Here is a 57,671-nt window from a genome sequence, read left to right as displayed (position 1 = left end):
ATCTCGTTTCATGTCTCTGATCTGTAGGTCTTTAATGCCGCTTTTTTGAGTGAATTTCTTTATGGATTTTACACTACGTTTTTTTTGGTCATAGGTAAATCTGGTGATACCTGTCGAATATGAGGCAGCCCAAACAGTATTGTCAATCACCTGTATTGCTCGTATCCAATCTGATAAAAGACCTTTATCTTTATCAATAATATGGTTGGTGGTGATAGTTGTTGTTATAGTATCGGTTATTATGATAGGGTCATTTTCTAGTCCCTGAGTATCCAAGGTGTCTGTAACAATACTGTCAACTTGCTTCAACTCTTTAAAAAGAATCCCTTTTCCTTCGGTACCGACCCAAATATTACCAGAAGTATCACTGGTGATGGTTTTGATTTTTACTTCTGATAAACCTTCTTCTTGTGGGATATGGTGAATCCCAAGAGAATCAATCTTTACTAATCCAGATTCAGAATTTGAAGCCCATATGCCATTTTTGGCTGTATGTACGGCGTATACCCGATTGCTTTTTAGACCCGTATTCTGATCATAGTGTACAAAGTTATTTTGAAAGTATTTATAAAACCCTCCCCCAGATGTAGCTATCCAAATGTTCGACTGGCGATCAAGAATACTTTTTCTGGTATGCGAAACGGCTAGACCGCTATTACGGTTAATTTTCTTTTTAAGCGTGTATTTTTCAGAATTTAGTATTGTGATTCCTTCATTATCTGTGGTAAACCATAATTCGTTGTCATTATGCAAAGAAATATCGGTTACCCTTACCGGTTGTTTAATCCAGTGATTACCATATGATTTTCCATTTGTATTTAATACCAGAACACCATGGATAAAAGAAGCTGCAAAGATTTTATTATTATGAAAGATTGCCGCTGTAAAATTGTACGGGCTATGTCTTTCGATGATATTAGCATTTTGTTTTATGTCACTTAATTTCCATAAGCCCTTATTGGTGGCGACCCAAAATAACTTATTGTCAAAAACAATGTCACTAATAATACTAGTGTTGATTTTGGGATTAAGGTTTATCTTAACCAAGCCTAGGTTTTTGCGATACTGATAAATTCCTATGTTAGTCGCTAGATAGACTTTATTTTCAATTAGGCATATTTTATTAATCCGTGGCCCTTCGAGATTAGAGAATTTATTTTTTGTTTTTATACTAAGTCCATTTTTTGTACCTATAAAAAGGCTGTCTTGTACCAGTGCCAGAGCATTAATATAATTGGATTGCAACCCATCATTCTCATTCCAGATTTTAAACTCATCTCCATTAAACCTACAAAGCCCTCCTCCCTGTGTACCTAACCACAGATACCCAATTTCATCCTGAATAATATCATAAACTTGTGACTGTGGTAACCCATCCTCTAGTGTATATGCTCTTAGTTGATTGTTTTGTGCAGATAATGAACCGATACATGTTGATATCAGTACTATAAAAAAATTGGTGATTACACAGTTTAAGTTCACGAAGAAATGAGTCTGGTTGATAACAAATATAATCAAACTGATTTTTGATTAGAGGTGTAAATAACTTAAATATAAAAAACCGACTCCGCCGGTAAAAGCGGGTCGGTATAATAAACAAAAGTTTCCCCCTTTTTGTTTATCAGATTAATTTTGAATTAGTTGAGTTTATGAGTGTTAATTATTAATCAGTATCCGGTGATAGCAGTCGTCTTGTAATCGCCGATAGCGCCATCATTCCAGGTTAAGCTTTGTTTTAAATTTACGTATTTAATATCTTCAGATGTTCCTTTATAGAATGTCTGTGTTTGTAATATATTTCCTTTAATACCATATTCTTGATTCGGGAATATGTATTGAAAATCAGTATTAGAATTCTCGCAATACACATTATTAAGCTCAGGTAACGATACAATAGTGTTATCCTCTTTGAGCATATAGTAATATGCTTCTACATGGGCACAGCACGCCAGATATTCAACTTCCATCTTAATCACCTTAGAAACCCCTTCTAGTCCAGGGTTTTCTAAGGCGGTTATAAAGACGTCCTCAAAAAGCTCTGTATCATTAATAGTTAGAGAGGATACTTTGTCGCCCTCTTCTCCAGAATGAATCAGGTTAATAACATATGAGGGGTGTTCTTTCCCCTGATCCATAATTCTGGTAGTTACCAAAAAATCTTGGGTTTTAGTAAAAACTTTCTGAGCATTGATACCTTGAAAACTTTGAAATAAAATAATGATTATGGCAACATTTTTCATAACAGCGTATTTTGAGGTTGGCTATCTTGAGGGTAAAAGTAATTCCTAAGGCAATTATAAATGACACCTTTTTAGTATTCGTAATGATTCAATTAGAATTCGTTTTGAATAAAAATTGATAAACTGAATTTTGATGCAAAATAATGATGTAATAGAGATATTACTTTATTACCATTTTAAAGAATCTTGTGAGAGGTTTTCAGAACGCAAAATCGCCTGATGTTATTAGTTGACTTCTCTATTTTTTGTATCTTCACAGGGATTACTTCTATAAAAAAATATAGATTTAAAATTCTTTTTTAACAAGTTTTCCCTTGTAATCTCGTTATAATAAACACTTTTTTCTTGATGTTTTAAGAAAAATAGGGCTACTATACTTTTTGGATAGTAATAGAACAATGTTTTGTCAGATGTAAAAAAATATCTGGAGATCAATAGATGATGATAGCCATGTGTAAAATAAAATCGAAACGTACCAATTTAAAACTATAAAACATACGCACATGAAAACAATACGTTATCGCTCTAGCGGGCAGGATGTCCATTTTTTGGAAGAGATATTAACCCAACTCGGCTATCAGGTCTATGTGTCTGATTTTTTTGGAAAAGATACAGATCAAGCCGTTAAAGATTTTCAAAAGAAACACAATCTTGTAATTGATGGAATTGTAGGGCTTAAAACATGGTCCAAATTAATTGAAGTAAAAAAAGACCTCACAGCTTTTAATGATAAACTTTTGTCAGAGCAAGATATTATGGATTTTGCAAATCGACTGGGGTTAGAATTGGCAATGGTAAAAGCAGTGAATGAAATAGAGAGTAATGGTAAGGGTTTTTTGGTAGATGGAAGACCAAGAATTTTATTCGAAGGGCATGTTTTTTGGCGACAATTAGAAAAACGAGGGGTTTTTCCATCGCAATACCTTACTGAGCAAACAAAAGATGTGCTCTATAAAAAATGGACCAAAACACATTATAAAGGAGGTGCAGGCGAATATGATCGTTTAGAGAAGGCAGCTGGAATGTCGGATATATCAGCTTTTCATGAAGCCGCTTATTGCTCAGCTTCATGGGGATCCTTTCAGATCATGGGGTTTCATTATGAAGCTCTTGGATATTCTTCGATAGACCATTTTGTTTCAGAAATGTATGATCATGAAAGAGAGCAGCTTAAAGCCTTTGGTAGATTTATATCAATTACCTCTTTTAAAGGAGAAAAATTAGTGGATTGGATCAAGGAGAAGAATTGGGCGAGATTTGCCGAAGGGTATAATGGCGCAGGTTATAAGAAGAATAAGTATGATACTAAGCTTAAAAAGGCTTATGAAAAGTATAGTAATACCTAAATGTTTTAATAAAACCCAAGATGTCATCGTGCAAGAGTTTCCGGCAACTGCCGAAATGTTCCTGTCACTGTGCAATAGCTTCCGGCAACTGCCGAAACGTTCCTGTCACTGTGCAATAGCTTCCGGCAACTGCCGAAACGTTCCTGTCACTGTGCAATAGCTTCCGGCAACTCCCGAAATGTTCATGTCATCGTGCAAGAACTTCCGGCAATTACCGAAATAGTCATGTCATCGTGCAAGAAGATAAAAGCTAGTATCAAAATGTTAATGTCATTATACAAAGGTTTTATACTTTTGCTTTATGATTGATAATTTTGAAAATGAGTTTTTTGGGATAGGGATTCAAAATGGTAAAACACCTGAGAACCTTGGAGTCCTCTGGCGTTCTGCCCAAAATATGGGGGCTAGTTTTATTTTTACTATTGGTAATCGCTACGCCAAGCAAGCCAGTGATACTCATAATGCAGTTAAGTCAATGCCTTATTTTCATTATGATACATTCGAAGATTTTTATAAGCACATGCCAAAGGGCGCTATGCTGGTAGGAGTAGAATTGACAGATAGCGCACAATCATTAGAGACTTTTAATCACCCAAAACGTTGTGTGTATTTGTTAGGAGCCGAAGACCATGGGTTGTCTAAGAAAGCAATAGAAAAATCACAGTTTCTGGTTAAGTTTACATCCGAACTTAGTCTTAACGTTGCTGTAGCCGGAAGTATCATTATGTATGATCGAGGGATTGATAAACCTAGGTTTATACGAGCTTCAAGTTAATTTTTTAATCTAGTCGGTTGTTTTTATTACCTGCTTAGCCCAAGAGACCTTCCCGAACGTCTTTTTTTACCTTCTATCGTATAAGATGACTTTTTAATATGAACAGATTCAGCTTTTTTTTAATAAGAAAAGTTTACATCGTTCTAGTATTTAGCTTTTTGATATTATTTTTTTAATGCAAAGAATAAATTGTAGTATTGTTACTAACTTTAAAGCCTATGTTTACAATAGTAGAAGATTTTGTTGCCTATTTTAGTTCCTGGGTTTGGGATTGGCCTTTGTTGGTATTACTTGTTGGAGGAGGTCTCTTCTTTCTAATCTATTCTAGATTTACTCCTTTTTTATATTTCAAACATGCTATAGAGGTGCTTAGTGGTAAGTATGATGATGAACATGCTCCTGGTCAACTAAGTCATTTTCAGGCACTCTCATCTGCGATTGCTGCTACAGTTGGTATGGGAAATATTAGTGGTGTGGCTGTAGCTATAGTTATGGGTGGTCCTGGCGCTGTGTTTTGGATGTGGATTAGTGCTTTAATCGGTATGGCTACCAAGTTTTATACTTGCACGCTTGCAGTAATGTATCGGTCAGAGGATGAGAAAGGAACATTGCTTAGTGGTCCCATGTATGTAATCACCAAAGGGCTTGGTGGGCATTGGAAGCCCTTGGCAATACTATTTGCGCTGGCAGGGTTGGTGGGTACGCTTCCTGCTTTTACGGCAAACCAACTAACACAAACATTAGTAGATGTTTTTGATTGGAACGATTCTGATAAATGGTATATCGGAATTGTTTTGGCGGCGATAGCCTCACTAGTGATTTTGGGAGGAATCAAGAGGATTGGTGTTGTGGCAAGTAGGTTGGTTCCTTTTATGGTTGTATTATATTTTATAACTGTTATTACTATTTTGGTGTTACAAGTAGATAAGATACCAGAAATGTTTCAGTTAATTTTTTCTGATGCGTTTTCAGGAAAAGCTGCAGCAGGAGGGGCTTTAGGGTATTTGATTAAGACCGGGGTAAAAAGAGCTGCCTTTTCTAATGAAGCGGGTATAGGAACAGCACCTATGATGCATGGTACAGCCAAAACTAATGAACCCGTTAGAGAGGGGTTAGTGGCAATGATCGGTCCTGCAATAGATACATTATTGGTCTGCACATTAACAGCTCTGGCAATACTTTCTACAGGGGTATGGAGAACTACTAATGATAATGGAATTTCTCTTACTTTAGAAGCTTTTAATTCTGTTTTGCCATACGGATTGGGAGATGTTGTAGTAGCCATTATGGTATTGGTGTTTGGGCTTTCGACATTGTTTTCATATTCACATTATGGAACAACATGCTTAGGCTTTTTGACGCAACCCAAGTACGGAAAATATTATAACTATATATATATACTATCCATTATAATTGCGGCGGTTGTCAAAATAGAGTTTGCAATTAACCTTATAGATAGTGTTTTTGCAATAATGGCAATTCCTACTGTGATTTCTGGTTTGTTACTTGCTCCCAGAGTTAATGCTAAAGCAAAAATTTATTTTAAGAGCCTAAAATCTTCTAAGTAATACTGTTTTATAAGGAAGATATAGTAAGTGGTTTTTGTATAGCTTACTCTTTTACAATAAACTCACTTCTTCTGTTTTCCTGATGTTCTTCTTCGGTACAAGGCACATCATTAGCACATTTATTTATCAATTTCCTTTCGCCATAAGCTTTACCTCGTATACGTCTCCAGCTAATCTCACCTTTTCTCACTAAGTATCGTATGGTAGCTCTCATTCGCTTAACACTTAGCCTTTTGTTATACCAATAGCTTGATCTACTATCGGTATGCGATCTAACTTCTATTTTTAGCTCAGGATATCTATTCATTATAGAAATAATTTTTTGAAGTTCAACTTCGGCATCTGAGCTAATTTCTGAATCATCAAGACTAAAATAGATAGGATCTAATTGTAATACCTTTGCTAGATCATCGCCAAGATTAACTTCAACAGAAGTGGGCAGAATATCGTCTTTTACACGTAACAATGATATAGGCAATTCATGCACAAATTCAAAAACATCTGTAGTCTCCAGAGCACTATCTTTAGTTATAAATCCATCGAGCTGTGTTCTAACAATATATTGGATATTACAGGTAGCATCGAATTTATATTTTCCTTCTTCATCAGTAGTTGTCTGATCTATTATATTGCCATTGTCATTTAGTAGTACAACATTCGCTCCAACAAGTATTTGTTCTGTTTCGCTATTAGTGATTGTACCTTCGATATACTGTTTGCAAGAGGTGATTAGCTCTTCTACTTGTTTAAAACTATAAATGTCATCATTTCCTTTACCACCTCTTCTATTACTGGCAAAATATCCAATTTTGGTATCTTCATTAAGTACAAAAGTAAAATCATCCTTAGAGCTGTTTACAGGTTTTCCAACATTAAAAGCAGTTGAAAAACCTAATTTGTCAGGGACAGCAACAAAAATATCTAGCCCACCAAGCCCAACATGTCCATCACTAGAAAAATACAACCTACCACTGTCACTAATGTAAGGAAAGGTCTCTCGACCTTCAGTATTGATACTGCTACCCAGGTTTTTGGGCTTGCCGTATCTCCCTTTTCCCAGAACATCGACAACAAATACATCTGATTGCCCAATGCTACCAGGCATATCACTGGCAAAGTAAAGTTTGTTGCCATCTGCACTCAAAGAAGGATGAGAAACCGAATAGTCATTACTGCAAAATGGTAATTCGACTATGTTAGTCCACCTGCCATCTATTAGCGAAGCTCTATATATTTTTAATAAGACGACTCCTTTTTTATTGGTTCCTAATTTGTTATCGGTATAGTTGTTTCTTGAAAAATATACCGTATTCCCATCTTTGCTAAAACTGGTAGACGACTCATGAAATTTGGTGTTTATCTTTCCTTTTAGTTTTACAGGTTTTCCTAGCGTAATCTTATCTTCTAGAATGTCAGAAGAATAAATATCCAAAAAAGGCATCTTATTCCATTTATGAAGTTTTGATTCATTAGTGTTTTTACTTCTGGATGAAGCAAAAACAATTTGATTTTTATTATTAAAACTAGGAGCATATTCCGAATTTTTGGAATTAATGCTTAATGGGAAAATGTCGAATTTTCCAGATTGCATTTCTATAAAGTCCAAATAATTTCTTTTTTCTATAAAAGATTTAGCCCGTTTATCATTTCCAGTAATGGCATAAAACTGATCCATTATTGTATCTGCTTCACTGTAGCGTTCAACACTTTTTAGACTCTGAGCATATCTAAAGAGATATTCTGGATTTAAATCTTGGGGATAGGTCTGAATTAGTTTTTCATACCATTGCACAGAATCTTCAAGATCCCCAGTGAAATAGTATGAGTCTGCTAGTTTTGAATATAGGTTCGAAGAAGAATACCCTTTTTGCGCTACATCCAAATAGATCGCTCTTGCATCTACATATGCAAATGCATTAAAACTTTCGTCTGCTTTGGTGATACGACTATCTTGGTTTTGAGAACATAGTTTTAATGAGAATAAAAGAGCTAAGAATAGTGAGAAGAAATTTCTCTTTGTAATTGTGCGGATAGAAACTAATAGATATTTTTCCAAATGATGCCGATATTTAACAGTGAAAAACTTGTTTTCTCGGGGTATTCGAAAACGTTTGGGATTAAATTTAAGAAAAAAAGAGTTAATATGTTAATTTTAAACACATTTTTAAGGGCAAACTTTGTAAAAGAATACTAGTATAAAATTCAGATTACGTAATAATCCTATGATCTATGGTTTACTTATTGAATATTAATTTACCTTTGTCCCAAATTTAATTATATGGCTCACAAGGCTGGTTTTGTCAATATTATAGGTAACCCTAATGTGGGGAAATCTACTTTAATGAATGCTTTTATAGGAGAGAAGTTGTCTATCATTACTTCTAAGGCCCAAACAACTAGGCATCGTATTTTGGGAATTGTAAATGGTGATGATTTTCAGGTAATTTTATCTGATACTCCAGGAATTATAAAACCTGCCTACGAGCTTCAGGAATCAATGATGGATTTTGTGAAATCTGCGTTTGAAGATGCAGATATACTAATCTATATGGTAGAGATTGGAGAAAAAGAATTGAAAAATGAAGCGTTTTTTAATAAAATAACAAATGCGGAAATCCCAATTCTTTTATTGCTGAATAAAATAGACGAGTCTAATCAAGAACAATTAGAGGAGCAAGTACAATTTTGGGCTCAAAAAGTTCCAAATGCTGAAATTTACCCTATATCGGCACTCAAAAACTTTAATGTAAGAGAGGTCTTTGATCGAATAGTAGAGTTGTTGCCAGAATCACCTGCGTTTTATCCAAAAGATCAATTGACAGATAAGCCAGAGCGTTTTTTTGTAAATGAAGCCATTAGAGAAAAAATATTACTACACTATAAAAAGGAAATCCCTTATTCTGTTGAAATTGAGACAGAAGAATTTATTGAGGATGAGGATATTATCAGAATCCGTTCTGTGATTATGGTAGAAAGAGATTCTCAAAAAGGAATTATTATAGGGCATAAAGGTTCAGCATTAAAAAGAGTAGGTGTCGAAGCACGTAAAGAGCTTGAAAAATTCTTTGGAAAAAAAATACATATAGAGCTTTATGTAAAGATCAATAAAAATTGGCGAAGTAATGAGCGTCAATTAAAACGATTTGGTTATAATAATTGATTGTTTTTATACTAAAATCGCAATTGATAAAACATAGTGGTTAAACTGTAACTTTTTGTTAATTAGGTGGTTGTGTGTGTTTTAAAAACGGGTAAACCGTAAAAATATAAAGCTAAACAACTTCCATAAAAACTTTGTTGTTTTACAGTAACCAACTTGACTACATTAGGTGGTATATTTGGCATAAGTAATTATTTCACTGACTGACTATCAATTATGAAAAGCTCCATCGGCCTGAAACATTGGCCTTTGGGCTTTTTGTTTTTTCTAACCTACCATTAGTAATCAAATCAAAACATTTGTAGTATTGCTAAAATAAAAAGTCTAATTTTGCACAAAATTTTAGAATAGAGATCAATGAGTGGTATAGTAGCAATTGTGGGGAGGCCTAATGTTGGAAAATCAACATTTTTTAATAGGTTAATTCAAAGAAGAGAAGCTATCGTAGATGCAGTGAGTGGGGTAACCCGTGATAGGCATTATGGGAAAAGTGATTGGAATGGAGTAGAGTTTTCATTGATAGATACCGGAGGTTATGTGGTAGGTAGTGATGATGTTTTTGAAGCCGAAATAGATAAGCAAGTAGAATTGGCTATAGATGAGGCAGATGCAATTATCTTTATGGTTGATGTAGAATCAGGAATAACAGGAATGGATCAAGATGTAGCTAATCTGTTACGAAAAGTAGACAAACCTGTATTTTTGGTTGTTAATAAGGTAGATAACGGTCAGAGAGCGACAAATGCAGTTGAATTTTACAATTTAGGTCTGGGAGAGTATTATACTATTGCTAGTATTAATGGAAGTGGTACAGGTGAGCTTTTGGACGAGTTAGTTAAGGCGTTACCAGAAAAGGAAGAAGAAATAGATGATGAATTACCAAGATTTGCTGTAGTAGGAAGACCTAATGCCGGAAAATCTTCTTTTATTAACGCCTTGATTGGTGAAGATAGGTATATAGTTACTGATATTGCAGGAACAACACGTGATGCTATAGATACCAAATACAATCGTTTTGGATTTGAATTTAATCTAGTAGATACGGCTGGAATACGACGTAAGTCTAAAGTGAAAGAGGATTTAGAATTTTACTCCGTTATGCGATCGGTTCGTGCTATTGAGCATAGCGATGTATGTTTAATAGTTCTAGATGCAACCAGAGGATTTGATGGGCAAGTTCAGAACATATTTTGGTTGGCCGAGCGCAATCGAAAGGGAGTAGTGATTCTAGTAAATAAATGGGATCTTGTCGAAAACAAAGAAAGCAACACATTAAAGGATTTTGAAAAATATATTCGTAGAGAGATAGAGCCCTTTACAGATGTTCCAATTGTCTTTATTTCTGCATTAACAAAACAAAGAATATTTAAGGCTATTGAAACGGCGGTAGAGGTATATAAAAATAGATCTAAGAAAATTAAGACAAGTGAGCTTAATGATGTTTTATTACCTATTATTGAAAATAATCCACCTCCGGCTTATAAAGGGAAGTATGTAAAAATAAAGTACATTACACAGTTACCCACGCCGCAACCTCAATTTGCTTTTTTCTGTAATTTGCCGCAATATATCAGAGATCCATATAAGCGATTTCTTGAAAATCAACTACGTAAAGAATTTGATTTTCATGGAGTACCTGTATCGGTTTATTTAAGGAAGAAATAAGATCTTAGTAATTGGATGATTGGTAGTAGTTTATTGTGTCAAAATTAAGAGAGCTATAATTGTTCCTTAATTTTAAGTAATTGCCCTTTTATAGATTCTAGTTTTCTGATGATGTCAAAACTATCTAGAGCTTCTTGTTTTTGCTCTTTGAGATGTATTTTGGCACCTTCTAAGGTAAATCCGCGTTCTTTTACCAGATGGTATATTAATTCAAGATTTTTGATATCCTCGGGAGTGAATTTTCGATTACCCTTAGCATTTTTTTTAGGCTTTATGATGTCAAACTCTTTTTCCCAAAACCGAATTAAAGAGGCATTTACACTAAATGCTTCGGCTACTTCGCCGATGCTATAATACATTTTTCTGGGCAAGTCTACATACATATATTATTCTTTTTGCTGCATAAAACTTCCGTCTTCCTCAAAAATAATTTTGCTTTCAGGAAAATCTTCTTCTGTTAACTGTTTGATAGCTTTTAATGCACCTTTTTTCTCATCCATAAAGGGATAGATTTCATCTATTTGCTTGGCAGAATGAAGCTTACCTTTAATGAAATCACCTTGGGTGTTGATTTCAATTTCTGCAATAGGAGCATAACCTTTGATACCACCTAAGCTAAATCTGGAATAGGTGCAAAAATTACCAAGGCTATACGCTATAAACTTATTTTTATATACTTCAAAAGCCCTCGAGACATGCGGACCATGTCCTAAAATAATATCAGCACCAGCATCGATCATTGTATGAGCAAAACGATAAACATTACCTCGGTCTTCTCCATAAAAACGTTCTGTTTTTCTGGGAACATGAGTGTGCTTTAAGCCTTCTGCACCACCGTGAAAAGAAACAATCACAATATCTACCTTTTGTTTGAGTTCGGTTACAATTTTTTTAGCATTTGTTAAGTTATGAATTTTTACACAATCTTTATTTGGGGCAAAAGCGCAAAATCCGTACGTTATTCCATCTTTTTCAAAAATTGTAGACGGTTGAGCAAAGACTCCTGCATAAGCGATATTGTGTTTTTCAAGAGTTTTAGACGTATTTTTAATGCCAATAGCGCCAAAATCTCCAATATGGTTGTTAGCAATGCTCATAACATCAAACCCCGTTTCTTCAAGATATTTTCCAAAATATTCTGGAGATCTAAAAGAATAGCATTTTGAAGGATCAGAGCATCTTTTGGCATTTTCTCCTTCATCAGTAAGTGTACCTTCTAGGTTTCCAAAAAGGATATCAGCTTGAGTAAGAATAGAATTAACGTCATCAAAAGGTCCTTTCCCTTTTGGTGGTAGATACGTTTTGTTTGGGAAATCGGTACCCATCATGATGTCACCAACCGCCATGACTTTAATATACTTTGGTTTTGCTAGTTTTTGTTTTGTGGTTTGAACAATAACAAGCATAGAATCCAGGACTTCTTTTGAATATTTTTGAGCTTGTATTGTTGAACAGAAACCAAAAATGAATACAAGAAGAAATAATTTGCGCATTGATGTTTAGTCTAGAGTTTCATTAATTAGATTAGAGGCTTTTAGCATTTCGCTAAACTCTTCAGAAGTTAAACTTCCGTAATAAAAATTACGAGGATTAATACGTTCCCCGTCTTTAAAGATTTCATAATGAAGATGAGGAGCTACTGATCTTCCTGTACTACCAACATAACCAATAACATCACCTCGATTTACTTTTTGACCTTTTTCTACATTATATTTACTTAAATGAGCATATAAGCTAACATAATTAAAGCCGTGGTCAATACGAATATGTTTTCCGTAACCAGAAGAATTAGCATCTGCACGAGTTACTACTCCAGTACCAGAAGCATACACAGGAGTTCCTGTGTTTGCAGAAAAATCCATTCCATAATGAAATTTTCTTGCCTTAGTAAACGGATCACTTCTCCATCCATATCCAGAAGCCATTCGTTTTAAATCAGAATTTTGTATGGGTTGGATAGCCGGTATTGTGGCTAATAGTTCTTCTTTTTGCTCTGCCAAAGCAGCAATTTCATCAAGAGATTTAGATTGTACTACAATCTGTTTGGTAAGCTTATCGATTCGTTCACTGCTCTCAATAATGATATCAGAATTATTAAACCCTTCCAGATTTTTATACCTGTTTACTCCCCCGAATCCTGCATTACGTAACTCTTCAGGGATAGGATTAGCTCCAAAATATAATCGATATATATTGTCATCACGTTCTGCGATTTCTCTTAAGATATTTTCATCACGATCTAACCGTTTATTCATTAAATCATACTGAAGCTGCATGTTTTCAAGCTCTCTTTTGTAAGCTTTTTCTTTAGGTGTTTCTAGTTGAGGGATATTCAAATAAATAAGAAGAAGAATAAAACCAGCTAAAAAAGCGCCAATAACTCCTAGCGCAGCGATACCAAACTTACGTCCTTTCTTTTGCTCTATTCGGCGATAAGAAAGCGTGTCACTATCATAGTAATATTTAACCTTTGACATAATTTAAAATATGCTATTTTTGCAGGATATTTACCAATGTATAATTCGTAAAGAATCAAGACATCGCAACAAATATAATAAATTGTTGCAAAGTCCAGAAAAAACTGACAAATATCGATTTAAAATCTTTTCATAAGAACAACGTAAAATTATGATTGCAATTGTGTCAATAGGTTTGTCTCGAAAAAGTAATAAATAGAATTCATGAAATCCCAAGAAATAAGAAATCAATTTTTAGAGTTTTTTAAAACAAAAAAACACGATGTAGTGCCTTCTGCACCAATGGTGATCAAAGATGACCCTACTTTGATGTTTACAAATGCTGGGATGAACCAGTTCAAAGAATTCTTTTTAGGAAATGGTACTCCAAAAAACAATAGGCTGACTGATACGCAAAAGTGCTTACGAGTAAGTGGTAAGCATAATGACTTAGAAGAGGTAGGTATGGATACGTATCATCATACTATGTTTGAAATGTTGGGGAATTGGAGTTTTGGAGATTATTTTAAGAAAGAGGCAATTCATTGGGCATGGGAGCTATTGACTGAAGTCTATGGTATAGATAAAGATATATTGTATGTCTCTGTTTTTGAAGGAGCAAAAGATGAAAATCTGGATATGGATAACGAAGCTTATGACCTTTGGAAAGCTATTGTTCCAGAAGATCGGATCATTATGGGGAATAAAAAGGATAATTTCTGGGAGATGGGAGATCAAGGACCTTGTGGACCTTGCTCAGAGATTCATGTGGATATTCGTTCTGAAGAAGAAAAAGCTAAAACCCCTGGACGTGATTTGGTAAATGCTGATCATCCGCAGGTAGTAGAGATCTGGAACCTGGTTTTTATGCAGTATAACAGAAAAGCAAATGGATCTCTAGAAAAACTACCCGCACAGCATGTAGATACAGGAATGGGGTTTGAGCGATTATGTATGGTGTTACAAGGGGTAAAGTCTAATTATGATACAGATGTTTTTACACCTTTAATTAGAGAGATAGAAACCATTACAAACTCTACCTATGATAAAAATAGCTTGCCTTCAAATCAAGATGGTAAAGTAAGTGTAGCTATTCGTGTGATTGCTGATCATGTAAGAGCAGTATCCTTTTCTATTGCAGATGGACAATTGCCAAGTAATACAGGTGCAGGATATGTGATTCGTAGAATCTTGAGAAGAGCAATTAGATATGGCTTTACTTTTTTGAATACCAAAGAACCATTTATTTATAAGCTGGTAGAGACACTAAGCAAACAAATGGGAAGTGCTTTTCCAGAATTAAAAGCCCAGAAAGATCTAATTATTAATGTTATTAAAGAAGAAGAATTATCTTTTTTAAGAACTTTAGATCAAGGGTTAGTTTTGTTAGAAAATGTTATTAAAAACACCAATGGCAAAGTGGTGTCTGGAGAAAAAGCTTTTGAATTATATGATACGTATGGCTTTCCTGAAGATTTGACTTCTTTGATTCTAAGTGAACAAGGGTATAGTTATGAGAAAGACGTATTTAAAGAAGAATTACAGAAACAAAAAAATCGATCTAGAGCAGCTTCACAAATATCTGCAGGAGATTGGAATGTATTGGCAGACAGTACTACAGAGGATTTTATAGGATATGATCATCTTACGGCAAATGTAAAAGTTACCCGTTATCGTAAGGTCGATAGTAAGAAAGACGGTGAATTATATCAACTAGTGTTTGATAAAACACCTTTTTACCCCGAAGGAGGAGGACAGGTTGGAGATAAAGGGTATCTGGAGGTGCCTAATGGAGATGTAGTGTATATTATTGATACCAAAAAAGAAAATAATCTTATTATTCACTTTACAAGAAATCTACCAAAACATATTGATGAGACACTGACTGCCGTTGTAGACTCTAAGCAACGATCGAGATCTGCTTCTAATCACACTGCAACACATCTGATGCATCAGGCATTACGTGCAATCTTAGGTACTCATGTAGAACAAAAAGGATCTATGGTACATAGTGGGAGTTTGCGTTTTGATTTCTCTCACTTTGCCAAAGTAACTACAGAAGAGTTAAAAGCAGTAGAAGATTTTGTGAATGCCAGAGTTAGAGAGCAACTTCCATTAGAAGAACAACGAGGTATTACCTATGATCAAGCTATATCCGAAGGAGCAATAGCGTTATTTGGAGAGAAATATGGAGATAAGGTAAGAGCAATACGCTTTGGAGAGTCTATGGAGCTTTGTGGAGGGACTCATGTTGATAATACAGGTAATATTTGGCACTTTAAAATTACATCCGAAAGCGCAATAGCGGCAGGTATTCGTAGAATAGAAGCAATTACTGGTGATGCGGCAAAGGAGTATTTTACTACCCAATCTGAAGCCTATGGGCAGGTTAAAGCGGTACTTAAGACAAAAGACCCTATAAAAACAATAACCTCTTTGCAGGAAGAAAATGCAAAATTAAAAAAACAAGTAGAGGTATTACTCAAAGATAAGGCCAAAAACCTGAAAGGTGACCTTAAATCAGAGTTTGAAGAGGTAAATGGTATTAAATTTTTGGCAAAAAAAGTAGATCTAGATGCTGCCGGAATTAAAGATTTGTCTTTTGAATTAGGAGGTGAGCTAGAAAATATTGTAGTCTTGTTTGGTTCTGACCAGAATGGTAAAGCATTGTTATCATGCTATATTTCTAAAAACCTGGTAGAAGAAAAACAACTCAATGCAGGTCAAATGGTTCGCGAATTAGGGAAATATATTCAAGGCGGCGGCGGCGGGCAACCGTTTTTTGCTACGGCTGGAGGGAAGAATCCAAAAGGTATTGAAGAAGCATTAGAAAATGCAAAACAATATATATAATTTTGTATAATATACCCCCTCTTTTTCTTTTTGAATAAGAGTTTAGTTATAAAGCTTATGAACCTACAAACAAAAATACCCTTACAGCCTCGACAGCCAAAAATTGATTATAATGCTGAGATAATGTTATTGGGGTCTTGTTTTGCGGATAGTATAGGTGAGAAGTTCGAGTATTATAAATTCCGAAATCGAATTAATCCGTTTGGTGTTTTGTTTCATCCTAAGGCGATAGAAACATTTCTTTGGATGGCAACACAAGGGGAGCAATATACAGACACAGACCTGTTTTATATTAATGAACAATGGCATTGCTTTGATGCTCATTCTTCACTAAGTAATTCTAGTAAAGATATAACTCTTTCTAATTTGAATGAAGCGTTAAAGAGCACACAAGAAACAATTAAATCTGCAACACATATTTTTATTACTTTGGGGACTGCCTGGGTATATCGCTTAAAAGCTTTGGATATGATTGTGGCAAATTGCCACAAAATTCCTCAAAGAGATTTTGATAAAGAACTTCTGTCTGTTGAAGAAATCAATCAGTGCCTTCAAAACTGTATCCATTTGATACATAGTCTTAATCCATTGGCAGAAATTATTTTTACAGTTTCACCTGTACGTCATAGTAAAGATGGGTTTGTAGAAAATAACAGAAGTAAGTCACATCTAATTACATCCATACATCAGGTCATAGCTCAGAATAAAGGTTTAAGCTATTTTCCTTCATATGAAATCATGATGGATGAGCTTAGAGATTATAGGTTCTACGACGTAGATATGATTCATCCCAGTAGTGTAGCTGTACAGTATATTTGGGAGCGCCTTTTAGGGGTTTGGGTTTCAGAAGAAACATCGAAGACAATGAGTAGGGTAGAAGAAGTTGAAAAAGGGATGTCGCATAGACCTTTTAATCCTAAGAGTGAGCAATATCAGCTTTTTTTGAAAAAAATAGAACTAAAAAAGTATCAACTCCAGCAAGAGCACCCTCATATTGTTTGGGCTAAGTAAATAATTACAAGTAGTACATAAAATAAAAGAGGTTGCCTAAAAAGCAACCTCTTTCATTTTACTAAGTGTTGTGTTTAATTGCTAGAGATAAATAACGGAGATAAAGAGACAGTTGCATTGCCTCGTGCACCTACATGATTGGTATATGTTTTATTTTTTTGGATAGTGTATAAAGAATCTACATAATCATCATTATTAGTATACCATTCGTCTGGCATCGCTTGTAAAATTGCTCCAGCTACCTGTCCAAGTACATTTACCCATGGCTGACCATATACTGTACCAACTATTTGAAAAATACCATCAACAATAATAGTAACCAATTGTTTGTAATTATAATTGTCATCTTTTTCGAATAATTGAATATTTGCTGCCTGATACTTATAATCGTCCCAGAAAAGCATAATTTGATTAGGATAATAAGTGGTACCATCATAATCCAGATAATACATTGGGATAATCTTTACTTCTGCTTCATTGTTGGCGTTTTTTATCCCAGAGGTGATAGCATAGATTTCTGCCGCTCCGCTGATCCAGGGTTCTTCATCATTATTTAATTTGATTTTGTCCAATTTTGTAGTTTCAAGACCATTATTGCTTTTTGAAGATGGGCTTAGATCCATTTTATTAGGACTAAAACGGTTGTTTTGTAATCCAGCACTTTGTAATTGTTTATTCATATAGTCTACTTCGGCTTTTAGAGTTTCATAGCCTTTAGTTTCTATAACAAGAACAGGGACATTCGGGATTTCTTTAATGTCGAGATAAACCTTTTGCTTATCAAGAGTATATGCTTCGATATTTGTCCATGACTCCTCGTCTCCTTCTGGAGCATATGATATTAGAAGGTTATCATAATTGATGGATTTACTATTAGGTTTCTGTAACCATAATTCCGGAATTTCTATCTGGTCTGGTAGTTCTTTAGATTTTAGCCGTTCATCCGCTTGATCCACTATATTTTTCAGAGACGAGTATGCTTTCTTGTCAGAAATGAATGTGTTCTTCTCTAGTAGTTCAGATAATTTGATTCCAGGTGTGTGGTTATTTGATAGTGTATTAATTACATTAGTATTAAACTCTGTATTGCCGAGTAAGTCAATTAAATCAAAAGTTATCTTTTTTTTGCTTATTGAGTTTTCATTTTCAACATTATTGGCTTCGTTGATGATTACTTCTTCAGTCTCGCAACTGAAAAAAAACAATGAAATGATTAGAACATTTAAAAGTAAAATTGATTTTTTCATAATTTCCATATAATTAAGTTTGTATTAGTCTTTTAAAAATAAGGAAAGAATGTGGTATAGTGCAGGTTTTCATGGGGGTGGGCGCGCGTGTTTACTGTGGTTAAACCATAAAAAACAATAGTTATTTTTTTGGTTTTCACGAATTTATTATGCATGCATAATAAAATGAATTAATTTTGTAAGTCGTTGTTTTTTAGTTGTTTGTTTTCTTTTTGGTTAGTTTCGACAAGAATTTCTGTTTAGGGCGCGAATTTATTACAGCAAACTAAAGATTCTGAAAGCTGTAAAATTTGACATAGGAATTACGAAAAAAAAGAGCTTTATTCTATACTTTAGAACCAGAACTAATGACTGTATTAAGACCGCTATCTATTAAGTGTTTAATTTTGGTTCTTTTGGCTTTTATATTTTCGAGGTGATTTAATATACGGGAAGCAAAATTAGGGTCTCTGTCATATACTAATTCATAAACTTCTAAAGGAAGCAACCAATCGTTTGAATGATCTTTTTCTAAAATATCAAAAGTAGCTTCTAGTGAAAATTTTGTATTTTTTCCTTCTCTAATATTTTTAACGGCTTCATAGAGAGAGTGGAGTTCAATTTCTTTTTTAGAATATGTTCGCTTTGCAGTAACAGTAGATGATGTATGAGTAACAAGGTCAAAAGAGTAGTCGTCTGCCGGACCCGAAAATGCTGCTACGATCTCTTTTCCTACGGCTAGATCAAATGTTCCCCATTCTGGTCTAAATAGATATTCACCTTTGTACATAATAGTACACTCACTAAATTGAATTAAAATTAACTCACCTTGAATATTTCTCATACCGGTAATATTATTACCCGCAACAGTAATTCCGCTTTCGAATTCAAACTCTATGTATTCTCCATCATAAAAGTTGTATGCTTTTAGGTCTCTGGGTGACATGTTTTCGATAGCAAGATTAATACCTTTTAATTTGCCTAGGGGGGATCTAAGTCCTTTAGGGTGAGCATCAACCCCATGACCAATAAGTTCCTTTTCTCTAAATGATAATGCAGTTGGTCCACTGGTTTCAAAATAGATAACTTCGTTGTCCTCATTTTTTATCATTCGGGTAAAAACTCCCGAAATCTGTAGCCCTGTACTTAATTCTATAGTGCCAAGGTTTTCTGATTCGATTAATTTGGCTAGTCCTCGATGTCCTCCTTTTCTTAAGGCCATAGTATCTGCAAATTCTTCTAATACCTGGCATAAATATGCAAAATCAGGAGTAACAAAAAGCTGTGGTTGAGGTTTGGTAATATCAAAATCCTGAAAAGCAGCTTCAGGAGAGTAAGGTAGTTTTTTAACATGATCTGTCATACACCATTCGCTCTCTCCAATCGAGGATAATAATCCAGCGCCATAAATTTTTGGTTTTTCAACCGAGCCGATCAAACCATACTCTACTGTCCACCAGTGTAGATTACGAATCAAAGCCATTTCAGAAGGGTTTTCTTTTTGGTTTTGTAACTCTTCTATTAGTTGTTCTGCTACTTCTATATCTTCTGGGGCTGTATGATGAGCTTCTTTTAGTATAGAAAGTTTGCGTACAGCTTCATACATTTCATAATCTTTTTTAGAAGAAATTGCTTTGCACCCTATTTTTCCAAATCTACGAAGGTACTCTGCGTAATCAGGATTAGCGATAATAGGAGCATGTCCTGCGGCTTCATGAATAATGTCGGGAGCAGGGGTGTATTCTATGTTTTCAAGTTGTCTTATATCTGAGGCAATAACCAAAATGTTATAAGCCTGAAACTCCATAAAAGCATTGGGGGGAATAAAGCCATCAACCGCAACCGCAGCCCAACCAATTTCTTTTAGGATTCTATTCATTCCATACATACTTGGGATTTCATCAATAGAAATACCTGTTTTCTTTAGACCGTTTAGGTAAGAGTGATGAGCAGATTTGCTTAGTGAAGAAATATTTTTTCGCATAACATACCTCCATACAGCTTGATCCACTGGAGTATATTCCTCATAATTTTGTGGTTTTATGAATTGTTTTAAGTGAGGTGGAAGCCTGTCAATTAAGGGGTTGGATGTTATGTTAGAGGACATATAGAAAAAATAAATATTGGTAAAGACAATTTAAATGGGAAAATAATAGTTTTATTTTGATATTGAAGTATCTTTAAAAGGTTAAATTGCTTTTGTTAATTAAAAAATAAATGATTTTGAAATTTAAGCTTATCGTATTAGGATTATTATGTGTGTTAGGTGCTAGTGCTCAGGTTTCTAATGAAGGTGTGCCTGTAAGTTGGGGACTTCAGAAGAAGAAAAGTATTGTTCCTATGCTTATTAAGAAAGTTGATTTAGCCAAGATAAAAGCAGAAGATGCTAAGAATGATATAGATAAATCAATGCCTTGGAGATTTGGGTACGAAGTAAACGTAAATTTTGGATTAAAGAACTCAGGAGTATGGGATGAGTTTCCTAATGGAGATAGGATATGGAGAATAAACTTTATTTCTGAAGGAGCTAAGACTATGAATTTTATTTTTGATACCTATAAAATTCCTAGAGGAGCTACAGTGTATTTATATAATAATGATCGATCCGATTTACTAGGGGCGTATACTAATATTTTTAACAGACCAGATGAGATGTTAGGTACCTGGTTAGTGCAAGGAGATAATGTTTGGATAGAATATTTTGAACCTGCTTCGGTAGCAGGACAGGGTGAATTGAATATTAGTAAATTGATTCATGGGTATCGATCAATAACTGACGCTGAGGTAAACCAGAAAGCTTTAGGAAGTTCAGGAGACTGTAATCAAGATGTTGATTGTACCGTTGGAGCAGATTTTGACCCGTTAAAAGAAAAGTTAAAGCACTCGGTTGCTTTTATCGTCATGCAAGGCTTTGTTTGTACAGGAACATTAATTAATAACACGAGTAATGACAAAGCACCTTATTTTTTAACAGCAAATCACTGTAATGCTGGTGCAGAATCTACATGGGCATTTCGTTTTAATTGGATTAGTCCTGATCCTTCGTGTGGTACCACGGCAAATAGTACAGATGCAACAGTTAATCAAACAACGAGTGGAGCCACCTTATTGGCTTCTAATCCAGAATCTGATTTTAAACTACTAAACTTAGATGGAGGTTTAGATGATTCTTGGGAGTTAGAATGGGCAGGTTGGGATAGAACGAGTACGGCTCCAGAATATGCTGTAGGTATTCATCACCCAAATGCGGATATTATGAAGGTCTGTAGAGAAAATAATAAACTTAAAAACATTAAAACTTCAATAGGAGGAATCCCGATTCCTGTAGATTCTTGGGAAATTGCCGATTGGGATTTGGGAGTTACAGAAGGAGGATCTTCTGGTTCAGCTCTTTTTAATCCAGAAGGAAGGATAGTCGGGCAACTTTCTGGAGGAGGAGCTGCATGTTCTGGGACAACTGATAATGATCTTGCCGATTACTACGGAAGATTTAATATATCCTGGAACTTTGGAACGACTGATGCAACCAGGCTTTCAAACTGGTTAGACTCTGCTAATACAGGAAGAGCAACATTAAATATGTTATCTCAAGAAAAAGAGAATCCAACAAAACCTGTTGATGGAGAAGATGTGGTTGTCTATTTTGATGCTTCAAAAGCTGTAATCACTATTTCTAACAGTGCCGTGAGTATTTTAGACTATATTATCTATGATATCTCTGGGCAGCAAGTAGATTCAGGACGATTGTCAAATGAAAAAGAAGAAATCAATATGGTGAATAGATCAGCAGGAATGTATTTTGTTTATGTAACAAATACGTCAAATGGAGCTTCTTTTACCAAAAAAATTATAGTAAGCCAGAGATTCTAAAAACAAAATAGCAATTATTCGTTAGTTTTTATTCCAGAGAATAAAATCTTGTTGTTGCTATCTTTTAATAATAGAGAATCTTTTTCTATCGCTTTTGTTTTAATGAGGACTAAGGTCTTAAAAAACTCTTGCTCAATTGCAGCATTTTTTTCGCAGTACATTTTTGTAGCCATAGGATAACCTAGGGAGATAATATCATCTTTAACTGTGTATTTGGAAGAAAATGTATTGCAGCCTGCAAAGCCAGAGATAGTTTTAAGTTCTTCGTTAAAAATTACATGAAGTTTGCTTTCTGTGACATCTTTATTATTAATAGAGGTGATCAAGAATTTAGTGATCTGAGATGACTGAGGTTCCGTTTTCTCATTATTTGTAGCGATGCTTTTTGGGGTATTACATGAAGTAGTATTTGAAAATAGTATCGTTAATAGGATGATAGTTAAGTGTTTCATGAGTTAGGTCTTTGTGTTTAAACGGCAAATTAATCATAATTCTTGTTTTTAATTGTAAAAAAGTATGTTATATAAGATTAAAATTTATTTTTGATAGGAAAATAAAAGATATCTGTCAATGAAATCCGAAAGTAGAAAACAAGAAATTATAAATGCCGCATCCATTCTGTTTAAAGAAAAAGGGTATAGTGCAGTAACTATGAGAGATTTGGCAAAGGCAATGGGGATTAAAGCTGCAAGTTTGTATAACCATATTCAATCCAAACAAGAAATACTCTCTACTATTATAATTGAACTTGCTGAAGAGTTTACTACAGGGATGAGTAAAATTATTGATTCAGACAACAGTGCGCTCCAAAAAATGGAGAATATTATAGCCTTACATATTGATGTAACCTTGAGAAATGCTGATGGGTTAGCCTCTCTTAATAATGATTGGATGCATCTTGAAGAAGAAAATCTACAGTATTTTGAAAAAATGAGAGAAGATTATGAAAATAATTTTAGAAGTATAGTGAAGAAAGGAGTTGATAAAGGAGAGATTAAAGCTTGTAGTATTGAAATTATGGTATTTTCTACCTTGTCTACACTAAGAACATTGTATTTGTGGTATCCAGAGCAAAAAAATATTGATTCTGATATATTGAAGCGAGATATGATATCTGTCCTTTTAAAAGGAGTAGTATAGTCTTTGTTTTTAGTAGATTACAAAATTTAAAGGTAATTATTTGTTTATAAAACTAACAATTGTTAGTTTTGTTTAACTATAACGATATAGTTAAAACAAGATATGACTGATTTTTATCCCATACGAGTTTCTGAGTTGCATAAAGAAACAAAGGATTGTGTATCCATCACTTTTGATATACCCGAGGAGTTTAGAGATAGATTTTTATTTAAACAAGGTCAGCATCTTACTCTAAAAACCTCTATAGGAGGCGAAGATGTTAGGCGTTCTTATTCTTTGTGTTCAAGTCCGGTCGAAAATAAATGGCAAGTAGCTGTTAAACGAATAAATGGCGGGTTGTTTTCTAACTTCGCTAATAATGTGTTGAAAGAAGGAGATGTTATAGAGGCGATGCCTCCTATGGGATCTTTTTTTGTAGAAGTAGAACCCACTAAGGCAAAAAATTATATAGTTTTTGCAGCAGGAAGCGGTATTACTCCAGTTTTATCAATACTCAAAACCCATCTAGCTTCAGAACCAAATAGTACTTTCAAGCTGTTTTACTTGAATCGAAACGCTAAATCGATTATCTTTAAGGAAGAGATAGAGGCACTTAGAAATACATATTTTGGGCGCTTAGAAATATTTTATTTTCTAACAAAAGAGCAGAGGGATATTCCATTGTTAAATGGTCGATTTACTGCAGAGAAGATCCAAGAGCTAGCAGAGAAGATAATTGATGTGCCTAGTGTTGACGAATGTTTTGTTTGTGGACCCGAAGAAATGATATTTCTGATAAGAGATGAACTGGTTAATGCCGGATTGGCAAAAGACAAAATTCATTACGAGCTTTTCTTTTCAGGAATAACAGAAGAGGATAAGAAAAAAGCAGCAGAAGTAGTAGAACATAAATTTGACGGTACCGAAGTTACAATCATTGATGGTGGAAAAGAGTTTCATTTTGCTATGGATGATGAGTACGATAATATTTTGGATGGAGCACTGGCTTCAGGAGCTGATCTTCCTTTTGCTTGTAAAGGAGGAGTATGTAGTACCTGTAAATGTAAGGTTGTCGAAGGTACTGTAGAAATGAAAATAAACTATGCACTAGAAGAAGATGAAGTTGCCAAAGGTCTAGTGTTATCTTGTCAGGCAGTTCCAACCACAGAAAAAGTAGTGGTTGATTTTGATGTATAAAACTCAATGGTTATGAGCGAAAAAGAAATAAAAAATTTAGAAGAAATCTTTGAGCAAAGAATTGCTCGAGATGAAAAGATTGAACCTAAAGATTGGATGCCAGAGAAATATCGTAAAACACATATTCGACAAATATCTCAGCATGCACATTCTGAAATTATAGGAATGCTACCTGAAGGAAATTGGATAACAAGAGCTCCTTCTTTAAGAAGAAAAGTAGCTTTGTTAGCCAAAGTTCAGGACGAAGCAGGTCATGGACTCTATTTGTATAGTGCCTGTGAGACATTAGGAGTATCGAGAGACGAATTGTACGAACAATTGCATTCTGGTAAAGCTAAATACTCCAGTATATTTAACTACCCTACGATAACTTGGGCAGATATGGGAGCAATTGGATGGTTAGTAGATGGCGCAGCTATTATTAATCAAGTTCCTCTTTGTAGTACTTCATATGGACCATATGCAAGAGCAATGATCCGTGTGTGTAAAGAAGAGAGTTTTCACCAACGTCAAGGGTATGAAATCATGATTACCTTGGCCAATGGTACTCCTGAGCAAAAAGAAATGGCTCAGGATGCATTAAATAGATGGTGGTGGCCATCATTAATGATGTTAGGTCCAGTGGATGCAGAATCGGTGCATACAGAACAATCTATGAAGTGGAAACTAAAACGTAAAACAAACGATGAGTTACGCCAGCAGTTTATAGATCAAACAGTTCCACAAGCAGATTTAATAGGACTTACGATTCCAGATCCAGACCTAAAATGGAATGAGGAAAGAGGATCTTATGATTTTGGAGAAATAGACTGGGATGAATTCTGGCAAGTAGTAAAAGGTCACGGACCATGTAATAAAGAACGAATGTCTGCCAGAGTGAGTGCCTGGGAAAAAGGAGAGTGGGTAAGAGACGCAGCAATGGCTTATGCCAAAAAACAAGAAGATAAAAAGCTTAAAAAAGCAATATAAATGAAATCCTTTGCTAATATTTTTTTGGCTTTGCAAAAAGATTGAAGGTGAAGGTCTATAATTATGAAAAACAACTGGCCACTTTGGGAAGTATTTGTAAGAAGTAAAAATGGATTAGAACATCGTCATTTTGGAAGTATACATGCTGCTGATGCAGAAATGGCTTTAGAAAATGCAAGAGATGTATATACCCGTAGGAATGAAGGAGTAAGTATATGGGTAGTAGAATCTAAACATATTACCGCATCTAATCCTCAAAATAATGGAGAATTATTTGAGCCCGCTCAAGATAAAATATATAGACACCCTACATTTTATACATTGCCAGATGAAGTAAAACACATGTAAAACATGTAAGAGTATTAAAAAAACTCTTGGTTTTGATCAAATCTGCTTAATAAAAGCAAACTTTAAAAATGGAAGACAAAAATAAAATACAATATATCTACGGTATCGCAGATAATGCTTTAATTCTGGGACAACGATTATCAGAATTATGCGGTCACGGACCAAATCTGGAAACAGATATTGCAATGACCAATATGGCATTGGATTTATTAGGTCAAACAAGAAGTTATTATCAGTACGTAGCTCAACTATCAGGAGAAGGAAAGACTGAAGATGATATAGCTTTCCTAAGGATAGAAAGGGAATATAAAAATGTACTTCTTGTAGAACAACCCAATACGCATTTTGGATATGTAATTGTAAGGCAATTTTTCTTTGATATTTTTCATTTATTACTATTAGAAAAATTACAAAATAGTGAAGATGATACCTTGGCGGCAATTGCAAAAAAAAGCATCAAAGAAGTAAGCTATCATCAAAGATTTTCTTCAGATTGGATAAAAAGACTTGGAGATGGTACAGAAGAAAGTCATCAAAAAGTACAAGAGGCAGTGAATCATCTGTGGGAGTATACCGATGAGTTATTTCATAGCACTGATGATGATAAGATTGCAGTCGAAAATAAAGTTGGCGTTAATACACTTGATTTAAAAGAAAAGTATTACCAAAAATTAAGAGAAGTGTTAGAAGAAGCCACCTTGGATATCCCAGAAACCAAATGGTTTAAAAAAGGAGGAAAACAAGGAGTGCATACTGAGTATATGGGGTATTTGCTTGCCGATTTGCAATATATGCAACGTACTTACCCTAATATGAAATGGTAAAAGAATACTAGATACAAAATTTAAAATATTGAATTATGAAGTGAAATATAAACTTCATCATTGGGTATTTAATGTTTGATATGTATTATGACAATAGAATTTGAGCAACATATTGATCCAACTCTGATTCCGATTCTGGAAGAAGTTAGTGATCCCGAAATCCCAGTATTATCCATTATGGATATGGGAGTTGTTCGCTCTGCTTTGTTCAAAGATTCTATTGCTCAGATTACCATTACACCAACATATAGCGGCTGCCCGGCAATGGATGTAATAGGAGATGATATAATCAATGCTTTTGCAAAAGCAAATATCAAAGCCAAAGTATCACTCGTTTTATCACCAGCCTGGACCACAGACTGGATTACGCCTAGAGGGAGAAAAGCACTAGAAAAATATGGAATTGCAGCTCCGTTAGACGAGGAGGCAGATAAAGAAGCATTACTTGGTGGTAAAAAAATAGTTAAATGTCCTCAATGCGGTTCAACGAATACAAAGATGATAAGTCAATTTGGTTCTACAGCCTGTAAAGCATTATTTAAATGCAATGATTGTTTAGAACCTTTTGATTATTTCAAATGCCTTAAATAATAAGATATAATAATAACCTAGAACTCAAAACAGAAAACTAAATATGCCTTCAATCGAATTACAAATTGAAAATGGAGTAGCCAGAGTAACATTAAATCGCCCAGAGACGTTTAATAGTTTTAATAGAGAAATGGCACTATTACTACAAAAAACATTGGATGAATGTAATATTAATGAAGAAGTAAGAGCCATTGTACTTACCGGAAACGGAAAAGCTTTTTGTGCGGGTCAGGATCTTAAAGAAGTAACTTCTCCAGAATTAAATCCGGGTTTTAGAAAAATATTAGAAGAACACTATAACCCAATAATTGAAAGAATTCGAGCTATAGAAAAGCCAATAATCGCTGCCGTAAATGGGGTTGCAGCAGGAGCAGGAGCCAATATTGCCCTGGCATGTGATATCGTAGTGGCTTCTGAAGCAGCAAGCTTTATACAAGCATTTAGTAAGATTGGATTAATTCCTGATAGTGCAGGAACCTTTTTCCTACCCCGATTGATAGGTTTTCAAAAAGCATCAGCCTTAATGATGCTAGGCGACAAAGTGGGAGCAAAGGAAGCAGAACAATTAGGAATGTTGTATAAAGTATTTGATGTAGAAAGTTTTGAAGAAGAATCAATAAAGCTAGCTTCAAAAATGGCTAAGATGCCAACAAAAGCATTAGGACTGACTAAGAGGTTACTTAATCAATCTTTGGTAAATACCCTGGAGGAACAATTAGCAATAGAATCAGACTTACAGATAGAATCCGCAGAAAGTGAAGATTATGCCGAAGGAGTAAATGCATTTATAGAAAAAAGAAAACCAATATTTAAAGGTAAATAAAAAAGAATATCCAATAACGAATAAAAAATATCGAATACTAAAGTTTAGAATGTGAAAAACTACAAATACGACTTAGAAGATAGATTGATAAAGTTCTCGATAGATATTATTCTAGTTTTTGGAAAGTTGGACGATAATTTTGCTTATTAGCATTTGTCTTAAAGAATTAAGAGAATCACTAGTAAACTTGAAAATTCAAAAAGGAACGAATCAAAATTTGGATGCTCAAAATTTAGAATTAATTATAAAAGAAAATAATGAACTCATAGCGATTTTTGTATCTAGTATTCGAACATCGCAAGATAAAAACAGAAAATGAATGTTTGTCAATCTGCTGATAAATAGGTACTTCAGTGTTTGGTATTCGTTATTCAATATTCAAAATTAAATATGATTGTAGGAGTAATAGGATCAGGAACAATGGGAAGTGGTATCGCTCAGGTAGCCGCTACTTCTGGTTGTAAAGTAAAAGTATTCGATACCAAACAAGAAGCATTAGATAAAAGTAAGCAGGCTTTAGAAAAAATTCTTTCTCGCTTAATTGAAAAAGGAAGAATTGATCAAAATGAGAAAGCACGTATTCAAGGAAATATATCGTATGTAGATTCTTTAAAAGAACTTAGTGATGCCAATCTTACTATCGAAGCTATTATCGAAAATCTGGATATCAAAAAGAAAGTATTTTCAGAATTAGAAACATATGTTTCTGAAGATACAATTATCGCGTCAAATACTTCCTCCTTGTCAATAGCATCTATAGCCTCTTCTTTACAAAAACCAGAACGATGTATTGGGATTCATTTTTTCAATCCAGCTCCCTTGATGAAATTGGTTGAGGTAATACCCGCAGTACAAACTTCTGAAGCTGTTACCGATAAAGTAGTAAGCATTATTAAAGACTGGAAAAAAATAGTAGCCTTAGCCAAGGATACCCCAGGATTTATTGTAAATCGTGTAGCGCGACCTTTTTATGGAGAATCCTTAAGAATATATGAAGAAGGTCTGGCAGATATTGCAACTATAGATTATAGTTTAAAAACACTTGGAGGGTTTAGAATGGGACCTTTTGAGCTAATGGATTTTATAGGTAATGATATCAATTATACAGTAACCGAAACCGTATTCGAAGCCTTTTACTACGACCCTCGATATAAACCATCTTTTACACAAAAAAGATTATCAGAAGCAGGTTATCTAGGAAGAAAATCTGGCAAAGGATATTATAATTATGGAGAGGATGCGGTAAAACAAGATCCTGTAAAAGATGAGATATTATCGCAATACATTTTTGACAGAGTACTGGTAATGCTGATCAATGAAGCAGCAGATGCGCTCTTCTGGAATATAGCTTCTGCAGAGGATATAGACAATGCAATGACCAAAGGTGTAAATTACCCTAAAGGATTATTAACATGGGCAGATGAAAAAGGAATGGAGTGGTGTGTCAATATGTTAGATAAACTCTATAATGAATATCATGAAGATAGGTATAGATGTAGTCCATTGCTAAGGAAAATGAAGAAAGAAAAAAAGAACTTTTTTTCAATGGTTTAAGATCTGATAAGCTGGACATTAGTAATTAAATTATGGATTCTAAATATAATTTTAAGTTCGAAAACTTGACAGTCTATGTAAAAGCTATGGAATTTGGAGAAGTAGTGAATACGTTGGCAAAAAAGTTTCCAAAAGAAGAGAGGTATGAGTTGAGTTCTCAGTTTAAAAAGGCAGCAGACGCTATAGCTTTACATATCGCTGAAGGCTCGTCGGGAACCGATCCTCACTTTTATAACCATTTAGGAAATGCTTTGCAAAGCGTACATGAGTGTGTTTCTTGTAGTTCTAAAGCTAGATTAAGAAAGTACATAACTTTTGTAGAAGATGAAGAAAATAGAAGTATGTTGACTGAGCTTTCTAAAATGATAACAACATTTAGAAATAGAATTTCGGAAAGAATAAAAAAAAATAAAGAATAAGAATTTAAAAGATGAAAAACCTCGAGCCTATTCCCTCAAACCTCATACCAGAGCAAATGCTCAGTCTGGATCCGTTCAGTCAATGGTTGGGTATCGAAATTATTGACGTTGAAAAAGGAAGATGTAAAGTAGGGATGACTATACGTAAAGAAATGCTCAATAGTATGAACAAAGCTCATGGAGGGATATCATATAGCCTAGCAGATACAGCTTTTGGCTTTTCTGCCAATACCCACGGTAAATATGCAGTATCTATAGAAACATCAATCAATCATATCGAGGCACTCGAAGAAGGAGATTATATTACAGCCGAAGCTACCGTTGATATAACCAAAACCAAAGTCGGCTTTAATATCGTAGAGGTAAAGAGAGGAGATGATATAGTAGCACTGTTTAAAGGAGTAGTATATAGAACCAGTAAAGACTGGGAAAAGTAGAATGTCGAATATTGAACTGAAGAATAACAAATAATAAAGTTTGGATTTTTACTAATAATAGAAAATGAAAAAAGTAAAATATGATATAGAAGCTCGATTAATTCAATTTTCCATTAATACTATTTTAGTTTGTGGGAAAGTAGAAGGAAATTATGCTTCGCAACATTTGTCAAAACAACTTATTCGTTCAGTAACATCTGCTGCTTTAAATTATGGAGAAGCACAAAGTGCCGAATCATCTCGTGATTTTGTGCATAAAATTAAATTATGCCTGAAAGAATTAAGAGAGTCTCTAATAAATTTAAAAATTCAAAAAAGGAACAGAATTAATTAAAGACACTAAAAGATTAGAAAATCTTTTAAATGAAAATAATGAATTAATTGCGATTTTCGTTACTAGTATCCGGACTTCGCAAAATAAAAACAAACTATGAGTTTTTAATACTATTCGAGAGGTACTTCGATATTCAGTATTCAAAATTCGATATTCAAAATTTAACATGGAAGCATATATAATTGACGGAATAAGAACCCCAATAGGAAGTTATAAAGGAACATTATCAGCAGTTAGAACAGATGACTTAGGAGCTTTGGTAATTGAACAATTAGTCAAAAATAATCCAAATATTCCCAAAGAGGCTTATGATGATGTTATTATGGGATGTGCTAATCAAGCAGGTGAAGATAACCGCAACGTAGCCAGAATGTCTGCACTATTAGCAGGCTTACCTTATACTGTGCCAGGAGAAACTGTTAATCGTTTATGTAGCTCAGGATTATCAGCAATAATTCATGCCAATAGAGCTATCAAAGCAGGAGACGGAGACCTGTTTATATCCGGAGGAGTAGAGAATATGACACGTGGTCCCTACGTGATAGCAAAACCATCATCTGCCTTTGGTAATGATTCAAAAATGTATGACTCTAGTTTTGGATGGAGATTTGTAAACAAAAAAATGCATGAGCTGTATGGTACAGATGGTATGGGGAATACCGCAGAGAACCTGGTAGAAAAATATAATATATCTAGAGAAGATCAGGATGCCTTTGCACATTGGAGTCAGATGAAAGCTACCAATGCACAAAAATCCGGAAGATTAGCAAAAGAAATTACTACTGTAGAAATTCCGCAGAGAAAAAAAGATCCAATTCTATTCTCTAATGATGAATTTATAAAACCCACTACAACAAAAGAGATATTAGCCAAATTACGTCCTGCTTTCAAAAAAGATGGGAGTGTAACCGCAGGAAATTCGTCTGGATTAAATGATGGAGCGGCCGCGACTATAGTAGCTTCAGAAGATGCTGTAAAAAAATATAACCTTAACCCTTTGGCTAGAATTGTAAGTTCTGCTGTAGTAGGGGTAGAACCTAGAATAATGGGAATTGGTCCCGTACAAGCATCTAATAAAGCTTTAGAAAAAGCTGGAATTACTATGGATGATATTGATGTTATAGAACTCAATGAAGCCTTTGCATCTCAAGCACTAGCATGTATCAGAGAATGGGGACTAGAAGATAATGACCCAAGAATAAACCCTAACGGAGGATCAATAGCAATAGGACACCCCCTAGGAGTTACCGGAGCCAGAATAGCATATTCTGCTGCCTTAGAATTACAACAACAAAACAAACGTTATGCCTTGATCACTATGTGTGTAGGAGTGGGACAAGGATATGCTTGCGTAATTGAAAATACAAATGTTTAATTTGATAGATATAAAATAAGATAAACCAAATAAACTCGAAGAATGATCAAATAAGGTTCAGGAATAATCAAACGAACTTGAAGATTGATCAAATGCAGTCTGTGAATGGTCAAATGAGGTTCAAGAATTATCAAATAAGATCTGAGAATAGTCAAATGACCTTCGAGAAGAATAAAATAAGGTTTAAAAATGAATAAATGAGTTTCAAGATTGATAAAATGAAGTTGCAATAAGGTAAAATGAAATTCAAAATAAGTTAGACACAAATAATATAAAATAAAATACCCTGATACGAATATGCTCCTTTAGGGATTAGAAACTAGATTATGAAAAAACTAGAAAGCTATATAAACGGAAAATGGACTTCAGGTTCTGGAGATGGAATCGTTATGAACGATGCCGTGACAGGTGAAGTTATCGGAATGTCTACAACCGAAGGGTTGGATATCCCCGAAGTATTACAGTATGGTAGAACCAAAGGAGGAGAAATACTTCGTAAAATGACTTTTCAGGAGCGTGGTAATATGCTCAAAAAACTTGCATTTTACCTTACCAAACGCAAAGAAGAGTTCTACGAGTTAAGTTATCGTACAGGAGCAACCCGAGTAGATAGCTGGATTGATATCGAAGGAGGATTTGGTAATCTTTTTGCAAATGCCTCTTTGAGGAAATTGTTTCCAAACCAGCCCTATCATGTAGAAGGAGATCCTATCGATTTATCTAGAGGAGGAAGGTTTATGGCGCACCATATTCTGGTACCCAAAAGAGGAGTTGCGGTACATATTAACGCCTTTAATTTTCCGATTTGGGGAATGTTAGAGAAATGTGCAGTCAATTGGATGGCGGGAGTACCTGCTGTGGTATTACCAGCACCACAGACAGCATATTTAACAGAAGCCGTAGTTCGTGTTATTGTAAATTCAGGAATTCTACCAGAAGGAGCATTACAATTGCTAAGTGGTATGACCAAAACAATTCTCGATACAGTACAATCGCAGGATGTAGTAACCTTTACAGGTTCTGCCCACACCGGTAGATTGCTAAAAGCACACCCAAGACTTATACAAGAATCGGTGCCTTTTACTATGGAAGCAGATTCGTTAAATGCTTCAATATTAGGAGCAGATGCAGTGCCGGGAACACCAGAGTTTGATCTGTTTATCAAAGAAGTTCGAAAAGAAATGACCGTAAAATGTGGGCAGAAATGTACTGCAATACGTAGAATTATTGTTCCTTCGGATCGTATCGAAGATGTACAGATAGCCCTAGGACAGCAATTAGATAAAATAACCGTTGGAGACCCCAGATTAAAAGAAGTACGAATGGGAGCTTTGGCAAGTAAACAGCAGGTAGAAAGTTTTAAAAATAACATTTCTGAAATAGCCAAAACAGCACAGTTGGTATATGGGGATCTGGATAAAATAGAAACCGTAGGAGCAGATGCCCAAAAAGGAGCTTTTGTGAGCCCGATTTTGATGAGAGAAGATGATCCGTTTAATAATACGAATGCTCATGATATCGAAGCCTTTGGACCAGTATCAACCTTAATGCCCTATGATACGTTAGAAGATGCAATTACACTTTCACAAATGGGTAAAGGATCATTAGTATCTTCAATCTTTACCTATGACGATAAAATAGCCAAAGAATATATTGTAGAAACAGCTTCGCACCATGGACGAATACTGGTTGGAAATCGCGAAAATGCCAAGCAAAGTACTGGTCATGGTTCTCCACTACCATTACTTACTCATGGTGGTCCGGGACGTGCCGGGGGAGGTGAAGAAATGGGTGGAATGAGAGGTATCAAGCATTTTATGCAACGATGCGCTGTACAAGGAACACCAACTACGCTTACCGAAGTCACAGGAATCTATCAGGCAAACTCTACATATAAAGAAGTAGAAAATCACCCATTCTCATACCATTGGGAGGATATCGAGCCTGGGATGTCGCTCAAAACACATAAACGTACCATAACCGATACAGATATTATTGGATTTGCCAATCTTACCTGGGATCACTTTTATGCGCATACCGACATAACATCCTTAGACGGAAGTATTTTTGAAAAACGTACCGCCCATGGATATTTCATTCTGGCAGCAGCAGCAGGACTATTTGTTTATCCCAATAAAGGACCGGTAGCCGCTAATTATGGACTAGAGGAATGTAGATTCCTTAGACCAATCTATCATAATGATACCGTATATGTACGATTAACCTGTAAACAAAAAGTTGATCGTGATGTAGCAAGCGCAGAACACCCTAGCGGAATAGTAAAATGGTTTGTAGAAGTTTTTGATACCGAAGATGAGCTGGTAGCAATAGCAACTATCTTAACGATGGTGCAGAAAAAACAAACCACTCTTGTAGAAATGACCGAAGCAAAAATACAAGAATGTCTAAGCAAGATAACTGCTGATACAAAACCAAAATGGGGTATCATGACACCACAGCACATGATCGAACATTTGGAGTATACCTATAAAATTGCTTCGGGAGAAATTCAGGATTTTGAGGTTGCCACACCAGAAAAGATTTTAGAAAAAGTACATAATAGCCTTTATAATTATGAACCTTTTCCAAAAAACACAGAATTTCCGTTGCTTAAAAAAGGAGTGCTGGAAGAGTTGATACACCCAGATTTGCAAACAGCAATAACCAAGTTAAATGAAGCTAGAGAAGTGTATAAAGCATATTTTAAAGAAAACCCGGATGCGATACTAAAAAATATTGTTTTTGGAGATTTAAATAAATATGAATGGTATTTATTAGAAAGAAAACATCTAAATCATCACTTTGATCAGTTTGATCTATTGGATTGAACTAAAAAAAGGATACCAATGTCATCCTGAGCTTGTCGAAGGAAATTTGTATTAGAATACACTTCGACAAGCTCAGTGTGACAAACGAAACAAATTAGATTGTAATTCTAACTTAGGTTGGAATGCAAGATTAAGATAAAATATAAAACAAATAATGTAAAATACTAAGTAAAGACTTCAAACACTTAGAGAACATATTTTAAAAATAAGATAAAGTTGACACAGCCATACGTAAATATAAACATAGAAAATCAGGTAGGGATTATCGAGTTTTTTCATCCAGCTCATAACTCTTTACCAGGTGATATTTTAGCAAAGCTTGCTGAAACAATTACTGATGCCGGTCAGGATGATCAGATTAAAGTCATCGTATTAAAAAGTGGAAGAGACAGAACCTTTTGTGCAGGAGCAAGTTTTAAAGAACTGATCAATATTAATGATGCCGAAACAGGAAAAATATTTTTCTCTGGCTTTGCCAATGTAATCAATGCCATGCGCAAATGCCCAAAGTTCATTATCGGTCGTGTACAAGGAAAAACCGTTGGAGGAGGAGTAGGACTAGCCTCGGCAACCGATTATTGTATGGCAACAAAATATGCTTCCATAAAGTTAAGTGAACTTAATGTAGGTATAGGGCCATTTGTAGTAGGACCCGCAGTAGAACGCAAAATAGGATTATCAGCCATGACTCAGATCGCTATCGATGCCAATTCATTTTATGATGCAGAGTGGGCTAGAGATAAAGGGCTTTTTACCAAGGTTTTTGAAGATATAGAAACCCTGGATGCCGAAGTAAAAGCTTTTGCAGAGCATCTGTGCACGTATAATCCAGAAGCAATGCGTGATATGAAAAAAGCATTTTGGAAAGGAACAGAAGATTGGGATACCTTATTAGCAGAAAGAGCCGTAATTAGCGGTAGACTGGTACTAAGTGATTTTACAAAAGAAACCTTGAAAAGATTTAAATAGAATATTGAACACCGAATACTAAACAAAGAATATCGAATGTCGAAGTTTATATTTGATTAAACAATAGTATGATTTCAGTATTCGATATTTAACCTTCAATATTAGATATTTATATGATTTACAGTTTTAAAGGATACATACCCGTAGTACACGAAAGCAGTTTTGTACACCCACTGGCAGCCGTAACAGGCAATGTGATCATTGGCAAAAATTGTTATATAGGACCAGGTGCCGCAATACGTGGAGATTGGGGAGAGATTATTCTCGAAGACGGAGTTAATGTACAAGAAAATTGTACGGTGCATATGTTTCCTGGTAAATCGATAGTTCTTAAAGAAAGTGCACATGTAGGTCATGGAGCGGTGATTCATGGAGCTAATTTGGGACGTAACTGTTTGATTGGGATGAATACAGTGATCATGGATGATGCAGAGATAGGTGATGAATGTATTGTAGGAGCAATGTCATTTGTCAAAGCAAATACAGTATTCCCAAAACGAAGCTTGATTGTAGGTAATCCAGCAAAAGTGATCAAAGAAGTAAGTGATCAAATGATTGCCTGGAAAACTAAAGGAACAAAACTATATCAACAATTACCAGCAGATTGTTATGAATCATTAGAAGAGGTAGAACCTCTAAGAGAAGTGCCAGAAAATAGAGAAACACAAGAAGCATTTTATAAAACATTAGAAGAATTTAAACAAAATAAATAATTACGAATGTCATACTGAGCATATCAAAGTGTAGTCAGTAAAAGAATCTTTTAAAAAGTTAGGCATACGTAAAAGGATAAAAATTAATATATTACAATCAATAAGCTAACAAACATTAGTTAACCAAAATGGCAATAATTGAATTAAAGATGCCCAAAATGGGCGAGAGTATATCAGAAGCTACCATTCTTAACTGGTTAAAGAATGTAGGTGATACGGTAGAAGAAGATGAGACAATTCTGGAAGTAGCTACAGACAAAGTAGATTCTGAAGTTCCTTCTCCTTGTAATGGAGTGATAACAGAAATACGATATCAGCCTAATGAGGTGGTAGAAATCGGGCAGGTAATCGCTCTTATAGATGGAGATGCTGAATCCAAATCAGTACCATCGAATCAAGAATCAGAAGAGATAAAAACGACCGAAAAACCAAAGGACAAACCAGAAGTGTCAGTTCAATCAGAACCCAGAATTACTTCAGACTTAGGATCTCTGGACTCTGACCTAAACGATGGTTTCTTATCTCCATTGATTATCAGTATTGCACAAAAAGAAAATCTGAGTATAGAAGAGCTGCAAAGTATTGTAGGTACTGGAGCAGATGGTCGTATTCGTAAGAGTGATGTGATGCAGTATCTTAAAAATAGAAAGTATCCTTTGCCAAGTAGACCGCAACAGCCACAGGTGCAAGTGCCAAAATCTACATACAATGCCCCTCCAATTTCATTTGTAGAAGGTAAAGATCGAATTGTAGAGATGGATCGAATGCGAAAAATGATCGCTGATCATATGGTGTATTCTAAGCATACCTCACCACATGTAACAAGTTATATCGAAGTAGATGTAACCAATATTGTAAACTGGAGAAACGAAGTAAAAGTGAAGTTTCTGGAGAAGCATGGAGAGAAACTAACCTTTACTCCAATTTTTGTAGAGGCAGTAGCTAGGGCAATTCAAGAATACCCAATGATTAATGTCTCTGTCGATGACAAAAAGATAGTGGTGCATAATGATATTAATGTAGGTATGGCAACCGCATTGCCCAATGGTAACTTAATCGTTCCTGTAGTTAAAAATGCAGATGAGAAAAATCTTTTTGGATTGGCCAAAAATGTTAATCATCTGGCTAATAGTGCAAGGAACAATGCCTTAAAACCAGATGAAATACAAGGAAGCACCTTTACTATTTCTAATGTAGGAACTTTTGGAAGCCTTATGGGAACTCCAATCATTAATCAGCCAGAAGTAGCTATTCTGGCACTGGGGATCATTAAGAAAAGGCCAGAAGTGATTACTACAGAAAAAGGTGATGAAATCGCCATACGAAGTATGATGTATCTATCGCTATCCTTTGATCATAGAGTAGTAGATGGGTTTTTAGGAGGATCATTTTTACGCAAAGTAGGAGATGAGTTAGAAGCCTTTGATATAAATAGAGAAATATAATAATAAATGCGCAAGGGATAGAAGCGACATCCTTTTTTAATGCCTAACCAAACTGTTACACTAAGCCATTGTGTTGAGCCTGTCTAAGTGTAATCTAAGTGTAATCAAGGCGTAAACAAATTAAAAAAGATATAGCGGATAGCCCGACCCATCGGGATGCGACCAAAACAATAATAATGGAGCAACAAATCAAAATTACAAAAACCTCAAATTCAAAATTAAAGGAAATAGATTTTGATAATATTCCTTTAGGAAAAACCTTTACCGATCACATGTTTATTTGTGAATATGAAGATGGTGCATGGCAAAATCCTCGTATAGAGCCTTTGGAGTTAATCCCTACCCATCCCGCTGCAATGGCACTGCATTATGGACAAGCAATTTTTGAAGGAATGAAAGCTACAGTAGGTAAAGATAATACCCCACTGTTGTTTAGACCAGAAGAAAATGCAAAGCGACTTAATCACAGTGCAGCCAGAATGGGGATGCCAGCGGTACCCGAAGAACTTTTTGTAGAGGCAGTAAAACAAATCACAGGAGTAGAGCAAGCATGGATACCCCCGCAAGAAGGTAGTGCGTTATATTTACGCCCATTTATGTATGCAGATGAACCTTTTATTGGGATGCGAGCTGCAACTAGTTATAAGTTTATCGTAATCTGTTCTCCCGCAGGACCATTCTTTACCAAAAAGATAAGATTGTATGCAGAGACTGAATATATAAGAGCAGCAGACGGAGGAACAGGAGAAGCAAAAGCAGCAGGAAATTATGCTGCAGCGATACTTCCTACAGAAAAAGCTAAAGCCAAAGGGTATGACCAAGTATTGTGGTTAAATGCCAATGAGCATAAATACATACAAGAAGTAGGTACGATGAATATCTTTTTTAAGGTAGAAGGTAAATTTATTACTCCCAATATAAGCGGATCTATTTTAAAGGGAATTACACGAGATAGTGTAATTACTTTACTAAAAGATAAAGGTTTCGAAGTAGAAGAACGCCCAATTACTATCGATGAGATCATTGGATATTCTAAAGAAGGTAAACTAGAAGAAGCATTCGGAACAGGTACTGCAGTGGCAATAGCGATGGTAGAAGCAATTGGGTACAATGAAGAACTTATAACCTTGCCAGAGACAAATCCTGTAAGCGAGGATATAAAAAATACTTTGGATGAGATCAAAGCGCAAAAAAGAGAAGATAAGCATGGGTGGATTATCCCCGCGAGTGTAGAAGAGAAGGTAAGATAATTAGAATCTACGAATTACGAATTTAGATTTGCGAAAGATATAATAATAAGAATGAATGTTATTTATGAAAGAGTTTAGATTGTTGGAGTACTTTACAATAGGTAAAGAATCTCCAGAGCAATCGATATCAAAGATCGTAAATCGTGCATTAAAAAATGATTTAAAATGTTAGCCGAAAAAACAATAGCAAAAGAAGTATTACAAAAAGCATTTATGACACTCTGTACTGCTAAGTCAATGACAGAGTTGTATGAAGAAAACTTTAAAGTAGTTTCTAAATATGTGCATGCAACTTCGAGGGGGCATGAGGCGATCCAGATAGCCGCAGCAATGCAGTTATTGCCACAGGATTATGCGTTCCCATATTACCGTGATGACTCGATGTTATTAGGTATAGGGATGAGACCCTACGATTTAATGTTGCAGTTGTTGGCTAAAAAGGACGACCCATTTTCTGGAGGTAGAACCTATTACTCACACCCTAGTCTTAGAGATGAGGATAAACCCAAAATACCACATCAATCCTCGGCAACAGGGATGCAGGCAATACCATCAACAGGTGTGGCAATGGGAATGCAGTACAAAGAGTTGGTGGGATTAGATGATAAATCATTAAAAGATAAACCTTTGGTGCTATGCTCTCTTGGCGATGCCTCTGTTACCGAAGGAGAGATTGCAGAAGCGTTTCAGATGGCAGCATTAAAACAGTTACCTATTTTGTATTTGGTACAGGATAATGGATGGGATATCTCGGCTAATGCAGCAGAAACAAGAGCGCAAGATGCTTTTGAATATGCTTCAGGGTTTAATGGATTAGATGCCATTTCTATTGATGGGGCTAATTTTACCGAAAGCTATCTGGCAGTACAAGAAGTCATCAAAACCATAAGAGAAGAAAGAAGACCAATGTTGGTACATGCCAAAGTACCTTTATTAAATCACCACACCTCGGGAGTGCGTATGGAATGGTATCGTGATGATCTTGATGAGGCTCGTACCAGAGACCCATATCCTGTGTTGAGGAATCAATTAATTAATAATGGTTTTACAGAAGATGAGGTAACTGCTATTGAAACAGAGGCAAAAGCGATAGTAGCCAAGGATCTGGAAGAAGCTATGAAAGCCGAAGATCCAAAACCAGAAGATCTGTTTACACATGATTTTGCACCAACACCTATCACCGAAGAAAAAGGAGAGCGATCTCCAGCCGATAAAGAAGAAGTGGTGATGGTAGATTGTGCACTGTTTGCGGTAGAAGAATTGATGAAAGAGCACAAAGAGTGCTTACTATATGGTCAGGATGTAGGAGGACGATTGGGAGGTGTATTTAGAGAAGCTGCGACCTTAGCTCAGAAATTTGGAGACGAAAGAGTATTTAATACCCCTATCCAGGAAGCTTTTATTGTAGGGTCTACAGTAGGAATGTCGGCAGTAGGATTAAAACCTATTGTAGAAGTACAATTTGCAGATTATATCTGGCCGGGGTTAAACCAGTTGTTTACCGAGGTTAGTAGGTCATGCTATTTATCCAATGGAAAATGGCCAGTATCGATGATTCTTAGAGTACCGATTGGTGCTTACGGTAGTGGGGGACCTTACCACTCTTCATCTGTAGAATCTGTTGTAACTAATATTCGTGGAATCAAGATTGCTTACCCAAGTACAGGAGCTGATCTAAAAGGGCTGATGAAAGCGGCATATCATGATCCTAATCCTGTAGTGATTCTGGAGCATAAAGGCTTGTACTGGTCCAAAGTAAAAGGAACAGATGCTGCCAGAACCATAGAACCATCAGAAGATTATGTATTGCCTTTTGGAAAAGCCAATGTCGTACAGCGAATCTGGCCGCAGGATGAAAAAGAGACCATGACCATAGTGACCTATGGTATGGGGGTACATTGGGCACTTAATGCCACAAAAGATATCAAAGAGAGTGTAGAGATTATTGATCTAAGAACATTATACCCTCTGGATGAGGAAACAATCATAGAATCAGTAAAGAAAACTAAGAAATGCCTTGTAGTAACAGAAGAACCTACTAATAACTCTTTTGCACGGGCATTATCGGGTAAAATACAGGAAGAATGTTTTAGATCTCTTGATGCTCCTGTAATGACAATAGGTTCAGAGAATATGCCAGCGATACCTTTAAATAGTACATTAGAGCAAACCATGATTCCTTCTACAGAAAAAGTAAAACAAAAAATAGAGGAGTTACTTAGATATTAAACCAAGGCTAATTCGAATTTATGAAAGTGAAAATGTATCTCTCAAGGAAGGGATATGTTTTCACTTCTTGTTTTATAGTATAGCATGTTGTCTTGCGATTATCTATAAGTATAGTGATACTAGCTGATTGTTTTAGGTTAATCTATATAAGTAATACAGTTTTAGCTTTAAAATAACGTTTGTAAATTTCATTTCTATCCACATTGTCTTACAATTAAAACAATATAAAACGCTGTTTATAAGTATTTTTATGTAGGAATTTTCTTTTTTTGAGTAGAAACTAAGTCATTTTGTATACTAATCTTATGTAGGTATCGTTGTAGTACGTTATAGATATATACAAGTAATAGCTAATAAACTAAGACCTACCTCAGATCGTGCTTAAATTATGATAAACACACATAGGCTCACAGCATGTGAGCAACACCAAAGACAAGTTATTCAAAACACAATAGTGACCCAAAAACCTAAAAATAACTATAGTATGAATACTATCTATTGTACATCCATCATATTAGCTATGATGATGCTGTTTTCTAGTAACATAAGTACAGCGCAAGATGACCGGGCTGTATTAATAGATCTGTATAAGGCTAATCCCGATAGTAGGCTATCCTGGGATATTTCTACAAAAAGTATTGAAGATTGGAAAGGTGTACATATAGAGAATGGAAGGGTAACACATTTAGATGTAAGTCGTAAAGAAATAACAAGTTTACCAGAAAGTTTTGGTGATCTTTCGGCTCTTCAATCTTTGAATATAAGAAGGAATAAGTTGAAAAGTCTACCCAATAGTTTTGACAACCTTTCTGCCCTTACATTTTTGAGTATAGCAAAAAACCAATTATTGGTTTTACCAGAAGGTTTCGGCAATCTTTCCGCCCTTACCTCTTTGGATTTAGAAAATAATCAACTAACTACTTTGCCAGATAGTTTTGGAGACCTTTCTTCTCTTACAAAATTATATCTAAGGAAAAATCAATTAACTAGTTTGCCTGATAGTATTGGAAACCTTGCGGAGCTCACAATTTTGGGTTTAAGGGATAATCAATTAGCCGGTTTGCCCGATAGTTTTGGAAATCTCTCTTCGCTAGCTGTTTTGGGTCTAGAGAGTAATCAATTAACTAGTTTACCGGAGAGTTTTGGTAACCTTTCATCTCTAATTCAATTGCAAATAAACTATAATCAGTTAACCAGCTTGCCAGATAGTTTTGGTAATCTTTCTGCACTCACAATTTTGGTTTTGGAAGGTTCTAATTTAGCCAGTATACCAAGCAATCAATTAAGTAGTTTACCTGAGAATTTTGGAAACCTTTCCTTGCTAAAAGAATTGTATTTGAAACGTAATAAGCTAACAAGTTTACCAGATAGTTTTGGAAATCTATCATCTCTTGAGTATTTGGATTTAGAGGATAATCAATTAACTAGTTTGCCCAATAATTTTGGCAATCTTTCTTCACTGGTCTCTTTAAGTTTAGAAAAGAATTCATTAGCCCATTTGCCAGATGGTATAGTAAATCTTAATTCTCTTAGCTATTGTAATGTAGGAAATAATAGATTAGAAAGTTTACCAGATAGTTTTGGTCGCTTATCTTCACTTACCAGTTTAAACTTATATAGTAATGCATTACAGAGTTTACCTGATAGTTTTGGCAACCTTTCTTCTCTTACCGGTTTAAGTTTAGGAAAAAATGATATACTTAACCTACCCAATAGTTTTGGTAATCTTTCTGTGCTTAAAGAATTGAATTTACGAGACAATAAACTCACGAATCTTCCAGTTGGTTTTGGTAATCTCTCTGCACTTACAAATCTCACGTTAAGAGGCAATCAATTGAAGGGCTTACCTGACAGTTTTGGTAATCTGTCTTCGCTTGAAAAAGTGGATGTAGCATCAAATCAATTATTGGATTTACCAGAAAATTTTGGCAATCTTACTTCTCTGAAAAGAGTGGATTTGTTTAGTAATCAAATAAAAGTTTTACCCGATATTGGTAACTTATCTTCACTTGAAGTATTGATTTTACAAGCAAATGAATTAACCAGTTTGCCAAAAACAATTGAAACTTTTTCTACTCTTACATTTTTGGATGTAATGAATAATCCATTAGATCCTTTACCTCCTTCATTATGTGCATTTTTGGATAGTATTCGTAGGGTATATATAGATTCTGGAGTATGTAAGTAAATGTTTAGAAAAGGGACTGCCTAAAAGTAGTTTCTTATGACGATTATACACAAATAAGTTTGAAAAAATATCTAAAACTTAATTGTCAATCTGAGCTTGAATTTTTTACAAAAAATGATAATTGTATGTAGCATTCAAGCTCAGTTTAACAAAGAAATCTTCCTGTTTAAATCCATTTATCAGATTTTTACATACTCATGTATTTCCAATCTGACCAAGCTCCATTTTCTTTTCTTTTAAACTTTCCGTCTCGTTCAACAAAATTTAATTCATTATTAGCATCAAATTCATATCTCCCTTCTCTCCATTCATATTCTGGTAAAGAAGCTCCTTGATCTTTTAAATCAAAAAATATATTTACCGTTTTAGAAAGAGTTTTTCCATCTTTACTTACAATACGAGTAGTTTTGGATAGTTTCTCGTCTAGGTATTCGTAATCTTCTACATCCTTTTTTGTCTCATTGGTTGTTTTGGAGGATCTTTTTATCTTATCAAAATCGGTATATTGTAAATTGGTGACAGTCTTGGTTACCCTTCCTTCTCCAAAGTCAAAAACTCTTTCGGTCTTAAATTTATTTTCACCAAGTTTTGATACAGTGATATTGCGTTGCTTAGAAAACTCTTTGACTTTATGAGGATACTCACTTGTAGAAGCCTTAAATGTATTTGGCGTACTCTCTAAAATAGTCGTCACTATTTTTCCTAATTTTCCTTTTTTAAAGTATTTGATAACCTCACTTACTTTTCCATTTTTATAAGTAAAATCAATCCATTGAACTCTTCCGTTAGAGAAAGGGTTTTCGATTTTAGATACTCTGCCATCAGCGTTTCTATAGAATGTATAGTCAAAATTAGACAATGATTTTGCACTTATTCTTTTTACTATACCATCTTCAAAAACAATATCTAATGTACTTCCGTTAAGATCTGCTCCAATAATTTTTCCTTCTTTAATGATAAGGGATACTTTTTTGTATTTATCATCATTGCTCAAAGAGTAGTATTTTTTACCTGAGACCGTATCGTTTTCTATAGTATATTCTCCTTCAAGCATAAGACCGAAGTCTCCAAACACAAGAGTGGTTGCTTCGATATCTTCGATTATTTTTTTTATAATAGGAGTATTCTCTTCACTATTACCGCTTAGCTGATATATAGTATTTGGAATTGTATTTTTTGACTCGGTAACTTCTTTTTTGTGATGTGCCGGGGCTTCTTTTTTTACTGTTTCTTCTGTGTTTTGATCAACAGGTGAGTGTGGTAGATCATCAATGGTCTCGACCATAAAATGGGTGCTGCTTACCTTGTTTTTAGAAAAAAGCTCTTTTAAGGTATTAGCTCTCTTGATAATCTTTTTCCCGTTAGATTTATCGTAACCGTTTTCGATTAACTTATTAGCATATAGAATAGCTTTATCCGGCATGTCAAAATTGTAATACAGTTGCGCCAAATTAAAATAACTGGCATACCTCATTTTTTTATGCTTCTTGCTATCCAAAGGGTAGCGTTCTACCAACTCATTAAAGTAGGTTTCAAAATTATCAAGATATTGAGTATGAGATGAGGTAACCGGTTGATTAGCTTTCATACGTAGAAACACTTCTTTTATTCGTTTGTACTGTCTTTGATAGCCTTCATAATCCGTGTTTTTTTCAGAATCTAAAACCCAAAAAGCTTGCTCTCTCAAATCAGTAGGGTAGCCATAGAAATGATTTAATTTGTCATTTATCAATCCAATCTTATCTTGTATAAATTGTTTTTTTACGTTTTCAACCAAAGTACTGCGATTCGTTGGAAAATATTTTTTTGTATGCTCCAAACTATTCGTCTCTTTACTTTTAAATTCTCCTTTATTCCCCAGCGGAAAATTGTATTCTTCTTTACCTTTTATGGTAACAAAGCATTTTCCTGTAATGGCATATTGCATCGAAGCCTGATAAAAAGTTTTGGTACCAGTTACGTTTCCGTCTCTATCTTTTTCTTCTTTAATTCGTTCTGAAATCTTAACAGGAGTTGTTCCTACATCATTGACGGTAATTTTTATTTGAATTACTCCATCTTCTTTGGTTTTGGTAAAACCATACAACTTAATTTTTTCTTCAAAAGATGTTACACTAGAGTGTACCGAGTATGTTCTTTTACTCTTGTCCAAAATAGGATCTTCTGGTAGTTGAACAAAGTAAATTGAAGCTCGTTCTTTATCTAAGTCTACTTTCTGTGAAAATACAGTTGTAGTTAAGAGAAAAATAATAATAAAGCGGATATTAAATAGTTTCATGGGGTTAGTTTAAGTAGATAACAAAAAATTGAATTGCCTAGAATATAAGTTGATGAGTCATTAAAGTAAAGTATAGTTTTTTGATATTCTCTATGGTCAAAAAAACAATTTCCCTTTTGTGTTTTGGAGAAAGCCATAGTTAGGTTCAAATATAATGTATCGGTAGCTTTTTGATCAATGATATCAGGTATTCTTTTATATTATTAGCGATTTCTGTAGTATGTTTTGCTGATAAGTAGATGTAAATTGCTTAAAATCAAGAAAGTAAAATTATGTATGTCACTAGTTGTAGTAGTGAAGATTTATAAATGTTGACTAATTGGAAGTAGTGTTACGGCAGGTTTGTTTTAACTATGTCTTCTGCCTTAATGGAATATTTTTGTTAAACGTTTAGCTGGAAAAGTTTATACTGTTTATCTGTTGTCTGAGTATTAATGGAGTACGAGGGATAATTTCGAGGGACACTATATCATATAAAATTGATAAATAATCACTTCAGAACATCTCGAAATCAGTTATACTTCTCTTGATACGGAGGGGCTAAAAGAGTACTTTCTGGGTAATTGCTTTAAGGTAAACTCAGAAGAATAATCAGTTAAGCCGGGATATCTATTTTTTCTGACCAAAATTAAGAGAAGAATGATATAATAGGTTAACTTTGAGTGATATAACCATTTAAATATTTTACACAATGATTAAGAACCTATTAAATTTTAAGAATGTTACGATTCTCAAAAAAGAAGATCAAAAAGAGATCAATGGAGGAAAAACAAAGTTTGGTTGCCAACCACAATTTCTGGATTGCACATCGGATAGAGATTGTCCTTGCGGACCATGTGGGCTTCATTATGGGGACTTCTATATTCCTAATCTTTGCTCCTATTAGTGCATAGATAGAGCGTAATGCCAAATACTACTTTTAAGAAATAAGGTGTCTAAAAACTAATGTTTTAGACACCTTATTTATGGTAATACTAAACTTTTATTTAGAGATTCGATATGGTTTCAATTCTTCAAAAAAGATATCATCGTTTGGCACATCAAAATCCATACTTTTAATTTTTAAGTTATTATCAGTAGTAAACTTTACGGTTCCGAAACTAAACCAGGCATGTTTTTTATCCCATACGATTTCCCAAACATCATGATGCCAGTGCCTTAATGTAGCAGATAGATCTGGGGTGTGTTCAAACTCCATTCGTAGCTGTTCTTTTGCACTAGAAATTTTGATCTTTCCATAGATATCAGAAAGATAAGTTCCTGCAATCATGGATGGAGTAGCAGAAGGTTTAGTGTTTAGGACTCTTTTTTCTTTTCTATCAGTAATACGAGTATCTTTTTTAGCATTGTTATTAGCTCTTTCTAAGAGTTTAGCAGACCAATCGATTGTTGAGGTACCCATAAATTGATCCAATGCATAATAGGTTGCAGCTCTAATAGGACTTTTCATGCCATTGGTAAGTACAACCACTCCCAGGTTCTCGTCCGGGATTAAAGTAACTGCGGTAATCATACCATCAAAACCGCCTGTGTGAGCAACATTTAGTCTCCCGTGGTAATCGCTAAGTCCCCATCCGAGACCATAGCCACTAAAGTGGCGATTAAGATCATTTTGGGTGGTATGATCTATAGTATAGTTGTTATGTGGTGTCCAAACCATATTTCGGGTTTCTTTGGTGAGTAGAGTGTCCTTGCCAACACGCCCATGATTTAGATTAAAAATCATCCACTTGGCAACATCATTTACACTGGATATAAGACCTCCCATAGCTCCGATTTTTTCCCAATCAACCCATGCTACAGGGATGTTTGTGTCATTCTCACGGGCATGGGGGGTGGCATAGTTTTTTTTGTTCTCTAAATGTTTGATAGATGATATTGTTCTATCCATTCCCAGAGGGTCAAGGATTCGTTCTTGCACATTTTGTCCCCAGGTTTTTCCTGTTACTTTCTTAATGATTTCTCCAGCTGTGATATACATTACATTAGAATATCCAAATCCAGCTCTAAAATCATTGGTTTTAGGAAGGTATTTAACTCGCTTTATAATTTCTTGGGCAGTTAGGTTGGCTTTATACCATATAATATCTCCGCTAAAGGTGCCCAAACCTACGCGGTGACTTAGCAGATCTTTGATAGTTACTTCATTACTTACCCATGGATCGTAGAGTGCAAAATAGGGTAGGTGCTTCTTTACTTTATCATCCCAATTTAGTTTTCCTTCCTGAACCAGCATCCCGATAATAGTGGCTGTAAAGGCTTTAGAGTTAGATGCTATAGCGTATAACGTGTTTTTATCAGGTTTATCTTCTTTTCCTTTTTCCAAAACTCCATAGCTACCGCTAAAGACTAATTCTCCATCTTTTACAATACCAATAGTAGCACTTGGGATATCCCAGTCTTTGACCATTTTGGTATAGTACTCATCGAGTTTCTTAAGGTCAACTGTAGTTTTTTGTTGAGCAAACAAACTGATATAGCAGATAGAGAATAGTAGAAAAAATGATAATACTTTTTTCATAGTAATAATTTTAGATAATAATTAGTGTGTCTTAACTGGGTAAATATAGTTTTTAGGAATACTATTTCAAATTGAAAATGATGTATACTAATAGTTAGTGTTTGTACTACTGGTTGCATTGTATAATCTGTTGTAGATTATGAAAGAAATGTAAGGGAAGTGTCAATTTTACTTATTTTCAGAACAACATAGAGAAAAACTGTGTTTCTGTTTACGATAGAAGCACTTGAATTGATAAGTTTTGAATCAAAACATGATAATGTACAACAGATATTGTATATACTTAAAATAATAAAAGTTCAGAAATAGTGTGTCTGTTACTTTTTTAGTAGTGCTCTAAATGCCTGAGCGTCTCCCTTAAATACATCATAGTCGATGTCTCCTTTAACTCCACTTAGCTTTTTGAGATCTGTACGTTGCCAGAATGTCCAACCTTGGTTTTTCCATGTTTCTGGTAGTTTTGGCTTCTTTTTGGTGTACTCAGCTACCCATAATTTATATTTGGCAAAGTCAGGGTGATCAAGATATTTGATCCCAAAATATAGATTGGTATATATAATTGGGGCAACCCCCAGTTCTTTTTCTACGGTTTTTAACCAGATTAAGGTATTTTTCTGATAGTTTTCTTTGGTTACTGGTGCCTTGATACCGCCTTCTTCAAGATCCAAAACGGGGGGTAGACTGCCAGAGTCTAGCTGCCCTAATGCCTTTGTGAAATTTAGGGCTTGCTTTGTTGGATCATTACCTGTTACATAAAAATGATAAGCTCCTTGATAGACGCAGTTTTTTTTGGCATCTGCTCTGTTTATTTCAAATTTTGGATCTATAAATGTATCTCCTTCTGTAGCTTTGATGTATACAAAATTGACACCATCTTTTTTGATATCATCCCAGATGATATTTCCTTGATAATGGGATACATCCATGCCAAGGATGATAGAGTCTTTTTCTATTCTTTCATTTTCCATCTCACAAGTAGTGTTTTTTTTATCATTGGCGCAAGAATAAAGGAGTAAAGAGGTCGCAAAAATTGCAATAGAAAGTTTTTTCATGGGTATTGTCGGTTTAATAGTAAAAAAATGATGTTATGAAGCTGACTTAATTAGGGTTATTAGTTAGGTCTTTGCCTAGTTGTTTTAAGTTTGCTTCTTGGTTGTTTTCGATTTTTTGCAATGCAGAGAAATGAAAGAATCTTTTTAGTAAGAAACTCATAAGATAAAAGTATAGCAATGGCAAAATAAGAAAAAGAACAATAAGATTACTGATCATATTAATGATAAGTTTCATTAGTTCTTTTTTGCCTTCTTTTAGAATTTGATAGGCTTCAGAGACACCTTCCTCTATATTCACTCCAACATCTTCAACTTTATTAACGACGGTGTCTTCAACTTTTTTAAAGAGACCAATATCTTTGTGACCTTTCTCTTTTGCTTTTTCGAGCTGTCTTTTTTTTCTAGCTTCTTGTTTGGAGGTTAGCTTTTCTCTTTTTTCTTCATATTTACTTTTGATAGATGATAAATGCTCATGTAATGAAGATCCAAGATCTAATTTCATGGTATCCGATACATAATGTATTCCATTAACATACATAGAAAGCCCAGGATTAATAAGTAGCGAGATGATCAGTAACTTTAAAGCTACTTTTTTGTATTTTTCTATAAATACTCCTATTAGAAATAGAAAAGGAAGTATTTTGAATAGTAATGATTTTCCCATATTAACCAAGATAGTCTGAACAGCAACTACAATATTGGCAAATGTTAGATAATTGATTGCCCGGGTAAAGATATCTGTAAGTTCTGTGGCAACTCCACCTACTAAAGGAACACCAGAGTTGTCGATGCTTTCGGTAATACTTTTTAACTCCATAGCAATGCCAAGAGCAAGCATCATGTTCCCGTTTAAGTTAGATAAAAAATCGATAGCCGGAGTTACTAATATATTGCTAAAGCCTAAGAGAGCGAGTACCAAGGTAATGGCAACAATCCAGATTTTATCTTTTTTGATAAAATTGGATAGTGTCTGGTTTATATCCATAATGAAGAAATCCTAAAAGTTGGTTTATTTTTTGTGTAGTTTAAAGGTAGATTATTTTTTGGAATAATAACACTTAGTTTTTTGATTTTGTTTAAGTTTTTTTGATTAAATCAAAAAGTGATTTGATTTTTTTTATTAGTATAATAAATTGATTATTAGGGTGTAGTGAGTTTTTTTTGGGTCCGAGATAATTTTAGCGTAGACCCACTTGTTTTGATACAATACTGCTAATTAATGGTTTTATTTTTCTTAAAAATGAGAAATTAACCTTAATATCATACACTATAAATTTGTGGTACATCTATAATACTGTATTCTGTTTATGTTAAATATATTGTTTTATAAAAGCGGAAATTTGTCACCTTTAATTTCTTTGTTGCAAAACATTTATTTTTTTACACTTGTAAAATACTGTTTTTTAGAGGTTTAATAAACCCGTATAACTTGTGGTGTTTTACCAGAATATTATATGTTTTTTTTATATTGCTTATTGAACCAACACTTTCAAATATGGATAATATATCAACAATTATTTTAGCAGTATCTCTTATCATTATTATGTTAGGAATGGGATTGTCTTTGGTTGTTGATGATTTTAGAAGAATATTTGTATACCCAAAAGCGATATTAGTAGGGTTAACTAACCAAATAGTTATTTTACCATTGTTGGGGTTTATGTTGGCCTCGATGTTTCCAATTCAGCCTGAGATTGCTGTAGGGGTCATGATTCTGGCTGCTTGCCCTGGTGGTCCTACCTCAAATTTAATATCTCATTTGGCAAAAGGTGATATTGCATTATCAGTCACACTTACTGCCTTAAGTAGTTTTATTACTATTTTGACAGTTCCATTTATAATCAATTTTGCGTTACAACATTTTTTAGAAGAAGGAAAGATGATTAAACTGGATGTCGTAAGAACGATTATTCAAATTTTGGTAATTACTTTGATTCCGGTAGGGATCGGTATGACCATTAGACGATATAATGAAGGGTTTGCATTAAAAATGGCTACTCCTGTTCGTCGTGCTTCTGGTGTTGTCATCATACTTGTGATTGTAGGAATTACACTAAAAGAAAGAGAAAATTTTGTATCCTATATTCAACAGGCAGGTATAGTAGCATTATGTTTAAATGTTATTACTATGGCGGTGGGGTATTATTCTGCAAAACTATTTAGGATAAATAATAAAAGAGCCATTTCTATTGCCATAGAATCTGGAATCCAAAATGGAACTTTGGCTATATCTATAGCAGTTGTTTTACTTGGGGATACTGCATTTGCAGTCGCCCCAGCTGTATATAGTTTATTAATGTTTTTTACCGGAGGTGTTGCCGTTTATTTGGGTATCAAAAAAAATAAAGTCAAAACAGAATAGTCCTGCTTATACCATTTATACTTTGAATTTACCGCAATAAAATTCTCTTTTTCGCCTATGCTTCAGAATAAAAATTAACCGTAGCTATACTTCGACGTGTCTCAGCACAAGTGGTTATGCTGAATTTTTCTTCTTTGCATAAACAAAAATAGCTAACTTTCTTTTACAGTAAATTCAAAGTATGACTGGTATTATTCTTTAAAATTAGTTTAATGTTTTTTTACTTTTTGATCCCAGGTATCCCTACAGGCTTTTTAGTTTGCCAATGAAAGGCTTCAGCCTTTTGTTTTTCGGGCCAAACCTGATCCAGTGTATTGGTATTATATACTCTTCCGTTTTTAATTACATGGGTTAGCGTATTGGTATTTCTTATATTTTGAAGTGGATTTTTTGATAAAATAAGAATATCTGCTAGCTTTCCGGGTTCCAAACTTCCTAAGTCGTTATCTAATCCTAAAGCTTGAGCACCCAAGGTAGTCGCAACCCTAAGGGCATCATGGTTCTTCATTCCACCACTACCGATAGACCATAATTCCCAATGAAAACCTAGTCCTTGTAACTGTCCGTGACTTCCTACACCTGCTAAACCTCCTGCTTCTACCAGATCCTTCATAAAAGCTGCATGCTTTTTAAAGATATGTTCTTCATCCATAAACCAACCTGGTCTTCTTCGGGATTTTTGGGCTAATTCCTCATATGGAGTATAATATTGTATCTTTTGATCTCCCCATACATTTTCTCTGGAGTAGTAATAGTTTTCTGCCCACGGACCACCATACGACACTAATAAGGTTGGTGTTACTGCCATTTTTGAATCTGCTACAGTTTTTACAACATCTTTATAGATTGGATAAATTGGAAAAGAATGTTCATGTCCGGGGTATCCATCCTGCAACTGGGTCATATTTAGTTTGAAATCCAAACCACCTTCTGTTGTAGGCATTAATTTTAATTCTTTGGCTGCTATCATAATCCATTGTCGTTGTTGTCTGTTGCCTACCAAATACATTTTGATACTTTTGGTATTGTAATACTCACTGTACTGCTTTAATACTTCTTTGGCATGATCCAGGCTTTCGATTTGATATTTCCAAAATCCAACTCCGGGACCGGTGCTATACACACGAGGTCCATTGATCATTCCTGCTTCTACCATATCTGCATAGGTAAGAACATCTGTTGTACCTGTCTGCGGATCTCTGGTAGTAGTAACTCCATAGGCCAGATTAGCAGAATACATCCATACCTGATTTTTGTGTAGCCCCCAATACGGCCACATATGCGCATGTGTATCCACAAAACCAGGTACTAATGTTTTACCGGTGACATCAATAGTTATTGCATCTTTGGGTATTGTTATACTTCCAGAAATACCAATAGCTTTTATTCTGTTATTCTCTATAAGAATATCTCCTTTTTTAATTACCTCATATCCTTTCATGGTAATGATATTACCACCTTGTAAAAGGAGAGTGCCTTTGGGGATATCTTTTTTATAATTTACAGTTACTTTAAATTCTTCTGCTTCAAACTTTGGATCTTTCTTTTTTTCTTCCTTTTTGTCTACTTGTAAAGAATCAGTTTTTTTAAGGTCTTTTTCTGCTTTTTTGGTAGCAATTACACTGTCCTTAAATTTTTTTCCAGCTAGGAGATCATATTTAAAATGACTCGCTCCCAGAGACCAGTGAACCTTTTTACTATCTGCAGACCACGAGGGGAATTCTCCTCCAAGAATGGTTAGTTTCATAGCAGGAAATGCAGCAGCATTAGCCTTTGCAAGAGAAACAGATGGTGTTTTACCATATTTTGGAATAACTACCGTATAGATATCATTGTTAATTAGTGCCAATGCCGTTTTGCCATCTGGCGAGATTCTTATTTCTGAAGGTTTAGAAGCTTTGCTTTTATCTCGCCATCCTTCTTCGGCAGAGGGTAATGCACTGGATATAATTTTATGATGATCTTTACCATAGACATCTTGAGAACCATAGGTAGTAATCCCAGTTAGCTTTAAATGTCCTTTTTCGTCAGATCCATCCCACCTAATAGAGACTAGTCCTTTTTCATGATTACTTAAATAGATTCGGTCATCTACTTTGGTAAAATGAGGATTTTGTCTCCCTTTGGTCTTGTCTATAAAGTTAATAATGCCACCTGTAGAATTTATCCATACCAGATCTTCTTGAACACCTGCGGTAAATGGACTAATAGCACTATCGTATGTTTGGGCACTTCCCCTATGAAACACAATTCTATTAGAAGTGTAAGACCAAGAAGGATAGGTATAGACTCCAGGTTGTTGGGTTAGCTGAACAGGTTTAGGAGCCCCATCAATACTTAGTTTGAACAAATGACCTCCTCCTTGTTTCCAGGTGGTAAATACGATATGTTTTCCATCAGGCGACCATGTTGGGTGCGCTTCGGTAAAGTCGTTCGTTGTTAACCGCTTGGGAGTACCATTAGGTAAGTTCATAATATACAACCTGTTTAGTGCAGTAAAAACAAGTTTAGAACCATCGGGCGAGGGTTTGGCGTCTCTAATTTGGGTAACTATTGCTTTTTCTGTGTCTTTTATGGGGTATTTAAAAGCTAGTTTGGGACCTAAATCTAGAGAGACATCTACTTCAAAAGGAATTTCGATTGCCGTATTGTTTTCTAATGATACAGCATGTATTTTTCCACCATAAGAAACAATCAGGTTCTTATTGTCTGGAGTAAATGACATTGCTGGTAGTACCCCTAGCGGAGCAATTGATTCTTGTTCATCGCGCTGCACAGGGTATGCCAGCCATCGCTCTTTTCCGGTTTTCAGATTTCGTAAAACAAGACCCGTTTTTTCTTCAAAGCGGGTACCATATACCATCCAATCACCATTATTTGATAGTGTAGGAGTAAAAGCAGATCCATATCTAGAGGTTATTACTGCCATATCACCATCTTCCATATCATAAGTTCCTATTTGATATTGTGGTAGCTGAGCATTGTAATTCCAAGAGTTTTTACGTTGTGAAAAATAGAGTAATTTACCATCTTTACTAAATGCAGGGTCTATGGCTTTTATATCTTTTGGTTTTTCAAATAATTGACTTCCACTACCACCTTCTTTATGATATACATGTAGTTTGATGTTTCTGCGCCCTTTGGCTCCCACAATGTATTCTCCATCTGGAGTCCATTCTGCAGAAAAGAAATTATGCTTTTTCTCTTTGGTAACTTGTTTATCCTTTTTGGTAGAAAGATCCAGAGTCCATATGTTATCTGAACCACTTTTATCAGAGATAAATACTATAGACTTGCCATCAGGGCTATATCGTGGGTGTACATCATAAGCCATTCCTTGTGTAATTGCAGTAGCTTTACCACCTTGTATAGGCATTATATAGATGTCTCCCATAAGGTCGAAGACAATTGTTTTTCCATCAGGACTTACATCTAATGAAATCCAAGTCCCTTGATCTGTGGTAAAGGATACTGTACGTTCAGGTTCTAAAGGAAGTTCTTTGGTGGCTTTTTTTATGGAATCCTTTTCTTTTTTGGTGCTTTGTGAGAAAGCAGTAAGCGTACATAAAAATAAGAACAGATAAGCGATTCTGAGAGTGATTTGTGAATTCATTGATTGTGAATGTAGAATTAATTGATTGGGTAAATATAAACAATAAATTAATGTGTAAGGGTAATGGTTAATACCTTCGGTATTATAATTTTATGTTTACTGAAACGAAGTGGTTTTTAAATGTACTCCATATCTAAAAAGAATGGAATATGGTAAAACATATGTTGATACTTATCATACTTTTTTTTGATAAATATCAGTTTTTAAGTTGATAAAATTAAAGATCTAAATAGACAATAGAACGTATTTTTGAGATATTATAAACCACAACTCACACAAACTCATGAAATTTAGGAAACATTTATTTTTAATTACTGCACTCATGCTTATTGTTACTATAAGTACGGGGTGGGTTTACAAGGAACAATCGAGGGTAAAGCCCCCTGAAAAAGAAGAAACATTTTTGTCAAATGTAAAAAATAGTAACCTAATTGCTACAACTACTTTTGCTTATTGTACTGCAAATGGAAACAATACTAACGATGAATATATTAGTAAAGTACAATTGGGAAGTATTGACAATGTATCTACAGCGGGCACAGGAGGGTATACCGATTTTACCTCAATTTCGACAAATTTGTTGAAAGGATCTTCTCAAACCATCACAATTACTCCTACCTGGACAGGTACCGTGTATAGTGAAGCCTATAAAGTTTGGATAGATTATAATCAAAATGGCGTTTTTACTGATGCTAATGAAGAAGTGTTTTCTCAAAACCCAACCCAAACTTCTCCTGTAACGGGGACTTTTACGATACCTAATAGTGCTTTGGATGGAGCTACTAGGATGCGCATAGTGTTAAGATATAATACTTTGCCATCCTCATGTGGAAGTTTTGACTATGGAGAAGTAGAAGATTATACTGTAGTATTAGGTTCTAACGGAGGGGGAGATACTCAGGCACCAAGTGTTCCTACCAATGTAACAGCTTCAAATATAGGGGCTACCTCAGCAGATCTCACTTGGACAGCATCTACTGATAATGTGGGAGTAGCGGCATACGAAATATTTCAAGGAGCCACCAGTATTGGTACTTCAACTACAACGAATTATAGTGTAACCGGACTTACGGCTAATACGACCTATAGTTTTACAATAAAAGCAAAAGATGGTGCGGGTAATACCTCTGGTAGTAGTACTGCTGTCAACGTTACGACTACAACTACTACTGTGAGTTATTGTACAGCAAATGGAAATAATACTAACGATGAATATATAGGAAAAGTACAACTAGGAAGTATTGATAATGTATCTACAGCAGGGACTGGAGGATATACGGATTTCACATCAATTTCAACAAATTTACTAAAAGGAGCTTCCCAAACTATAACGATCACCCCTATCTGGGCAGGCACAGTGTATAGCGAAGCTTATAAAGTTTGGATAGATTATAATCAAAATGGTGTCTTTACAGATGCTAATGAAGAAGTATTTTCTCAGAACCCAACTCAAACCACTCCTGTAACAGGTACTTTTATCGTACCTAATGGCGCTTTGGATGGAGCTACCAGAATGCGTGTAGTGCTAAGATATAATACCTTGCCATCATCTTGTGGGAGTTTTGACTATGGCGAAGTAGAAGATTATACTGTAGTAATTGGCTCTAATGGAGGAGGGGACACCCAAGCACCAAGCGTACCGACCAATGTAACAGCTTCAAATATAGGAGCTACCTCAGTGGATCTTTCTTGGACAGCTTCTACTGATAATGTGGGAGTAACAGCATACGAAATATTTCAGGGAGCAACCAGCGTTGGTGCCTCTACTACAGCCAATTATACTGTAACTGGGCTTACGGCTAATACCACCTATAGTTTTACCATAAAAGCAAAGGATGCAGCAGGAAATGTATCTGCCAGTAGTACTGCTGTTAATGTAACAACCACCTCTACTCCAGGGTGTACGGGAATCACAACTTTTCCATATACGGAGAGTTTTGAATCTGGTTTTGGAGCATGGATCAATGCCTCTGGAGATGATATCGAGTGGACTCGTGATTCAGGAGGAACACCTTCTAATGGTACAGGACCAACTACAGGGCAAGATGGAGCATTTTATCTTT

44 protein-coding genes (1 of these 44 running past the window's edge) are annotated in these 57,671 nt (G+C 34.9%); 30 read left to right on the top strand and 14 right to left on the bottom strand.

The features are described 5' to 3' along the window. Both C1X07_RS18650 and C1X07_RS18645 read right to left on the bottom strand, forming a co-directional pair. Nucleotides 1-1,482: the 5' end (the start) of a sensor histidine kinase gene (locus C1X07_RS18650; RefSeq protein WP_103071554.1), read on the bottom strand. 1,578 nt of this gene lie to the left of the window's left edge; 1,482 of the gene's 3,060 nt are visible here — the first part of the coding sequence; it begins with the start codon at nt 1,480-1,482; its stop codon lies beyond the left edge, outside the window. 185 nt (nt 1,483-1,667) lie between these two features. Beyond that, nucleotides 1,668-2,240, bottom strand: a complete 573-nt coding sequence (locus tag C1X07_RS18645) for a hypothetical protein (protein WP_103071553.1) — start codon at nt 2,238-2,240, stop codon at nt 1,668-1,670. Between the two features lie 503 nt (nt 2,241-2,743). Between C1X07_RS18645 and C1X07_RS18640 the strand changes: the two genes are divergently transcribed. The 3 genes from C1X07_RS18640 to C1X07_RS18630 all read left to right on the top strand — a co-directional run bounded on the left by C1X07_RS18640 (nt 2,744) and on the right by C1X07_RS18630 (nt 5,929). Further along, a complete protein-coding gene (locus tag C1X07_RS18640) occupies nt 2,744-3,586 on the top strand; it encodes an N-acetylmuramidase domain-containing protein (RefSeq protein ID WP_103071552.1) in 843 nt (280 codons plus the stop codon). Between the two features lie 301 nt (nt 3,587-3,887). Then, nucleotides 3,888-4,361 (top strand): RNA methyltransferase, encoded by a 474-nt coding sequence (locus tag C1X07_RS18635; RefSeq protein ID WP_103071551.1) that lies wholly within the window; start codon nt 3,888-3,890, stop codon nt 4,359-4,361. 218 nt (nt 4,362-4,579) lie between these two features. Continuing rightward, nucleotides 4,580-5,929: an alanine/glycine:cation symporter family protein gene (locus C1X07_RS18630; protein ID WP_103071550.1), complete on the top strand. Its 1,350-nt coding sequence runs from the start codon at nt 4,580-4,582 to the stop codon at nt 5,927-5,929. Between the two features lie 43 nt (nt 5,930-5,972). Here the strand turns inward: C1X07_RS18630 and C1X07_RS18625 are convergent, their stop codons facing one another. Continuing rightward, nucleotides 5,973-7,985, bottom strand: coding sequence for an OmpA family protein (locus C1X07_RS18625; RefSeq protein ID WP_241507286.1), 2,013 nt, complete (start codon nt 7,983-7,985; stop codon nt 5,973-5,975). Between the two features lie 222 nt (nt 7,986-8,207). Between C1X07_RS18625 and era the strand changes: the two genes are divergently transcribed. Further along, on the top strand, nt 8,208-9,089 hold the full coding sequence (gene era / locus C1X07_RS18620) for a GTPase Era (RefSeq protein ID WP_103071549.1): 882 nt from the start codon (nt 8,208-8,210) through the stop codon (nt 9,087-9,089). Between the two features lie 357 nt (nt 9,090-9,446). Next, nucleotides 9,447-10,754 carry a ribosome biogenesis GTPase Der gene (der, locus tag C1X07_RS18615; protein WP_103071548.1) on the top strand — a complete coding sequence of 436 codons (1,308 nt, stop codon included), beginning with the start codon at nt 9,447-9,449 and terminating at the stop codon, nt 10,752-10,754. A gap of 53 nt (nt 10,755-10,807) precedes the next feature. Here the strand turns inward: der and C1X07_RS18610 are convergent, their stop codons facing one another. Genes C1X07_RS18610 through C1X07_RS18600 form a run of 3 tightly spaced genes read right to left on the bottom strand, consistent with a single transcriptional unit; the run spans nt 10,808 to nt 13,231 of the window. Beyond that, nucleotides 10,808-11,137: a MerR family transcriptional regulator gene (locus C1X07_RS18610; protein WP_103071547.1), complete on the bottom strand. Its 330-nt coding sequence runs from the start codon at nt 11,135-11,137 to the stop codon at nt 10,808-10,810. A gap of 3 nt (nt 11,138-11,140) precedes the next feature. Continuing rightward, nucleotides 11,141-12,247 (bottom strand): CapA family protein, encoded by a 1,107-nt coding sequence (locus C1X07_RS18605; RefSeq protein WP_103071546.1) that lies wholly within the window; start codon nt 12,245-12,247, stop codon nt 11,141-11,143. Between the two features lie 6 nt (nt 12,248-12,253). Continuing rightward, nucleotides 12,254-13,231: a M23 family metallopeptidase gene (locus tag C1X07_RS18600; protein WP_103071545.1), complete on the bottom strand. Its 978-nt coding sequence runs from the start codon at nt 13,229-13,231 to the stop codon at nt 12,254-12,256. 204 nt (nt 13,232-13,435) lie between these two features. On the opposite strand from C1X07_RS18600, the gene alaS reads away from it, so the two are divergent. After that, on the top strand, nt 13,436-16,063 hold the full coding sequence (gene alaS / locus C1X07_RS18595; RefSeq protein WP_103071544.1) for an alanine--tRNA ligase: 2,628 nt from the start codon (nt 13,436-13,438) through the stop codon (nt 16,061-16,063). A gap of 57 nt (nt 16,064-16,120) precedes the next feature. Then, on the top strand, nt 16,121-17,074 hold the full coding sequence (locus tag C1X07_RS18590) for a GSCFA domain-containing protein (RefSeq protein WP_103071543.1): 954 nt from the start codon (nt 16,121-16,123) through the stop codon (nt 17,072-17,074). 74 nt (nt 17,075-17,148) lie between these two features. Here C1X07_RS18590 and C1X07_RS18585 read toward each other — a convergent pair whose 3' ends face one another. After that, nucleotides 17,149-18,321: a DUF3103 family protein gene (locus C1X07_RS18585; protein ID WP_164914198.1), complete on the bottom strand. Its 1,173-nt coding sequence runs from the start codon at nt 18,319-18,321 to the stop codon at nt 17,149-17,151. A gap of 325 nt (nt 18,322-18,646) precedes the next feature. Beyond that, nucleotides 18,647-20,407, bottom strand: a complete 1,761-nt coding sequence (locus tag C1X07_RS18580) for an aromatic amino acid hydroxylase (RefSeq protein ID WP_103071541.1) — start codon at nt 20,405-20,407, stop codon at nt 18,647-18,649. A gap of 116 nt (nt 20,408-20,523) precedes the next feature. Between C1X07_RS18580 and C1X07_RS18575 the strand changes: the two genes are divergently transcribed. After that, nucleotides 20,524-22,170 carry a T9SS type A sorting domain-containing protein gene (locus tag C1X07_RS18575; protein WP_164914197.1) on the top strand — a complete coding sequence of 549 codons (1,647 nt, stop codon included), beginning with the start codon at nt 20,524-20,526 and terminating at the stop codon, nt 22,168-22,170. 14 nt (nt 22,171-22,184) lie between these two features. Here C1X07_RS18575 and C1X07_RS18570 read toward each other — a convergent pair whose 3' ends face one another. Then, on the bottom strand, nt 22,185-22,622 hold the full coding sequence (locus tag C1X07_RS18570) for an META domain-containing protein (protein WP_103071539.1): 438 nt from the start codon (nt 22,620-22,622) through the stop codon (nt 22,185-22,187). A gap of 118 nt (nt 22,623-22,740) precedes the next feature. On the opposite strand from C1X07_RS18570, the gene C1X07_RS18565 reads away from it, so the two are divergent. The 19 genes from C1X07_RS18565 (at nt 22,741) to C1X07_RS18470 (ending at nt 43,782) form a co-directional block, all read left to right on the top strand. Then, a complete protein-coding gene (locus C1X07_RS18565; protein ID WP_103071538.1) occupies nt 22,741-23,310 on the top strand; it encodes a TetR/AcrR family transcriptional regulator in 570 nt (189 codons plus the stop codon). Nucleotides 23,311-23,412: 102 nt separating this feature from the next. Beyond that, complete coding sequence (locus C1X07_RS18560; protein ID WP_103071537.1) at nt 23,413-24,486, top strand: 2Fe-2S iron-sulfur cluster-binding protein; 1,074 nt, start codon at nt 23,413-23,415, stop codon at nt 24,484-24,486. Between the two features lie 12 nt (nt 24,487-24,498). Then, nucleotides 24,499-25,455 (top strand): 1,2-phenylacetyl-CoA epoxidase subunit PaaA, encoded by a 957-nt coding sequence (paaA, locus tag C1X07_RS18555; protein ID WP_103071536.1) that lies wholly within the window; start codon nt 24,499-24,501, stop codon nt 25,453-25,455. 63 nt (nt 25,456-25,518) lie between these two features. After that, nucleotides 25,519-25,803 carry a 1,2-phenylacetyl-CoA epoxidase subunit PaaB gene (gene paaB / locus C1X07_RS18550; RefSeq protein ID WP_103071535.1) on the top strand — a complete coding sequence of 95 codons (285 nt, stop codon included), beginning with the start codon at nt 25,519-25,521 and terminating at the stop codon, nt 25,801-25,803. 68 nt (nt 25,804-25,871) lie between these two features. Next, a complete protein-coding gene (gene paaC, locus C1X07_RS18545) occupies nt 25,872-26,627 on the top strand; it encodes a 1,2-phenylacetyl-CoA epoxidase subunit PaaC (RefSeq protein ID WP_103071534.1) in 756 nt (251 codons plus the stop codon). A gap of 87 nt (nt 26,628-26,714) precedes the next feature. Continuing rightward, nucleotides 26,715-27,218, top strand: a complete 504-nt coding sequence (gene paaD / locus C1X07_RS18540) for a 1,2-phenylacetyl-CoA epoxidase subunit PaaD (protein WP_103071533.1) — start codon at nt 26,715-26,717, stop codon at nt 27,216-27,218. A 43-nt stretch (nt 27,219-27,261) separates the two neighbouring features. Next, nucleotides 27,262-28,041 carry an enoyl-CoA hydratase-related protein gene (locus C1X07_RS18535; protein WP_103071532.1) on the top strand — a complete coding sequence of 260 codons (780 nt, stop codon included), beginning with the start codon at nt 27,262-27,264 and terminating at the stop codon, nt 28,039-28,041. Nucleotides 28,042-28,431: 390 nt separating this feature from the next. Further along, on the top strand, nt 28,432-29,595 hold the full coding sequence (locus C1X07_RS18525) for a 3-hydroxyacyl-CoA dehydrogenase NAD-binding domain-containing protein (RefSeq protein ID WP_103071531.1): 1,164 nt from the start codon (nt 28,432-28,434) through the stop codon (nt 29,593-29,595). A 32-nt stretch (nt 29,596-29,627) separates the two neighbouring features. Further along, nucleotides 29,628-30,014: a four helix bundle protein gene (locus tag C1X07_RS18520; protein WP_103071530.1), complete on the top strand. Its 387-nt coding sequence runs from the start codon at nt 29,628-29,630 to the stop codon at nt 30,012-30,014. Between the two features lie 11 nt (nt 30,015-30,025). Then, the gene (locus C1X07_RS18515; RefSeq protein WP_103071529.1) at nt 30,026-30,451 is read left to right on the top strand and encodes a PaaI family thioesterase; all 426 of its coding nucleotides are present in this window, start codon (nt 30,026-30,028) and stop codon (nt 30,449-30,451) included. Nucleotides 30,452-30,515: 64 nt separating this feature from the next. Continuing rightward, nucleotides 30,516-30,785: a four helix bundle protein gene (locus tag C1X07_RS18510; RefSeq protein WP_241507285.1), complete on the top strand. Its 270-nt coding sequence runs from the start codon at nt 30,516-30,518 to the stop codon at nt 30,783-30,785. 166 nt (nt 30,786-30,951) lie between these two features. Next, a complete protein-coding gene (locus C1X07_RS18505) occupies nt 30,952-32,160 on the top strand; it encodes a 3-oxoadipyl-CoA thiolase (RefSeq protein ID WP_103071528.1) in 1,209 nt (402 codons plus the stop codon). A gap of 326 nt (nt 32,161-32,486) precedes the next feature. After that, nucleotides 32,487-34,988 carry a phenylacetic acid degradation bifunctional protein PaaZ gene (gene paaZ / locus C1X07_RS18500; protein WP_103071527.1) on the top strand — a complete coding sequence of 834 codons (2,502 nt, stop codon included), beginning with the start codon at nt 32,487-32,489 and terminating at the stop codon, nt 34,986-34,988. Between the two features lie 216 nt (nt 34,989-35,204). Beyond that, nucleotides 35,205-35,957, top strand: coding sequence for an enoyl-CoA hydratase/isomerase family protein (locus C1X07_RS18495; RefSeq protein ID WP_103071526.1), 753 nt, complete (start codon nt 35,205-35,207; stop codon nt 35,955-35,957). Between the two features lie 113 nt (nt 35,958-36,070). After that, nucleotides 36,071-36,670, top strand: a complete 600-nt coding sequence (locus C1X07_RS18490) for an acyltransferase (RefSeq protein WP_103071525.1) — start codon at nt 36,071-36,073, stop codon at nt 36,668-36,670. A 128-nt stretch (nt 36,671-36,798) separates the two neighbouring features. Further along, nucleotides 36,799-38,115: a dihydrolipoamide acetyltransferase family protein gene (locus C1X07_RS18485; RefSeq protein WP_103071524.1), complete on the top strand. Its 1,317-nt coding sequence runs from the start codon at nt 36,799-36,801 to the stop codon at nt 38,113-38,115. A gap of 176 nt (nt 38,116-38,291) precedes the next feature. Beyond that, on the top strand, nt 38,292-39,365 hold the full coding sequence (locus C1X07_RS18480) for a branched-chain amino acid aminotransferase (protein WP_103071523.1): 1,074 nt from the start codon (nt 38,292-38,294) through the stop codon (nt 39,363-39,365). 165 nt (nt 39,366-39,530) lie between these two features. Continuing rightward, complete coding sequence (locus C1X07_RS18475) at nt 39,531-41,594, top strand: alpha-ketoacid dehydrogenase subunit alpha/beta (RefSeq protein WP_103071522.1); 2,064 nt, start codon at nt 39,531-39,533, stop codon at nt 41,592-41,594. A gap of 484 nt (nt 41,595-42,078) precedes the next feature. Further along, nucleotides 42,079-43,782: a leucine-rich repeat domain-containing protein gene (locus tag C1X07_RS18470; RefSeq protein WP_164914196.1), complete on the top strand. Its 1,704-nt coding sequence runs from the start codon at nt 42,079-42,081 to the stop codon at nt 43,780-43,782. A 187-nt stretch (nt 43,783-43,969) separates the two neighbouring features. Here the strand turns inward: C1X07_RS18470 and C1X07_RS18465 are convergent, their stop codons facing one another. Then, nucleotides 43,970-46,060 (bottom strand): hypothetical protein, encoded by a 2,091-nt coding sequence (locus tag C1X07_RS18465; RefSeq protein ID WP_103071520.1) that lies wholly within the window; start codon nt 46,058-46,060, stop codon nt 43,970-43,972. 691 nt (nt 46,061-46,751) lie between these two features. Here C1X07_RS18465 and C1X07_RS24785 point away from each other — a divergent pair. Further along, nucleotides 46,752-46,946: a hypothetical protein gene (locus C1X07_RS24785; protein ID WP_128755321.1), complete on the top strand. Its 195-nt coding sequence runs from the start codon at nt 46,752-46,754 to the stop codon at nt 46,944-46,946. Between the two features lie 96 nt (nt 46,947-47,042). Here the strand turns inward: C1X07_RS24785 and C1X07_RS18460 are convergent, their stop codons facing one another. From C1X07_RS18460 to C1X07_RS18450, 3 genes are all read right to left on the bottom strand, one after another. Beyond that, nucleotides 47,043-48,581, bottom strand: a complete 1,539-nt coding sequence (locus C1X07_RS18460; protein WP_103071519.1) for a serine hydrolase — start codon at nt 48,579-48,581, stop codon at nt 47,043-47,045. A gap of 317 nt (nt 48,582-48,898) precedes the next feature. Continuing rightward, nucleotides 48,899-49,633 carry a glycoside hydrolase family 25 protein gene (locus tag C1X07_RS18455; RefSeq protein WP_103071518.1) on the bottom strand — a complete coding sequence of 245 codons (735 nt, stop codon included), beginning with the start codon at nt 49,631-49,633 and terminating at the stop codon, nt 48,899-48,901. A gap of 46 nt (nt 49,634-49,679) precedes the next feature. Continuing rightward, the gene (locus C1X07_RS18450; protein WP_103071517.1) at nt 49,680-50,618 is read right to left on the bottom strand and encodes an ATP synthase subunit B family protein; all 939 of its coding nucleotides are present in this window, start codon (nt 50,616-50,618) and stop codon (nt 49,680-49,682) included. Nucleotides 50,619-51,128: 510 nt separating this feature from the next. Between C1X07_RS18450 and C1X07_RS18445 the strand changes: the two genes are divergently transcribed. Then, on the top strand, nt 51,129-51,995 hold the full coding sequence (locus C1X07_RS18445; RefSeq protein ID WP_103071516.1) for a bile acid:sodium symporter family protein: 867 nt from the start codon (nt 51,129-51,131) through the stop codon (nt 51,993-51,995). A 220-nt stretch (nt 51,996-52,215) separates the two neighbouring features. On the opposite strand, the gene C1X07_RS18440 is transcribed toward C1X07_RS18445, so the two are convergent. Beyond that, on the bottom strand, nt 52,216-55,608 hold the full coding sequence (locus C1X07_RS18440) for an amidohydrolase family protein (RefSeq protein WP_103071515.1): 3,393 nt from the start codon (nt 55,606-55,608) through the stop codon (nt 52,216-52,218). 283 nt (nt 55,609-55,891) lie between these two features. On the opposite strand from C1X07_RS18440, the gene C1X07_RS25230 reads away from it, so the two are divergent. Continuing rightward, nucleotides 55,892-57,671: GEVED domain-containing protein (locus C1X07_RS25230; protein ID WP_206604253.1), on the top strand; the 1,780-nt coding region annotated here is incomplete at its 3' end.

Source organism: Aquimarina sediminis, from assembly GCF_002895435.1.
Classification (GTDB): Bacteria; Bacteroidota; Bacteroidia; order Flavobacteriales; family Flavobacteriaceae; genus Aquimarina; species Aquimarina sediminis.
Note: the sequence above shows the minus strand (reverse complement) of the source record. Positions and strands in the feature narration are given on the sequence as shown.

What these genes read in the sequence shown, in the direction of transcription:
- paaC (WP_103071534.1), top strand. Translation starts at nt 25,872, where the DNA reads ATGGAAGACAAAAATAAAATACAATATATCTACGGTATCGCAGATAAT.
- C1X07_RS18580 (WP_103071541.1), bottom strand. Translation starts at nt 20,407, where the DNA reads ATGTCCTCTAACATAACATCCAACCCCTTAATTGACAGGCTTCCACCT.
- C1X07_RS18455 (WP_103071518.1), bottom strand. Translation starts at nt 49,633, where the DNA reads ATGAAAAAACTTTCTATTGCAATTTTTGCGACCTCTTTACTCCTTTAT.
- paaZ (WP_103071527.1), top strand. Translation starts at nt 32,487, where the DNA reads ATGAAAAAACTAGAAAGCTATATAAACGGAAAATGGACTTCAGGTTCT.
- C1X07_RS18590 (WP_103071543.1), top strand. Translation starts at nt 16,121, where the DNA reads ATGAACCTACAAACAAAAATACCCTTACAGCCTCGACAGCCAAAAATT.
- C1X07_RS18440 (WP_103071515.1), bottom strand. Translation starts at nt 55,608, where the DNA reads ATGAATTCACAAATCACTCTCAGAATCGCTTATCTGTTCTTATTTTTA.
- C1X07_RS18445 (WP_103071516.1), top strand. Translation starts at nt 51,129, where the DNA reads ATGGATAATATATCAACAATTATTTTAGCAGTATCTCTTATCATTATT.
- C1X07_RS18490 (WP_103071525.1), top strand. Translation starts at nt 36,071, where the DNA reads ATGATTTACAGTTTTAAAGGATACATACCCGTAGTACACGAAAGCAGT.
- C1X07_RS18480 (WP_103071523.1), top strand. Translation starts at nt 38,292, where the DNA reads ATGGAGCAACAAATCAAAATTACAAAAACCTCAAATTCAAAATTAAAG.
- C1X07_RS18475 (WP_103071522.1), top strand. Translation starts at nt 39,531, where the DNA reads ATGTTAGCCGAAAAAACAATAGCAAAAGAAGTATTACAAAAAGCATTT.
- C1X07_RS18520 (WP_103071530.1), top strand. Translation starts at nt 29,628, where the DNA reads ATGGATTCTAAATATAATTTTAAGTTCGAAAACTTGACAGTCTATGTA.
- C1X07_RS24785 (WP_128755321.1), top strand. Translation starts at nt 46,752, where the DNA reads ATGATTAAGAACCTATTAAATTTTAAGAATGTTACGATTCTCAAAAAA.
- C1X07_RS18535 (WP_103071532.1), top strand. Translation starts at nt 27,262, where the DNA reads ATGCCTTCAATCGAATTACAAATTGAAAATGGAGTAGCCAGAGTAACA.
- C1X07_RS18585 (WP_164914198.1), bottom strand. Translation starts at nt 18,321, where the DNA reads ATGAAAAAATCAATTTTACTTTTAAATGTTCTAATCATTTCATTGTTT.
- C1X07_RS18505 (WP_103071528.1), top strand. Translation starts at nt 30,952, where the DNA reads ATGGAAGCATATATAATTGACGGAATAAGAACCCCAATAGGAAGTTAT.
- C1X07_RS18570 (WP_103071539.1), bottom strand. Translation starts at nt 22,622, where the DNA reads ATGAAACACTTAACTATCATCCTATTAACGATACTATTTTCAAATACT.
- C1X07_RS18485 (WP_103071524.1), top strand. Translation starts at nt 36,799, where the DNA reads ATGGCAATAATTGAATTAAAGATGCCCAAAATGGGCGAGAGTATATCA.
- alaS (WP_103071544.1), top strand. Translation starts at nt 13,436, where the DNA reads ATGAAATCCCAAGAAATAAGAAATCAATTTTTAGAGTTTTTTAAAACA.
- C1X07_RS18605 (WP_103071546.1), bottom strand. Translation starts at nt 12,247, where the DNA reads ATGCGCAAATTATTTCTTCTTGTATTCATTTTTGGTTTCTGTTCAACA.
- C1X07_RS18565 (WP_103071538.1), top strand. Translation starts at nt 22,741, where the DNA reads ATGAAATCCGAAAGTAGAAAACAAGAAATTATAAATGCCGCATCCATT.
- C1X07_RS18470 (WP_164914196.1), top strand. Translation starts at nt 42,079, where the DNA reads ATGAATACTATCTATTGTACATCCATCATATTAGCTATGATGATGCTG.
- C1X07_RS18450 (WP_103071517.1), bottom strand. Translation starts at nt 50,618, where the DNA reads ATGGATATAAACCAGACACTATCCAATTTTATCAAAAAAGATAAAATC.
- C1X07_RS18640 (WP_103071552.1), top strand. Translation starts at nt 2,744, where the DNA reads ATGAAAACAATACGTTATCGCTCTAGCGGGCAGGATGTCCATTTTTTG.
- C1X07_RS18510 (WP_241507285.1), top strand. Translation starts at nt 30,516, where the DNA reads ATGAAAAAAGTAAAATATGATATAGAAGCTCGATTAATTCAATTTTCC.
- era (WP_103071549.1), top strand. Translation starts at nt 8,208, where the DNA reads ATGGCTCACAAGGCTGGTTTTGTCAATATTATAGGTAACCCTAATGTG.
- der (WP_103071548.1), top strand. Translation starts at nt 9,447, where the DNA reads ATGAGTGGTATAGTAGCAATTGTGGGGAGGCCTAATGTTGGAAAATCA.
- C1X07_RS18635 (WP_103071551.1), top strand. Translation starts at nt 3,888, where the DNA reads ATGATTGATAATTTTGAAAATGAGTTTTTTGGGATAGGGATTCAAAAT.
- paaA (WP_103071536.1), top strand. Translation starts at nt 24,499, where the DNA reads ATGAGCGAAAAAGAAATAAAAAATTTAGAAGAAATCTTTGAGCAAAGA.
- C1X07_RS18630 (WP_103071550.1), top strand. Translation starts at nt 4,580, where the DNA reads ATGTTTACAATAGTAGAAGATTTTGTTGCCTATTTTAGTTCCTGGGTT.
- C1X07_RS18645 (WP_103071553.1), bottom strand. Translation starts at nt 2,240, where the DNA reads ATGAAAAATGTTGCCATAATCATTATTTTATTTCAAAGTTTTCAAGGT.
- C1X07_RS18560 (WP_103071537.1), top strand. Translation starts at nt 23,413, where the DNA reads ATGACTGATTTTTATCCCATACGAGTTTCTGAGTTGCATAAAGAAACA.
- C1X07_RS18525 (WP_103071531.1), top strand. Translation starts at nt 28,432, where the DNA reads ATGATTGTAGGAGTAATAGGATCAGGAACAATGGGAAGTGGTATCGCT.
- paaB (WP_103071535.1), top strand. Translation starts at nt 25,519, where the DNA reads ATGAAAAACAACTGGCCACTTTGGGAAGTATTTGTAAGAAGTAAAAAT.
- C1X07_RS18610 (WP_103071547.1), bottom strand. Translation starts at nt 11,137, where the DNA reads ATGTATGTAGACTTGCCCAGAAAAATGTATTATAGCATCGGCGAAGTA.
- C1X07_RS18515 (WP_103071529.1), top strand. Translation starts at nt 30,026, where the DNA reads ATGAAAAACCTCGAGCCTATTCCCTCAAACCTCATACCAGAGCAAATG.
- C1X07_RS18460 (WP_103071519.1), bottom strand. Translation starts at nt 48,581, where the DNA reads ATGAAAAAAGTATTATCATTTTTTCTACTATTCTCTATCTGCTATATC.
- paaD (WP_103071533.1), top strand. Translation starts at nt 26,715, where the DNA reads ATGACAATAGAATTTGAGCAACATATTGATCCAACTCTGATTCCGATT.
- C1X07_RS18465 (WP_103071520.1), bottom strand. Translation starts at nt 46,060, where the DNA reads ATGAAACTATTTAATATCCGCTTTATTATTATTTTTCTCTTAACTACA.
- C1X07_RS18600 (WP_103071545.1), bottom strand. Translation starts at nt 13,231, where the DNA reads ATGTCAAAGGTTAAATATTACTATGATAGTGACACGCTTTCTTATCGC.